We start from the raw sequence: 57,671 nt of genomic DNA, 5'->3' as shown, positions 1-57,671 counted from the left end.
GGTTCAGCGCATTAATAAATCGAGCGGATTACAGAACAATACCGTTTTAAGTTTATATGCCGATAACGAACAAAACTTATGGACTGGGTTAGATAACGGAATCGACAGAATAGAGCTTAACTCTCCCCTGTATTTCTATTTTGACAAAACAGGACAATTTGGAACGGTTTATTCGAGCATTATTTTCAATAATAAAATTTACCTGGGCACCAATCAAGGCCTGTTTTATAGCGAGTGGTCGCCAGATAATCTTTTACCATTTAATTTCAGGTTAATCCCTAATTCGCAGGGGCAGGTGTGGGAACTGACCATCATTGATAATGAACTCATCTGCGGTCACAATAGCGGCACATTTAAAGTAAATGGCGATCAAATTAACTGGCTGTCAAGATCTGCCGGAGGATGGACAATTAAAAAGCTAAATTCAAATCCAAATTACCTTGTTCAGGGCACCTATACAGGGCTTTCGCTCTTTACGGAATCTCCCGGCTCGGGACTAAAATTTGTAACCAAGATTGAGGGATTTGATGCGCCATCGAGATATGTAGAGCAAGATAATAAAGGCGATATATGGGTGGCGCATGCCTATAAAGGCTTATATAAATTGAGTTTAAGCGCAAATTACAACAGTGCAACCAGTGTTAAATATTTCGATGAGAAGAACGGTTTACCGGGCAATTACAACATCAATATATTTAATTTAGAGAACAAAATCGTTTTTTCTTCTGATGCGGGCTTTTATACTTATGACGAGCTAAGTGATAAATTTACCAAGTATGCCGCATTAAACAAGGAGCTTGGCTCGTTCCAATCGTCTAATAAAATTATTAATGCAGGTGGCAAAAAATACTGGTTTATTAACCATGGTAAAACGGCTCTGGTAAATTTTAGTGAGCCCGGTAAGGTTGAAATCGATTCAAATCAATTCAGCATCTTAGATGGCAGGATGGTGCAATACTACGAGAACATCAGTCGCATCAGCAATTCCATCTATCTCATCAGTGTAGATGATGGTTTCGTCATTTATAATCCAACTGCGCAACTTAACCAGCAGAAACAAAAACTTCCTTCCGTTTTAATCAGGCGTGTAGAAGATATTACCGATAAATTTACCCTGATTAGCGAGGCCGGAAACAGTGAGGAAGCCACAGAGATCCAGAACAGCCGCAACAACATCCGCATTTCTTACGCAATGCCCTATTACCGGCAGGCGAAGGTTAAATACCAGATTTATCTGGAAGGTTACTCCCGCACCTGGTCTGACTGGAGTTATGCCTCACAAAAAGATTTCACCAATTTAAGTGCAGGAAACTATGTTTTTAAGGTCAGGGCAAAGATAGATGACAGTACGGTAAGCGAAGAAACCGTTTATAAGTTTACCATTTTGCGTCCCTGGTACCTGAATAACTGGGCTTTATTATTTTATGCAGTTCTGTTTGTGATTGTACTGATTATGGGTAAGAAAATTTACGAAAGAAAACTTCAGAGAGACAGTCAGAAAATAAGCGACCGTTTGCAGGCAGAGCAGGAAGAAATATTAAAACAAGAAGCAGAAACTAACGAGAAGCAGATTATTAAGCTTCAAACAGAAAAACTACAGGCCGAGCTGGCTTCAAAAAACAGGGAACTGGCCAATTCTGCTATGACCCTGGTTTACAAGAATGAACTGCTTCAAAAACTGAGTGACGAAATCACCAAATTAAAGGATGAGAATGGCAAAAAGCTTTCTGATGATCAAACACGCAAAATCCAGAAAGTAATTAATGATGGTATGAATGATGAGCGGGATTGGCACCTGTTCGAAAACAGCTTTAATGAAGCGCACGAAAGTTTCTTTAAGAAATTAAAGGCACAACACCCTGATCTCGTTCCGAATGATTTAAAACTTTGCGCCTACCTCAGGATGAACATGAGCAGTAAAGAAATGTCATCGTTGTTGAACATCAGTTTACGCGGAGTCGAGATCCGCAGGTACCGCTTACGCAAAAAACTCGAAGTACCACACGATAAAAATTTAACAGAATTTTTGATGGAACTCTAACCAAAATCACAACTTCATTTCCTTTATTTTTGCTAAAGCACCAAACAAAAGTTACGCTAATTAAAGATACAAAAAGTAACGATCTGCCGCTTTTTTGCCCAATATTAAAAAATTAGCACTACATCATTACCTCTCATAATGGTTTTCAGAGCCCCACAAAACACTTAGTGTTATTTGTACACTTGTGTAGGTGTTAAAATTATGTTAAAATCCTAAAAACTGCATTTTTGGGCTGAAATCGCATTTGGTTTAATGAGATGAGATACCCCACAAAGCCAGATGATGTATTAATGTAGAGGTACAAACACTTGCACATCAGCAAAAACAACCTCACATTTAACTAACAATTAAACTAAAATTTATAATAAAGCATGAAAAGAATCTTTACAAGAATTTCTGTTCTCGCTGCATTTTGTTTGCTAACAATTAACGTAGCATTAGCGCAAAACATTACCGTAAAAGGTAAGGTAATTGATGGAGGTGACAAAACTCCGTTACCAGGCGTATCTATTTTAATTAAAGGCACACAGGGTGGCACACAAACAGATGTAAACGGCAACTATTCCATTAGCGCGCCGGCCAACGCCACATTAGTATTCAACTTTGTAGGCTACACAGCACTAGAGCAGGCTGTAAATAATCAGACTACTATTAATGTATCACTAGCATCATCAACACAGCAATTAGAGCAGGTTGTGGTTGTAGGTTATGGTACACAAAGAAAAATTGATGTTACAGGTTCAGTGGCATCGGTAAAAGGTGAGGATATTTCAAAACAGGCTTCTGTAAACCCGGTTGGTGCACTACAAGGTAAAGTTGCGGGTGTATCTATTACCAATACAGGTACACCAGGTGGTTCTCCAACGATAACAATTAGAGGTACCGGGACAATTTATGGCAAAAGTGTGCCCTTATATGTGGTTGATGGTGTTTGGTATGATGATATAAACTTTTTAAACCCCGCTGATATTGCTAACATCAGCATTTTAAAAGATGCATCTGCTCAATCTATCTATGGTATCAGAGCGGCAAATGGTGTGGTTTTAGTTACTACCAATAAAGGAAAGAAAGGCGATGCTGTAATCAATTATAATGGTACAGTTGGATTTCAAAAGGTTACCAATCAGGTAGAGATGGCAAATGCTACAGAATACGCAACTGCAGTGAATGAAGCTTATGCTCTTCAAGGTGCCCAACCTTTATTTGCAAATACCAATTTAGGAGAAGGTACCAACTGGTATGATGTAGTTTTAAGGGAAGCAATGGTTACTAACCACCAGCTTTCCATTAGTGGTGGAGGTGAGAAATCTACGTATAACTTATCATTAGGATATTTAGATCAGGACGGAATTGTTAAAAACAATAATTACAAAAGATATACGGCAAGATTATCCAACGATTATCAGATTTTCCAGCCATTAAAAATTGGATATAATGTTACAGCCACTTCTAGTAAATCTAAAGATGCTCCATCTACCATTTTCAGAGCCCTATACGCTGCATCTCCGGTTGTACCGGTATTTAATGCTGATGGAAGTTACGGAGATCCGAATGCTTTCAATTTAGGTAACGGAAGTAATATGAACCCACAGGCAACTTTGGATTTCTTCAATCAGCAAACTACCAAATATAAAGTTACAGGTAATATATACGCTGAATTAAAATTTCTAAAAGATTTCACTTTTAAAACCAGTTTTGGTGGTGATTTCGGTCAGGAAGAAGTACGGGGTTATATTCCAGTTTACAAAGCCAGTAATACACAGCAGAATACCAACAGTAAGTTAGATATTGATCGTATTGAAAACAGAAACTGGATCATAGAAAACACTTTAACTTATGATAAAAAATGGGCTGACCATAGCCTGACAGTTCTGGTTGGACAAACAGCTCAACGGAACAAAATGTACACGATTAATGCAGATGCGTTAAATGTTCCTTACACGTCAGAAGGCGACTTATATTTGGCGCTGGGTAATGCAGCAAGCAGAAATATTACAGATAGTGGCGAGTTATCTACATTTGCATCTTATTTTGCCCGTGTAAATTATAGCTATAAAAACAAATACTTATTAAATGCTTCAATCAGAAGAGATGGAGCATCACAATTTTTCGGATCTGACAATTTGTGGGGTAATTTTCCTTCAATCGGAGCTGGGTGGGTAATCTCTAACGAAGAATTTATGAAAGATCAAAAGATCTTTAGCAATTTAAAACTTAGAGGCAGCTGGGGTAAAGTTGGAAACGCAGGTGTTCCTTTCAATCCGTCAACTCAAACAGTTGATCAATCTGCAGGATTAGTTGCAATTTTTGGAGGCCTTCCTTATACGGGAGCAAGCATACGTTCAATCGTTCCCCCTTTCTTGTTATGGGAAAGAAGTTCGGGTACAGATGTTGGTTTAGAGATGGGATTTTTAAACAACAGGTTAACTGTTGAAGCCGATTATTATAACAGAAAAACGGAACAAGCCATTTTTGATATTCCAGTATTGGGGAACTTAGGTACAGCAAGCAGTTCCTTAATTGCCAACCAGGCAGATATTCAAAATCGTGGATTTGAATTTTCAGCTACCTGGGCTGATAAAACTGAAAGTGGATTTTCTTACTCAATTAGCGGTAATGTTGGTATCAATAACAACAAAGTGCTAAATGTAACTTCAGGTTCAAACCCTATTTACAGAGGTGGTGCTGGTATTACAAGTGGATACCTTTCTACCAGAACAGTGAACAATCGTCCTATTGGTGAGTTCTTCGGGTATCAGGTAGAAGGTGTTTTCCAAACAGATGCGGAAGCTGCCGCCTGGCCGGGCTTTAAAAAAGGCGATTTCAAATATGCTGATATTAACGGAGATGGAATTATTGATTTGAGAGATAGAGTTGTTCTCGGAAATCCAAATCCTAAATTCACTTACGGATTAAATACCAACTTTGCTTATAAAAACTTTGACTTAACACTTGATATACAAGGCGTTGCCGATGTTGACGTATTTAACGCCAACTTAAGTAATCGTTTCGGTAATGAAAACTATACTAAAGATTTCATTAATAACCGCTGGAATGGTGCCGGAACATCAAACACTTATGCATCTGCAAGTTTAGCTAGTGGTCTGAATAACGCACCTAATTCATTTTACGTAGAAAAAGGTGATTATATCAGACTGAGAAATATTCAATTAGGATATTCACTTCCACAAGCAATTAGTAACAAAATGAAAATGCAACGTTTGAGAGTATTCGTAAATGCCCAAAATGCTGTTAATATTTTTGGATATAAAGGTTTCAGCCCTGAGGTTGGCGGAGCTCCTACGAATGCAGGAATTGATACAAACGTTTATCCTTTATTCGCTACTTATAACTTCGGAGTTAACGTAACTTTCTAATCGACATCAAAATGAAAAAAAATATAAATTTACCGTCTTGCATTGTTGTTACAGTTTTTAGCACAATGTTATTTACATCGTCATGTAAAAAAGACTTTTTAAACGTTCCTCCACAAGGCCAGCAGCCATCTGTTACCTTCTGGAAAACACAAGATGATGCAATAAAAGGTGTGAATGCTATATATGCTCAACTTAGAAGTTGGGATAATGTTGCATTTAACGCAATTGCAATCGAAAGTACAGGATCTGATGAGGCTGATAAAGGTAGCACACCAACTGATGCTACATTCTTCAACTTATTCGATCAGTTTACTGTAACTGCTACACAAGGTAGCTTACAAGGATTTTGGACAGGTCAGTACCAAAATATAAGTCTTTGTAATCAGGTGTTAGATAATGTGCCCAACATCAGCATGGATGCATCACTAAAAACAAGAATTCTAGCTGAGGCTAAATTTATTCGTGCATACTCTTATTTCAGATTGGTTAGGGCTTACGGAAATGTTCCGTTAAGACTTACAGTGCCTAAAGATAACTCAGAGTATAACATTCCTCAAAGCGATAAAGCCGTAGTATATGCTCAAATCGAAAAGGACCTAACAGAAGCTGCTGCAGTATTACCTCAGTCTTATCCTTCAACTGACTTAGGAAGAGCGACTAAAGGTGCTGCCTTGGGTATGAAAGCTAAAGTTGCTATGTACCAGAAAAAGTGGGCAGATGTATTGGCACTCACTAATCAGGTAATGACTTTAGGGTACGATTTATTCCCTGATTTTGAAAAAGGATTTAGAGTAGCAAATGAAAACAGTGTAGAATCACTTTTTGAGGTTCAGGCTGAATTATTACCTAGCAACGCTGCGGCATCAAATTCTCAGTATAGCCAGGTTCAGGGTGTTGCCGGAGTAATGGGATGGGGCTTTAACACTCCTTCTGCAGAATTGGAGGCTGCTTTTGAGATTGGTGATCCAAGAAAAGATGCAACAATTTTATTCAGAGGAGAAACTACACCACAAGGTGATCTTGTTCCAACCACTGTTCCTAACGAACGTTACAACCAAAAATCGTACGTTCCTTTTAATACAAGGGTTTCCGGATTTAATGAAGGCGCGCAACAAAACATCAGGGTATTAAGATTTTCTGATATCTTATTAATGAATGCTGAGGCAGCAAATGAATTAGGTAATAGTGCACAAGCCTTAACATCTGTAAATAGAGTTAGAAAAAGAGCAAGAGGCGCAAGTACTACAGTTCTTCCTGATATTACAACTACAGATCAATCAACACTAAGAATTGCGATCTGGAAAGAAAGACAAGTTGAACTTGCTATGGAAAACGATCGTTACTTCGATGTAATCAGACAAGGTAGGGCACTTGCCATATTTGGTCCTAAAGGCTGGAAAGCTAATAAAAATGAAGTTTGGCCAATTCCTCAAACTGAAATTGATCTAAGCGGTGGTTTATTAAAACAAAATCCCGGTTACTAATACATCTTTTGATAAAGGTTGTCAGTTAATCCTGGCAACCTTTCTTTCCTTACCCTGATACTATGTTAAACATTGTCCAAAGCAAAATTGCTTACCTGCTGATAACAATTTTGTGTCCTTTTCTGCTTTTTGCAGCTTGTACTAAAAGCAAAAACACCACTTACGTTCCTGATTTAACGATCAAAAAAAACCTTTCCGATATCGAATTATTGGATCTGGTTCAAAAACAGACCTTCCAATATTTTTGGGATGGTGCCGAACCAACCTCTGGCGCAGGCAGGGAGCGTTTCCATGTAGATAATGTTTATCCGGAAAATGATAAAAACACAGTAGCTACAGGTGCAACAGGTTTTGGTTTAATGGCTATTTTGAGTGGCATTGACAGGAATTATGTAAGCAAAAAAGAAGGATTAGATCGTTTAAACAAAATATTGGATTTCCTTTCCAAAGCCGATCGGTTCCATGGCGCATGGTCGCACTGGATAAACGGCGAAACAGGAAAAGTACGTCCATTTGGACAAAAAGACAACGGAGGTGATTTAGTGGAAACCTCATTCGTTGCACAGGCTTTAATCTGCATCAACGAGTATTATAAAAATGGTTCTGAAGCCGAAAAAGCTTTGGCAAAAAAAGCCGATGACCTTTGGAAGGGTATCGATTTTAACTGGTTCCGGAACGGCCAAAATGTATTATACTGGCATTGGTCGCCAGAATACAACTGGGAAATGAACTTTCCGGTAAAAGGCTATAACGAATGTTTAATCATGTATGTGATGGCAGCTTCCTCCCCTACTCATACCATACCAGCCGAAGTTTACCACGAAGGCTGGGCAAGAGGAGGCGCAATTAAAGCAGATTTCGATCTATATGGGCATCATATTCCATTAGATTATCAAGGCGCAAAAAATTCTGTGGGTCCATTATTCTGGGCACATTATTCATATTTAGGTTTAAATCCTAAGGGATTGAAAGACCGCTACGCCGATTATTGGCAAAACAATGTTAACCAAACCCTGGCCATACACGATTACTGCGTGGCCAACCCTAAGAAATTTAAAGGCTATGGCGAAAATAGCTGGGGCTTAACCGCCAGTTATTCGGTAAAAGGTTATGCTGCCCACAGCTTACAGGAAGATTATGGCGTGATCTCTCCCACCGCAGCCATTTCTTCTATCCCATACACTCCAAAAGAATCGATGAAGGTAATCAGACATCTCTACGAAGATCTTGGCGATAAAGTTTGGGGCAAATATGGTTTTTATGATGCCTTTTCTGAGACGGATAACTGGTACCCTAAAAGATACCTGGGCATCGATCAGGGCCCAATGGTAGTGATGATTGAAAATTACCGTTCAGGCCTGCTTTGGAAGTTATTTATGGGAAATAAAGATGTTCAAAATGGTTTAAAGAAATTGGATTTCCAGTTTCAGCCATAATATTAAGCTGTATATAAATGTTTAGCCACTATATATTTTAAATTAAATCTACAGAACCATGAAAAGAATAATTTTAATACTAATAGCAATGATTGGGATCACATTTGTGCATTCAAGTTTCACAACAATCCCAAAATCTAAACCGGCAACAACAAAAAGCAATAAAAAAGCAAAATTTAATACTGTAAATGTAACGGCTACAAATTCTACCAGCGATGGCGTACATGTAACACTTCAAAACACAACAAGTGGAGGTGCTTATTATTTTTTTATCCCACCAAATACACCAAACGGAGTTGTTTTAGGGCAAATTCCTGAAGGTTCTGATGTTTATACTGTTGGCTTAACCTCAACAGGCGGCGCCCACAACATGTGGATTTACTGGGAACACCAATCCAATGTTACCGGATTGAGCGCAAGCGGAATGGCACTTGGCTGCCAAAGCTGTGCCCAGATTAAAATCTTTTAATTAACACTTTACCAATGGCTAAACATTTATTCAAAATATTTTTAATAATACCTCTGTTTTGCATTACCTATAAGGTTTATGCACAGCAAAAAACCTATTGCAACCCCATCAACATAGATTATGGTTATACCCCTATAGAATCATTTACCCAATGGGGCAAACACCGGGCAACAGCCGATCCGGTTATCGTTAATTATAAGGGCGATTTTTACCTTTTCAGCACCAACCAATGGGGCTACTGGCACAGTGCCGATATGCTGAACTGGAAATTCCACGAAAAGAAATTCCTTCGTCCATGGAATAAAACCCAGGATGAACTTTGTGCGCCTGGCGTGGGTATCGTGGGCGATACCATGGTGGTTTTTGGCAGTACCTATACTAAAAACTTTACCCTATGGGGAAGCACCGATCCTAAAGGCAATAAATGGTTTCCGTTAGTCGATTCTTTGGAAATTGGCGGCTGGGATCCTGCATTTTTCACCGATGATGATGGCAAGTTTTACATGTACAATGGAAGCAGTAATAATTATCCTATGTATGGTGTAGAATTAGACCGCAAAACTTTTAAGCCCAAAGGAACGCGTATGCCCATGTACCTGCTCCAAAGCTGGCGCTATGGCTGGCAGCGTTTTGGCGAATATATGGATGATACTTTCCTCGATCCTTTTGCCGAAGGTGCATGGATGACCAAACACAATGGCAAATATTATTTCCAGTACGGAGCCCCGGGAACCGAATTTAGTGGCTATTCTGATGGTGTGGTTGTAGGTAATAAACCTTTGTTTTACGATACGCCTACAGTTCCACAATCCGATCCTTTGAGTTATAAAGGTGGTGGATTTTCGCGCGGTGCAGGTCACGGTGCTACCTATCAGGATAACAGCAAAAATTATTGGCATGTTTCAACCAGCATTATCTGTGTAAAAAATACATGGGAGCGTAGAATTGGCATCTGGCCTACCGGTTTTGATAAAGACGACGTGATGTGGACCAATACGGCCTTTGGCGATTATCCGCTTTACTTACCTTCAGAAAGAAAAGAGGGCGGGCCTGCGGGTCCGGGCTGGATGCTCATCAACTATAAAAAGCCGGTAACCGTTTCTTCAACATTAGGGAGTTTCAACGCCAATAATGCGGTTGATGAAAGCATTAAAACTTACTGGAGTGCCAAAACAGCAAATAACGGCGAATGGATCCAGACTGATTTGGGTAGTCTGGCAACGGTTAATGCCATACAAATCAATTATGCTGATCAGGATGCTGAATTTTTAGGTAAACAAACAGGCACTTACCACCAATACAAAATCCTTTCCTCAACAGATGGTAAAAAATGGACTACCCTGATAGATAAAAGCCAGAATAAAACGGATGTTCCGCATGATTACATCGAACTCCAAAAACCAGTAAAAACAAGGTTTATCAAAATGGTAAACATCCACATGCCTACCGGAAAATTTGCCATTAGTGGTTTACGTGTTTTCGGAAATGGAAATGGCGAAAAACCCACAAAAGTGAAAAACCTGATTGTATTAAGAACAGAAAAAGACAAACGTAGCGCCTACATCAAATGGGAGCCTGTTGACAATGCTTTTGCCTATAACCTTTACTATGGCACAGCACCGGATAAACTGTATAACTGCATCATGATCCACGATTTTAACGAATACTGGTTTAAAGCAATGGACAGCCAGAAAGCATATTATTTTGCCATAGAGGCCATAAATGAAAATGGCGTATCAGTAAAAACAGAAGTAAAAAAAGTTGATTAAACAAGTGCTAACGCTCGTTTATAACGGGCGTAGAAATAACTGATCGTTTGTAATGTAATATAAATACGATAGAATCGTATGGCTATTTAAGCGCTCGTTGGAAACGAGCGCCAGCAGTTCGTGAGGAAGGTCGATTAAACAAGCGCTCACGCTCGTTTATAACGAGTGTGAAAATAACCAATCGTTTTTAACGATTACCAGTAAATACGACAGAATCGTAAAGCTAATTAAGCACTCGTTAGAAACGGGCGCCAGCAAGTAAAAAAAACAGCTCACGCTCGTTTCTAACGAGCGTGAAAATAACCGATCGTTGTAACGATCAACATTAAATACGATAAAACCGTAAGGCAATTTTAGTTTGCCAGCAAAATTGAAGAATAAAAAATAAAACACACATATAATGAAGAGAGCGAATATCCTGGTTGTTTTTTTAACCCTGCTTGTACTGAACGGATCAGCACAAACCAAAAAACCTGTTTCGGCGGAAGAAGCGAAGATGAATACCTTCATCAGTAACCTGATGGCGAAGATGACCGTTGAGGAAAAGATTGGTCAGCTGAACTTGCCAAGTTCTGGAGATATCACCACCGGACAGGCCAACAGCAGCGACATTTCTAAAAAAATCAAGGAAGGACAAGTTGGTGGTTTATTTAACATCAAGGGAGTAGATAAGATCAAAGCTGTGCAAAAAATCGCGGTAGAAAACAGCCGTATGAAAATTCCGTTGCTTTTTGGCATGGACGTGATCCATGGTTACAACACGATATTTCCTATTCCATTAGGCGTAAGTTGTATCTGGGATATGGCAAGTGTGCAAAAATCAGCACGTGTGGCAGCAATAGAAGCCAGCGCAAGCGGCATCAACTGGACCTTCTCTCCTATGGTTGACATTTCAAGAGATCCGCGCTGGGGACGTATTTCAGAAGGAAGTGGAGAAGACCCTTATTTAGGTTCGCAGATTGCAGCTGCTATGGTAAAAGGTTATCAAGGTAAATTACAGGCCAATAACGAGATTTTAGCCTGTGTAAAACATTATGCCCTTTATGGTGCTGCCGAGGCTGGTAGAGATTACAATACCACCGACATGAGCAAAGTACGCATGTACAACGAATATTTTCCACCATACAAAGCCGCAGTTGATGCCGGAGCTGCCAGTGTTATGGCTTCATTTAACGAAGTTGATGGCATCCCTGCAACCGGAAGTAAATGGTTAATGACCGATGTTTTACGCAACCAGTGGGGCTTTAAAGGTTTCGTAGTAACCGATTATACAGGCATCCCTGAAATGATTGCACATGGCATGGGCGACTTACAAACCGTTTCGGCATTGGCTTTAAATGCAGGTATTGATATGGATATGGTTGGTGAAGGATTTTTGGGTACCTTAAAAAAATCACTGGCCGAGAAAAAAGTTGGTATCGCGCAGATCGACAGGGCCTGCAGGTTGGTGCTTCAGGCAAAATATAAATTAGGCCTGTTTACCGATCCTTATAAATTTTGTAACCCCGAAAGAGCAGAAAAAGAGGTTTTTAGTCCCGCTAACCGCCAGGTTGCCCGCGAAGTTGCCGGCGAAAGCTTTGTGCTGTTAAAAAACAACAACAATTTACTTCCACTTAAAAAATCAGGCACGATTGGTTTAATCGGTCCACTGGCCGATAATACGGCTAACATGTATGGTACATGGAGTGTTGCTGCCCTTTTCGATCAATCGGTTACCGTGTTACAAGGTTTAAAAAATGCTTTGGGTAATAATGCGAAAGTTTTAACTGCCCGCGGTGCCAATTTCCTGGCCGATTCTACCATGGAACATCGTTATGTAAACATCCACAACCCTACTTACAAACGCGATCCACGTACAGAAGCCGAAATGATCAAAGAAGCTTTAGAAGTGGCAAAAAAATCGGATGTAATTGTGGCTACAATTGGCGAAGGTTCTGAATTTACAGGTGAAAGCAGCAGTGTAACCGACATTCAAATTCCTGAAACACAGAAGAACCTGTTAAAAGCATTGGCTAAAACCGGTAAACCGGTTGTTTTAGTCTTGTTTACTGGCCGTCCGCTGGCATTAAACTGGGAACAGGAAAATATTCCGGCCATCTTAAATGTTTGGTTCCCTGGAAGCGAGGCTGGAAGCGCCATTGCCGATGTACTTTTTGGTGATGTTAACCCATCAGGTAAACTGAGTACCACTTTTCCTCAAAATGTAGGTCAGGTGCCATTATATTATGCGCATAAAAATACCGGTCGCCCATTGGCAGAAGGTAAATGGTTCGAGAAATTCCGTTCCAATTATTTAGATGTGAGCAACGATCCATTATATCCATTCGGTTTTGGCCTAAGTTACACCACCTTTAACTATAGTGATGTTAAATTGAGCTCGAATACCTTAACCAAAGGAAAATCAATCACGGCATCGGTTACTTTGAGCAATACAGGTAAATATGAAGGTAAAGAAGTGGTTCAATTGTATATTCAGGATCTTGTGGGCAGCATTACCCGCCCCGTTAAAGAATTAAAAGGTTTCCAAAAGGTAAGTTTAAAAGCCGGCGAAAGTAAAACGATCACTTTTAACATTTCGGAGAACGACCTTAAATTTTACAATTCAGACCTGAAATTTGTAGCAGAACCCGGTGATTTTAAAGTATTTATCGGTACAAACTCACGTGATGTAAAAGAAGCATCATTCACACTAAAATAAAAAATCTTTTGGTTAGGTTACGAACCCTGCGCTATTGTAAAGTAGCCAGGGTTTCCTATTTTTGTTGCATGAAACCATTATGATTTACCAATACACATCTTGAAATAACAAATCATGATGGCCTCATCACCATTAAAAAATAATATAAAACGGATGAAAAAGATTTTTTTAACCATCTGCATTCTTTTTTCAGTACTCTTTTTAAGTGCTCAGGATTTTAAAAAATATGATAAGGGAAGTTATATCAAAGGAAAGGATTCTATTTACTACAGAATACTCTTCCCGGAAAACTTTAATCCCGACCAAAAATACCCGATCGTGTTCTTTTTGCACGGAAGTGGAGAGAGAGGAAATGATAATGCCAGTCAGCTGGTGCATGGTGGAAAACTGTTCTTAAAACCTGATGTACGCAAAAATTTCCCTGCCATTGTAGTTTTTCCGCAGTGTCCGCAGAACGATTTTTGGGCCAATGCCAATTTTGAAAAAGATGCCAGCGGAAAAAGAAAAATCAGTTTTGTAGAAGGTGGCAAACCGACTAAAGTGATGCATGCTTTACAGGGAATGGTTAAAAACTTCCTTAAAAAGCCTTATGTAAACAAAGATCAGGTTTATGTTGGTGGTTTATCAATGGGGGCTATGGGTACTTATGAGCTGCTAAGAAGAGAGCGCCGTAAATTTGCAGCTGCCATTGCCATTTGTGGCGGTGACAATACCAATAACATTAAAAAATATCAGAAAGTACCGTTATGGATTTTCCATGGTGCAAAAGACGACATTGTTGATCCGGCATTCTCTATTGCCATTGCCGAGCGCTTAAAAACTGTAGGTGATGAAGTGAAATTTACCCTTTACCCAAATGCCAACCACAACAGCTGGGATAGCACATTTGCAGAACCGGAGTTATTAAGCTGGTTGTTTTCGCATAAGAGGTAATATCACGTCGTCATTTCGAGCGGAGTGCAGCGAAGTCGAGAAATCTATCTCGGGATAGATCTCTCCATTCCACTGCGTTTCAGTCGAGATGACGACACTATTACAAAAAAAAGTCCCGATGTTACCACCAGGACCTTTATATAATTACGATAATTGCTATTACTCAGCCATATTGTGATAAACCGCCTGCACATCATCATCTTCCTCTAACTTGTCAATCAGTTTAAGTACATCGGCTGCCTGCTCTTCGGTAACCTCGTGGTGAGATAAAGCAATACGCTCCAGTTTTGAACTTTTTAATTCAATACCTTTTTCTTCCAGAGCTTTTTGCAAAGAACCAAAGTTTTCGAAGGCACCTTGTGCAACTGCAATATCGTTTCCTTCTTCATCAGCCTCTACATAAAGTTCCTCTAAACCCGCATCAATCAGTTCGAACTCCAGCTCTTCCAGATCCAAACCTTCAGCCGGTACAAAACGGAAAATAGATTTACGGTTAAAAACAAAATCCAATGATCCGGTTTTACCCAAAGAGCCATCAGTTTTGTTAAAATAACTGCGAACGTTGGCCACTGTACGGTTGGTATTATCAGTAGCTGTTTCAATTAAAACTGCAACACCGTGAGGCGCATAACCTTCATATACAATCTCCTCATAATTGGCCATCGATTTATCAGAAGCACGTTTAATAGCCGCTTCTACCCTATCTTTAGGCATGTTTACTGCTTTTGCATTCTGCATTGCCGTACGTAAACGCGAGTTGGTTTCCGGATGAGGCCCCGATTCCTTTACTGCCATTACGATATCTTTACCAATACGCGTAAACTGAACCGCCATTTTGGCCCAACGCTTAAATTTTCTCTCTTTTCTAAATTCGAATGCTCTTCCCATTGTTTTAGTTCTGATTGGTTAACTGTTTAATTGCCCAAATCGGTTAACTGCATCATGCAACGATTTAAACAATTAACCGATTTAAACAGTTAACCAAAATATTATTTTTTTAAATTATTTAACATGTCAATTGTCAGTTTCGATAAATCGAATTCTGGTTTCCATCCCCAGTCCTTTGCAGCATAATTATCGTCGATAGAACGTGGCCAGCTGTTTGCAATCTGCTGGCGGGGGTCATTAGCCGCGTAAGTTAAGGTAAATTCCGGAATATGTTTTCTGATTTCAGCTGCCAAAACCTCTGGTGTAAAACTTACCCCGGCGAAATTATAACTGCTGCGTACCGAAATCTGATCTGCCGGCGCATCCATCAGTTCGATGGTTCCGCGGATCGCATCATCCATATACATCATCGGTAATTCCGTTTCAGCACTTAAAAAACTCTGGTAACTTCCTTTTTTCAGCGCATCGTGGAAAATGTGGATCGCATAATCTGTTGTACCGCCACCTGGAGCTGCTTTCCAGCTGATTAAGCCCGGATAACGGATACTGCGTACATCCAACCCGTATTTTTGATTATAATATTCGCACCAACGCTCTCCGGCCAGTTTACTGATTCCGTAAACGGTATTGGGATCCATTACACAATATTGCGAGGTATTATCTTTAGGCGAATTCGGGCCAAATACAGCGATAGAGCTTGGCCAATATACTTTCGCCGTTTTATATTCTAAAGCCAAATCCAAAACATTCAGCAAACCATTCATATTTAAATCCCATGCCAGTTTAGGGTTTTGCTCACCTGTTGCCGATAGTAAAGCTGCTAAAAGGTACACCTGTGTTGGTCTGTATTTATGGAAAATACCATTGATCATTTCTTTATCCAGCACATTCACAAATTCAAACGGTGCAGAGTTTTTGATGTCGTAATCAGGCCTGCGTATATCGCATGCAACTACATGATCATCACCATATATTTTACGTAACATGGTTACCAACTCGGTACCAATTTGCCCGTTAGAGCCTAAGACAACAATTTTTTCTTGCATAATTTTTTTGAGATTGAGCAAAGGTAAAAAAATGAGATAAAATGAAGAATGGTTAACCGGTTAAATGTTTAAATTGGTTAATTGTTAATCGCTAATTGTTAATTAATTGTTGAATGGCTGAAATGTTAAAAGGTTAATTGTATAAATTGTTTGAATTGGTTAATTGTGCGATTGTTAGATTGGTGATTGTTAAAAAGGTTAACTGTATAAATTGTTTAAACTGGTGAATGGTGCGATTGTTAGATTGCTGAATTGTTAAAAAGGTTAACTGTATAAATTGTTTAAACTGGTTAATTGTGAATGGTGTGATTGTTGAATTGTTAAACCGGTCGCCAGATTTTGAAAATTTTAATTGGATCATTGGTAGTTGATCTTAAATTGCCAAACGCCGAATTTAGAATTATATCAAAAAAGACCCTGCTTTAGGCAGAATTTCCCCTTCATAAAGCCCGCTTTACGGATTTATTAGTAAATAAGCTGCTCACCTATACTAAATGTACTTTTTACACCAAGTAAATTGCTAATAAAATCTTGCTTTAAACGACAATAAAGTAAGAAAAAACTATTTATTTAGAACAATTCTATTCGGTAACAATCGCATTGCAGTAAAATAATTTAACGGCAAAAATTTATTGTTTACGCTATATTTTTTCTAATATTACTAATTCAACACATATATAACCAATATATAAAACCATAAAGACGATGCACAGAAGAGAAGCACTTAAAAACGTTGCATTCTTGCTGGGAGGAGCAATTTCCGCAAGTACAATGGGCGTTTTATTTGAAAGTTTTACGCTCCCTGAAAACGAAAAAAACTTTGTGAATTATTCGCTGGAAGATGAAAAGATTTTTGCCGAATTTGCCGATATTATTGTCCCGACTACCAAAACATCTGCCGGTGCCAAAGCCGCAGGTTTAGGTAAGTTTATTCCGATGATGATGAAAGATTGTTACCCTGCTGAGATGCAAACCTCATTTGCGAAGGGTTTTAAAGATCTTCAGGCAAAATCAATGAAAGATTTCGGTAAAAGCTACATCACGTTAACACCAGCCGACCGCAAAAAATTGATGATCGATTTAAGAACAATCGCACTTGCACAAAAAGAAAGTAAATCAGAAGAAAACAAAGACCTGACTTACTTTTTCATCACTGCAAGGGATTTAACGCTGCTCGGTTATTATTCTTCAGAGATTGGTTGCACTAAAGCACGCGAATATGTGCTTATCCCGGGCCGATACGATGGTAACGCACCTTTAAAGCCAGGCCAAAGATCTTGGGCAACCTAATTTCTAACCTCAACAACAAAACATCATGAATTTAAATACAGATTTAAAAGCAGAAAATACTTACGATGCTATTGTAGTAGGATCGGGGATAAGTGGCGGCTGGGCTGCAAAAGAACTTACAGAGAAAGGCTTACGTGTACTGATGCTCGAAAGAGGAATGAACATTGAGCACATTACCGGTTACGAAACTGCCATGAAAAATCCATGGGATTTTAAACATGCAGGCAGGTTAACCGAAGAGCAAAAACGTACCCACCCAGTACAAAAAAGAGATTATCCTTATCAGGAAGCAAACGAAAAATGGTGGGTAAACGATTTAGAATGCCCATACACCGAAGATAAACGTTTCGATTGGTACCGTGGTTTCCATGTTGGAGGAAAATCATTAATGTGGGGCCGCCAGAGTTACCGCTTAAGCGATCATAACTTTGAGGATAATAAAAAAGATGGTCATGGTGTAGATTGGCCGCTTCGTTATGCCGAACTTTCGCCATGGTACGATTATGCAGAACGTTTTGCCGGAATCAGCGGTTCAAAAGAAAACTGGCCTACCTGCCCTGACGGGGAGTTTTTACCTCCAATGGATTTAAACATTGTAGAAAAATCGGTAAAAGCACGTGTAGAAGAACACTATAAAAGAGAGCGGATCATTATGATTGGCCGTACAGCCAATTTAACGGTACCCCATAAAGGCCGTGGTAATTGCCAGTACAGAAATTTATGTAGCCGCGGTTGTCCGTTTGGCGCTTATTTCAGTACACAATCTTCTACCCTGCCTGCGGCTATGGCTACGAAACGTTTAACCTTACGCCCGTATTCTATCGTAAACCATATTATTTATGATAAGGATACGAAGAAAGCTAAAGGTGTAATGGTAATTGATGCACAAACCAACAAAACAATGGAATTTTATGCTAAAATTGTTTTTGTAAATGGTTCTACATTAGGTTCTACATTCCTTCTATTAAATTCAACATCAGAAGCCCATCCAAATGGCTTAGGTAATGCAAGTGGTCAGTTAGGTCACAATTTAATGGATCACCATTTCCGTTGCGGCGCATCCGGCGAAGCAGAAGGTTTCGACGATAAATACACCTATGGCCGCCGTGCAAACGGAATTTACGTGCCGAGGTACCAGAACATCGGAAACGATAAACGCGATTATTTACGTGGTTTCGGATATCAGGGCGGTGCAAGCAGGGCCAACTGGCAAAGCGATGTGGCTGAATTGTCGTTCGGTGCAGATTTGAAAGAGAAAATGACCAAACCAGGCAAATGGACCATGGGTTTGGGCGGTTTCGGAGAAATGCTTCCTTACTACGAAAACAAGGTTTACATCGATCATAGCAAAAAAGATAAATGGGGACAGCCGGTATTGGCCATTGATTGCGAATACAAAGAGAACGAGAAAAAAATGCGTGTGGATATGATGAATGATGCTGCCGAAATGTTAGAAAAAGCAGGCATGAAAAACATCAAAACTTATGATAATGGCTGTTATCCGGGTATGGCGATCCACGAAATGGGTACTGCAAGGATGGGTAACGATCCAAAAACGTCTGTATTGAACAAATGGAACCAGATGCACGAAGTGAACAACGTTTTCGTAACCGACGGATCTTGTATGCCATCAATCGCCTGTCAAAACCCATCGTTAACATTTATGGCGCTAACTGCACGTGCCTGCGATTATGCTGTTAAAGAATTAAAGAAAAAGAATATCTAGAAAGGTTTAAGGTAAAAGGTTTAAGGTGTAGAGTTTAATTACCCTATGCCCTAAGCCTTTAGCCCTATGCCCCATACCTCAACAATGAAAAGAAAATTAAGAATGGGCATGATAGGCGGTGGAAAAGACGCCTTTATCGGTGCCGTACATCGTTTGGCTGCCAATATGGATGGCCTAATCGAATTATCTGCCGGAGCTTTAAGTGTAAACCCTGAAATCGGGTACGAATCTGGAAAATTGCTTTTCCTTCCTGATAACAGGATCTACACCAATTACGAAGAAATGCTGACTAAGGAAAGTGAATTGCCGGCAGATGAAAGAATCGATTTCGTAACCATAGTAACCCCAAATTTTGCCCACTTTGCCCCTGCTATGATGGCTTTGGATAAAGGTTTTAATGTGGTAATCGAAAAACCAATGACTTTAACTTTAGAAGAAGCAAAACAGCTGAAAGCAAAAGTTGAAGAAACAGGCTTAACATTATGTTTAACCCACACCTATTCGGGTTACCCGATGGTTAAACAAGCCAAACAAATGGTTAGTGAAGGTGCTTTAGGTGCCATCCGTAAAATTGTAGTTGAATATCCTCAAGGCTGGTTAAGTACCCTATCAGAACGCGAAGGCAATGCACAGGCCGCCTGGCGCACCGATCCGTCTAAAACCGGAAAAAGCGGTAGCATGGGCGATATTGGCACACATGCCGCACACCTTGCAGAGTACATTTCAGGACTAAAAATCACAAAAATATGTGCCGATTTAAATATTGTGGTACCGGGCAGAGCCATTGATGATGATGGTAACGTACTGTTAAAATTCGATAATGGAAGTAATGGTGTTCTTGTGGCATCGCAGATTGCTGCGGGAGAAGAAAATGCTCTAAAAATCAGGGTTTACGGCGAAAAAGGTGGCCTGGAATGGCACCAGATGGAACCAAACACCATGATTGTAAGATGGTTGAACGCTCCTGCACAGATCTACAGAACCGGTAACGGTTATATGGGCAGTTTCGCACAGCACAATACCCGTACACCTGGCGGTCACCCTGAGGGCTATTTAGAGGCATTTGCCAATATTTACAAAAACTTCGCGTTAACCGTAAATGCAAAGCTAAATAATGAGCAGCCTACTGCAGAAATGCTGGATTTTCCAGGTGTAGAAGATGGCGTAAGAGGAATGGCATTTATCGAAAATGTAGTGGCTTCCAGTCAATCAGATCAAAAATGGCACGATTATAAACTATAACCTTCCGGTATGACAACGATAAAAGGACCAGCAGTATTTTTAGCACAATTTATAAGCGACGAAGCACCATTTAATTCTTTAGAAAACATTTGCGAATGGGCAGCGGGGTTAGGTTTTAAAGGCATCCAGATGCCAACGCTCGATACAAGATTTATTGATCTTCAAAAAGCGGCTGAAAGCAAAACTTATGCTGACGAACTGAAAGGAAAAATTGCTTCCTATGGTTTAGAAATCACTGAGCTTTCTACCCACTTACAAGGTCAGCTGGTGGCCGTACACCCGGCATACGATGACCTTTTTGATGCATTTGCACCAAAAGAAGTGCATAAAAACCCGAAAGCAAGAACAGAATGGGCTGTACAACAAATGAAATATGCCGCAAAAGCTTCTCAAAATTTGGGCTTAAACGCACATGCAACATTTAGCGGTTCACTTTTATGGCAATATTTCCACCCGTGGCCACAACGCCCTGCCGGATTGGTTGAAGAAGGTTTTGCTGAACTGGCTAAACGCTGGACACCGATCTTAAATGAGTTCGACCAGTGTGGTGTTGATGTTTGCTATGAAATACACCCCGGAGAGGATTTATTTGATGGCGAAACCTACGAAATGTTCCTTGCCGCAGTAAATAATCACCCGCGGGCATGCTTATTGTATGATCCGTCACACTTTGTGCTGCAACAATTGGATTACATTCAGTACATCGATTTCTACCACGAACGCATCAAAGCTTTCCATGTAAAAGACGCAGAATTTAACCCTACAGGCAAACAAGGCACTTTTGGTGGTTACCAAAGCTGGGCTAACCGCGCCGGCCGTTACCGCTCACCCGGAGATGGACAAGTTGATTTTAAAACCATTTTTAGTAAATTGGCACAATATGATTTTAAAGGCTGGGCCGTTATGGAATGGGAATGCTGTATTAAAAACCAGGAAGATGGTGCCCGCGAAGGTGCAGAATTTATCAAAAAGCATATTATCAACGTAACAGATAAGGCATTTGATGATTTTGCAGCATCAGGCAGTGATAGCGCTTTCAATAAAAGAATATTAGGATTAAAAGATTAACAAAACACAAAACAACACACAAGACATGAAAAAAACATTTTTAATTTTAGGCGCTGTAGTCATTTTTATGGCTTCATTTTCAAAAGCAGATTTAGCAAGAGAGAAAACCGTAGTTGCCACAGCAACAATGACAAATCACACTGCTTTTCAATCAAATCCGGGCGAAAAACTGATCAATAAAAATGACTGTTTGGGCTGCCACAACAAAACCAACAAAATTATCGGTCCTGCTTACATAGATATTGCAAAAAAATATCCGGCTACTGAGAAAAACATTAATATGTTGGCCGATAAAATTATTAAAGGAGGTACCGGCGTTTGGGGCAATATGCCAATGACTGCCCACGCGACCCTTAAAAAAGACGATGCAAAATTAATGGTAAAGTACATTTTATCCCTTAAAAAATAATTTTAACCAACTTAGCAAATCGATTTACTACTATGAAAACAGAGCAAGAAAATAAAAACACGAGTAACCGCCGTGATTTTATTAAAACTTCGGCAATCGCTGCCGCAGCATTTATGATCGTGCCCCGCCATGTATTGGGCGGACAAGGTTTTTTGGCACCTAGCGATCGCTTACTGGTTGCCGGCATTGGTGTTGGCGGCAAAGGCCAGAGCGATTTAGATATGTTCAACAAAAGCGGAAAAGCAGATATTGCTTTTTTATGCGATGTTGACGATCGCCGTGCTGCCAATAGTGTAAAAGCTTTTCCTAAGGCTAAATACTATAAAGACTGGCGCGAAATGCTCGATAAAGAACATAAAAACTTCGATGCTGTCTCTGTTTCAACCCCCGATCATAACCATGCCATCCAGGCTTTGGCTGCCATGCAGTTGGGCAAACACGTTTACGTACAAAAACCTTTAACACACGATATTTATGAGGCACGTATCTTAACTGCTGCCGCCAAAAAATATAAAGTGGTTACCCAAATGGGAAATCAGGGTGCATCAAACGATGGTCCGCGCCAGATGAAAGAATGGTACGAAGCAGGCCTAATTGGTGATGTTCATACCGTTTACGCCTGGACCAACCGTCCGGTTTGGCCGCAGGGTATTCCATGGCCTACCCAAAAAGCCCAGATCCCTAAAGAATTAGACTGGAATTTATGGCTGGGAACTGCTCCCGAAAAAGATTTCGTTGATAAACTGGTTCCTTTTAACTGGCGCGGCTGGTGGGATTACGGAACCGGTGCATTGGGCGATATGGGCTGTCACTTAATCGAAGCGCCTTTCAGCGTGTTAAATTTAAAGTATGCCAAAGAAGTAGAAGCCAGTGTGGGTTCTGTTTATGTTGACGAATTTAAACGCGGTTACTTCCCTGAAAGCTGCCCTCCGTCAAGCCATGTTACCTTAAAATTCCCTAAAACGAATAAAACCAAAGGTGATGTTACTTTACACTGGATGGACGGTGGTATCCAGCCCGAACGTCCGGAAGAATTAGAAGCAAACGAAACTTTTGGCGATGGCGGTAACGGTACCCTGTTTATCGGGACAAAAGGCAAAATGATGTCTGAAACCTATAGCGCTAATCCGAAATTATTGCCGCTAAGCAAAAACAAGGATATCAAAGTTGCCCCAAAATATGCCCGCGTACCAGATGGTGCAAACGGACACTATAAGCAATGGGTAGAAGCAGCAATAGCAGGTTATGGAAAACAGGAAGTAAGTTCGCCATTCGAAATTGCAGGTCCTTTAACCGAAGCCTTATTGATGGCTAATTTAGCGATCAGAAGTTTCGATATCCAGAAAACCGTAAATGGCAAAGTTACTTATCCGGGCAGGTACACTAAAATGCTTTGGGATAATGACAACATGAAAGTAACCAATTTCGATGAAGCAAACCAGTTTGTAAAACGCGAATACCGCAAAGGCTGGAACAATTTAACTCTTTAATAAAACACATTCACAAACTTCGCAGGTTCCAAAACCCTACGAGGTTTAATTCAAAAAATATGAAAAAAATCTTCCTTTCTGCTATGATTGTATTAGCAGTTACGCAAATATCTAAAGCTCAAAAAGGCTTTAAACCACTGTTTGATGGTAAAACTACAACAGGCTGGCATACCTATAACAAAACTACGGTTGGTAGCGGCTGGCAGGTTCAGGATGGTGCACTACATTTAGATTTAGCAAAAAAAGGCACTGATGGCGGTGGCGATTTAGTTACCGATAAAGAATATGGCGATTTCCATTTAAAATATGAATGGAAAGTAGCTCCAAAAGCCAACAGCGGTTTAATTTTTTATGTACACGAAGAGCCTAAATACCATGCTACCTATTCTACAGGTTTAGAAATGCAGGTTATCGATAACGATGGTCACCCTGACGGAAAAATCACCAAACACCGTGCTGGTGATCTTTACGACCTTGTAAAAAGTTCATCTGAGCCCGTTAAACCTGTTGGCCAATGGAATAAAGCAGAAATTATTAGTAAAAAAGGTAATTTAACTTTAATTTTAAATGGCGTTGAGGTTGTAAAAACTACCCTTTGGGATGATAACTGGAAAAAAATTGTTGCAGGCAGCAAATTTGCAACATGGGAAAACTGGGGAACCTTTAAAACCGGTAAAATTGCGTTACAAGATCACGGAGATGAAGTTTGGTATAAAAACATTTCGATAAAAGAACTATAAAAACGGAAAATGTAAGAGGGAAGATGGATCATGTGAATTGCAAACCCCTCTTATTAAATCTAATGGTGTTTGGAATAAAACATCTTTAAAAGAATTTTAAAATGGAAAATGTAAGAGGGAAGCTGTATAATGTGAATTACAAAATCCCTCTTACCAAATCCACATAAAATATTATAACATTGTAAGATGAGTTTGGGGATACGTTTCCATCATCCCTCTTACCTTAATCATTTTACATAATTACTAGCCAAATGAATAGCACTACTCGCTTTAAACTCTCTGCCATGATGTTTCTGGAATTTTTTATCTGGGGCGCATGGTTTGTAACTTTAGGAGCCTTCCTAAACACCAACTTAAAGGCAACCAATTCTGAAATTGGGTCTGTATTTTCAACCCAATCATGGGGCGCCATAATTGCCCCCTTTATCATAGGCCTTATCGCCGACAGGTATTTTAACGCTGAAAGAATTTTAGGGGTATTACACATTATTGGTGCTGTTTTAATGTATCAAATGTATAATGCACCGGATGTAAGTGTTTTTTATCCTTACGTTTTAGCGTACATGATTTTATTCATGCCAACCCTTGCATTGGTTAATTCGGTTTCTTTTAACCAAATGAAAGATGCAGAAAAAGAATTTGCAAACATCAGGGTATTTGGTACCATCGGCTGGATCATTGCCGGTTTATTAATCAGTTTTGCATTTCACTGGGATTCTCCCGAAGGCATTCAGGCAGGATTATTGAAAAGTACCTTTTTAATGGCTGGTATCGCATCTTTGGTATTAGGCCTGTTTAGTTTTACTTTACCTGCAACTCCTCCAAAAGTTGCTAAAGATGAAAAAATAAAAATTGGCGACATTTTAGGATTAGACGCATTAAAATTGCTGAAAGACAAAAATTTCGCTGTTTTCTTCATCTCTTCTATCCTGATCTGTATTCCATTAGCATTTTATTACCAGAATGCAGGTCTTTTCCTTGCAGACATCAAAGTTTCCAATCCAACTGGCAAAATGGCCATAGGCCAGGTTTCCGAAGCATTATTTTTATTGGCTATTCCGGTATTCTTTTCAAAATATGGCTTTAAGAAAACCATTATCGTAGGTATGCTGGCCTGGGCCGTACGTTATGTGCTGTTTGCTTATGGCAATGCAGGCAACCTGAGTTTCATGTTAATTATTGGAATTGCCCTTCACGGCGTTTGTTACGATTTCTTCTTTGTTTCTGGTCAGATTTATACCAATTCAAAAGCGGGAGAAAAATTCAAAAGTGCGGCGCAGGGTATCATCACGCTTGCAACTTATGGCGTGGGCATGTTAATCGGCTTTAAAGTAGCCGGATTAATTACCGACATGTACAAAACCGGTGATGTAACCGATTGGAAAATGGTTTGGATTATCCCGGCTGGAATTGCTGCGGCAGTGTTCTTATTATTCGCCCTGCTGTTCAACGATAAAACCAAATCTGAAATAGAAGCTAAAGCAGTTTAAAATGGCCTCGAAACTAAATAGAAGAAATGCTTTAAAGAACATCATCGCAGGAACTGCTGCGATTGGTGTTTCTTCAGGATTTTCAGCATTAGCAATGGATAAACCAGAATCAGATCAGCCGTTAAGCCTAAAAGGAAATATTAACCATGCGGTTTGCCGGTGGTGTTTTAGCAGTTTAGACGTAGAAACACTTTGCATCGAAGCAAAAAAAATCGGCATTAAAGGCATCGATTTAGTTGGCCCAAAAGACTGGCCTACCTTAAAAAAACACGGACTTGAATCGACCATGTGCAATGGTGCGGAGATTAATCTGGTCGATGGTTTTAACGACGAAAAATTCCACGAAAAGTTAATCCAGAATTATACGGCAATGATTCCGCTGGTTGCCGAAGCCGGATATAAATACCTCATCTGTTTTAGCGGAAACCGCCGTGGCAAAGATGATGAAACGGGTTGGAACAATTGTGTTAAAGGACTGAAACAATTGATGCCACTGGCCGAAAAACACAATGTTGTTCTGGTAATGGAGTTATTAAACAGTAAACTCAACCATAAAGATTACCAGTGCGACAGGACCTCGTGGGGAGCTGAGCTTTGCAAACGTCTAGGATCTGAAAACTTTAAGTTACTATACGACATTTACCACATGCAGATTGATGAAGGTGATGTAATCAGGAATATCAGAGATTACCATCAGTACATTGCACATTACCACACCGCTGGCGTTCCGGGTAGAAATGAAATTGATGATACACAAGAACTTTATTATCCGGCCATTATGAAAGCCATTGCTGAAACCGGATTTAAGGGTTTTGTTGCACAAGAATTTATACCTAAAAACGCTGATAAAATAGCCTCGTTAAAAAAGGCCGTTGCCATTTGCGACATTTAAAACTATACCTATGATATCAAGAAGAAGTTTTATACTAAACTCTAGTATGGCTGCAGCGGCAGCACTTTTGGTTCCATCTTTGGCCTTTGCTCCTGATAAAAAAGTAGTAGGCTTACAGTTATATTCTTTAAGGGACGAGCTTCCTAAAGATGTTAGAGGAACCATTGCCAAAGTGGCAAAAGCAGGCTTTAAAGAAGTTGAAACTTATGGTTTTTCTATAAAAGATCAGTTTTGGGGATTAACACCTAAAGAATTTAAAGCATTGTTGGATGCCAATGGTTTAAAAGCACCAAGCGGACACTACGGTTTAGGCACCTACCTGGCCGACGGAAATACCACAGAATTAAAAGCGGCAATTGCAGCAGCAAAAGTACTTGGGAGCGAATATGTAACCATTCCCTGGTTAGACGATAGCATCAGAAAAAATGCTGATGACTATAAAAAAATTGCCCTTAGAATTAATGAAGCCGGTAAAATGGCAAAAGCTGCAGGGATTAGATTGGCTTACCATAACCACAATTTCGAATTCGAAAAACATGGTGATACCACGGGCTACGAAATCCTGCTAAAAGGAACCGACAAAAAATTTGTTGATTTCGAGCTTGATTTGTATTGGGTAATACGCTCGGGCAACGATCCGATTAAATTATTTAAAGAAAATCCGGGCCGTTTTACCATGTGGCATGTTAAAGATATGGACAAAGCCAATCCGGCATTAAATGCAGAAGTCGGAACAGGTTCTATCAACTTCAAACCTATTTTTGCCCAGGCAAAACTTTCGGGCATGAAACATTTCTTCGTTGAGCACGAAACCAATTACAAGCCAAATCCGCTTGGTTCTGTTACCGCAAGCTGTGCATTTATTAAAAAAGAAATTATTTAAATCTTAAGCGATGAATTCAAGAAGAACATTTTTAAAACAGGCAGGATTAGCAGCCGGTGCGGCTTTACTAATCCCATCATTTGCTTTTGATAAAGTAAGCAAAAATGTTGGTTTGCAATTGTACACCCTACGCGATGAATTGCCAAAAGATGTTAAAGGTATTATCGAAAAAGTAGCAAAAGCCGGATACAAGGAAGTGGAAACCTATGGATTTGCTAACGGAAAATTCTGGGGTTTAACACCAAAGGAATTTAAAGCTTTACTTGACGCCAATGGTTTAAAAGCACCAAGTGGTCATTACCACATGGATGATTTCGTAAAAACCGGGAATGCCGATAGATTAAAGGCTGATATCGAATCATCAGCTGCAATTGGTGGTAAGTATTTTACCATTGCCGGTGCACATGTTGATATGAGCAAGGGTGCAGACGGTTTCAAAAAAACGGCAAGCGATTTTAACAAGGTGGCTGAAATTGTAAAAGCTTCTGGTTTAAAATTTGCCTACCACAACCACGATTTTGAATTTAAAAATCTCGGCGATACTACCGGTTACGATGTCTATTTGAGTGAAACCGATAAAAACCTCGTTAACTTCGAAATGGATTTATATTGGGTAGTTCGTTCAGGTAACGATCCGCTGGCACTTTTCAAGAAATATCCGGGCCGTTTCCCGATGTGGCACGTAAAAGACATGGACAAAGCGAAACCAGAGTTAAACACCGAAGTGGGCAAAGGATCAATTGATTTCAAAACCATTTTTGCACAGGCCAAATTAGCCGGCATGCAGCATTTCTTTGTAGAGCACGAAAATAATTATCAGCCGGATCCGATTGGCTCGATCAAAACAAGCTGCGATTATATCAAAGCAAGTTTGATTTAAATTTTATCTCCAAACCTCGCATGGTTCTCAAACCGGCGAGGTTTTTCCGCGCTTATCGTCATCTCGACTGAAGCATAGCGAAATGGAGAGATCTATCTTCAAAACATCAAACCTTTAATTCGTTAGTCATATTTTGCGCTAGGGTTACAGACCTAGGTTATCTAAACCTGACAGCAGCGGGCATCCCGATTTTTCATCGGGATAAAGCGGATGGCAGGACTTTCGTAACCGATAGGCACTGAACCTGCTTTCCAAAACAAAAACATCACTAAATACCAACTTTATAGATTTCGTCCCAGACTTCCGAAGTTGGTGGTACCCGCCCCAACAAAACCTCGGAAGTCTTTGCTCACCATATTTTCTATCGAAAACTTAAAATTCCAAATATTAAAAGCAAATTTAATTGGTAACAATAGGGATATAAGCTTAATTTTTAGCATATTTGGGCTCATATCAAATAATTAATAATATAAAAAAAATTAAAATGAAAGTAGCAGTAGTAGGTGCAACCGGATTGGTTGGCACTGTCATGTTAAAAGTATTGGAGGAAAGAAATTTCCCTTTAACAGAGTTAATTCCTGTAGCATCAGAAAAGAGTGTTGGTAAGGAAATTACTTTTAAGGGTAAGAAGTTCCCAATTGTTAGCATGGATACTGCAATTAGCATGAAACCTGATATCGCCTTGTTCTCAGCAGGTGGAAATACTTCATTAGAGCATGCGCCACGTTTTAAAGAGGCCGGAACAACGGTTATCGACAACTCTTCTGCATGGAGAATGGATCCTGCAATTAAATTAATTGTACCAGAGGTTAATGCACACGAACTTTCTATCGATAACAAAATTATTGCCAATCCAAACTGCTCTACTATCCAGATGGTGGTGGTTTTAAAACCTTTGCACGATAAATACAAAATTAAACGTGTAGTGGTTTCTACCTACCAATCGGTTACCGGTACAGGTGTTAAAGCGGTTGAGCAATTAATGAACGAGCGTAAAGGCATTGACGGCCCAAAAGCTTATCCATACGAAATCGACTTAAACGTTCTTCCGCATATCGATGTTTTCACCGAAAACGGATATACCAAAGAAGAAATGAAAATGGTTAAGGAAACGAACAAAATTATGAGCGACGATAACATTAAAGTTACCGCTACAACGGTTCGTATCCCGGTAATGGGCGGTCACTCTGAGTCGGTTAACATTGAGTTCGAAAATGATTTCGATTTAGCTGAAGTGCGCAGCATCTTAGAAAAAGCACCAGGTGTAATTGTTGTCGATGATGTAGCCAACTTGAAATACCCAATGCCGAAAGATGCCCATGAAAAAGATGAAGTTTTTGTAGGCCGTATCCGTAGAGATGAATCAGCACCTAAAGCATTAAACCTTTGGATTGTTGCCGATAACTTACGCAAGGGCGCTGCAACCAATGCCGTTCAGATTGCCGAATACCTGATTCAGAAAGAATTGGTTTAATCAATAAAATACAAGCCCCCCGATGTAAAATCGGGGGGCTTTTTTATAAAATGTATTATAATACAGAATGTCATCCTGAGCTTGTCGAAGGACCCTGCCAGAACTTCGTCTAAGGCGTTTCGAGTGACTCAACGTGACAAATTTAGAGAAACTATTATGATACATTCTCTTTTTTATGCGCTCTAACAATGAAACATATTCCAATCGCTTTAATTTATTCCAGGTTACTTATTGGTTTTGGAATTATTTTATTAAGTGTTTTCCATGTTGCCCATTATTCCTTTTTGGCCATTACCTTATTATCCATTGGGTTATTAACCGATGTTTTCGATGGCATCATCGCCCGTAAGCTCAATATCTCTTCCGAAAAGTTAAGGCGCCTGGATTCAGGGATCGATCAGGTATTTTTTATTTCAGTAGCGGTTGCCACTTATATCCAGTGCCCCGATTTCTTTAAAACCAACCTTGTTAAACTAATTGTCCTTGGTGCTTTTGAAGCTTCAACTTATGTATTAAGCTATTTTAAATTCAAAAAGGAAATTGCTACGCATTCTATTGGCGCTAAAATCTGGACGTTGACCATATTCGCTACTTTAGTCGAAATTATGGTTCATTGTGAATCTGTAGTGTTATTTGAGCTTTGCTTTTGGATCGGCGTAGTAACCAGAATAGAAATACTCGCCATTGTTATCACCCTCAAAAAATGGACAAATGATGTACCCAGCTTTTACCACGCAATTAAATTAAGGCAGGGAAAAGAAATTAAACGTAATAAGTTGTTTAATGGCTGATTTATAAATATCAAAACATTTAATTCAGGGATCATAATCACTAAATTACATATAAAAAAGAGATCGTAATCACTAAATTATATATAATTTAGTGATTAGAAGATAATTTTACTAAATTTGAGTATAGCAAATATTATGAGATGATTATCAGGGATCTGCAGGATCACATTAAGTCCAAGTTTTTTAAGCAAAAAGCCATTATTATCACCGGGGCAAGGCAAGTGGGTAAAACTACTATGTTAAAGCAAGTTGTAAAAAAAACAGAATTGCCCTTTGTATTTTTGAATTGTGACGAGGCAAACGTACGGGCCACCTTAACCGATATCAGTATCGAAAGGCTTAAATCAATCATTGGTCCGAACAAAATCATTTTTATCGACGAAGCTCAACGTGTTACCAACATTGGCTTAACTTTAAAACTGATTGTAGATAGCTTTACTGATATTCAGTTGTTGGTTACCGGTTCTTCATCATTAGATCTGGCTGTGGGTATCAAAGAATCGTTAACGGGAAGAAAATTCGAATATCACCTCTACCCTTTTTCAGTTGCAGAACTTATTGAAGACACTAATGTGCTTACTGAAGAACAGGCTTTAGAAAAAAGATTAGTTTATGGTGCTTATCCCGACGCGATCAATTATCCCGGAGAAGAAAAGGAACTCTTATTAAACCTCGCCAACAGCTATCTTTTCAAGGATATCCTGTCGCTTACAGGCATCCGTAAACCTTTACAACTTGAAAAGCTGGTGCAGGCATTGGCTTTACAGATTGGGAACGAAGTTTCTTACACCGAACTTGGACAAATGATCGAAGCCGATAAACTCACCGTTGAGCGTTACATCGATCTTTTAGAGCAGTGTTTCGTGGTATTTAGGCTAGGTGCTTACAGCAGTAACCTGCGGAACGAAATTAAAAAAAGCAAAAAGATATACTTCTATGATACAGGAATCCGAAATGCAGTAATCGAAAATTTCAGCACGCTCAACTTACGACAGGATGCAGGTCAGTTGTTCGAAAATTATATTGTATCTGAATATATAAAAGCCAGTAATAACAAAAGAAAACATGCGAAATATTATTTCTGGCGCAGTTTCCAACAACAGGAAATTGATTTAATAGAAGAAGTTGATGGAAAAATAAATGCCATAGAGATTAAGTGGAACGCAAATAAAAAAGTAAAGTTTCCTTCAACTTTTTTAGATGCATATTCTACAAATGAAACGTACGTTATAAATAAAGCCAACTATACCAGTTTCCTGATATAAAATAATCACCTGCAAATAATGAAATTTTTTAAAATATTGTCTCTATCGCTGTGTCTAACAATTTCAGCAAACGCTCAAAATAGAATCCAAAACATAGAAAAAGCTTTTAATAACCTGTTAAATGATGAGCAGGCAAAACACGCCATTGTTTCACTTTGTGTTTTAGATGCCAATACCGGCAAAACACTATTTGCCAAAAATGAGCAGATTGGTCTGGCCACGGCTTCAACCCTTAAAACCATTACTGCAGCCACAGCTTTCAGTATTTTAGGAAAAGATTTCCAGTTTCAAACTACTTTGGCCTATACCGGAACAATTAGCACAGATGGAACATTAAAAGGCAACCTGATCATTATCGGTAGCGGCGACCCAACTTTGGGTTCGTGGCGTTATCAAAATAAAGAAAATGTAGTTTTAAGTACCTGGGTTGCAGCCATAAAAACTGCAGGCATTAAAAAAATTGAAGGTACAATAATTGGCGACGACCGCATTTTCGGTACCCAAACCACACCCGAAGGCTGGGTTTGGCAGGATATTGGCAATTATTATGGCGCAGGAACTTCGGGTTTGGCGTGGCGCGAAAATCAATTCGACATCCATTTAAAACCGGGAAACAGTACAACAGATGAAGTAAAAGTTGTGAAAACAGTTCCGGCAACACCTTATTTGCAGATTGTAAATGAACTCAGAACCGGCAGTTCGGGTTCTGGTGACCGCGCTTATGCTTTTTTACCTCCTTATAGCAATACCGCTTACCTCCGCGGAAGCTGGGGAATAGGCATTGCCAAAACGGGTATTTCTATAGCCCTCCCCGACCCTGCTTTTGATTGCGCTTATCGTTTGCAGGACACCTTGAAAAGACTGGGGATTTCGACAGGTCAGCAGGCTACAACGGCAAGGTTAATGACTTTAAACAATCAGGTAATTCCATCTGTTACACAAAAAATAAGCACCATCAGCTCACCAGGTTTGAGCGAGATTACCTACTGGTTTTTAAAGAAAAGCATCAATTTATATGGCGAATCACTTTTAAAAACCATTGCATTAAAATCGGGCAAAGTGGGTACCACAAGCAAAGGTGCTGAAACGGAGATCAATTTTTGGGCAGATAAGGGCATTGACAGAACTGCATTGAACATTATTGATGGCAGCGGACTGTCTCCGGGTGACAGAATTACTACCTCGGCAATGGCCAGCGTGCTTTTTCAGATCCAGAAAGAAAATTGGTTCCCGGATTACCTAAAGGCATTGCCAGAATATAATGGTATGAAAATTAAAAGCGGAACCATAAATGATGTTTCGGCATTTGCAGGTTACCATACCGATGCCGCTGGTAACAAATATGTAGTGGTAATCAATATTAATAATTATAGCGGAAACAGTATTAACAAAAAGTTGTTTAAGGTATTAGACGAATTAAAATAATCCCAAACGATAAATAATATGGCGCTTTTTGTAAAAAACCTTCAAACTGTTGATGGACTGATTTCGAATTTATACCAAAATGTTTCCGTAGAGGAAATGACAAAAAAAATAACTGAGCTGATGGAACAGCAAGGTTATAACGTTACTCATGATCAGTTCGGAAATCTAATCTTAGAAAAAGGCAGTCGCATTAAACGTCTTTTACTTGGGGCTTTTGTAACTTATTATAAATTTAGCGTAACCATGGCACCAGGTGATGATGGCGGACTAACCGTCAATATTTTTCAGCAATCAAGCGGTATGTCGGGTGGTTTAATCGGCATGAACCAAATCAAAACGGAACTTGCCAGGTTAAACTTTGTATTTGCTAATATTTAAGGAAGGAAAACATATATCGGAATTCTTTTTTAGACAAACAAAGGCTCTGATAGACACAACAGTAGACAAAATTTAATAGAAAAGCGGCGTCATCTCGACCGAAACGCAGTGGAGTGGAGAGATCTATCTCAAGATAGATTTCTCGACTGCGTTGCACTCCGCTCGAAATGACGACATTTTGCAAACTCATCGCAATAAATACCTAAACCATTATCATTCAAATAATTTCGCTTAAATACTAACCAAGCCACAACAATATTTAGTGGAATTAACATTAAGCCTAAACCAAACATAATAAATACATAAAAAAGGAAAAACAGGCAAAAAACACCTGTTAAAAATCCTTTAACCTGAATCTCATTCAGCAGAAGCAAATTTCTAAATAAAAGGATAGCGGAAAAAGCAAATGCGACTAATTCGAGTGAAATTAATGAGCCAAAACGCGTAGTCATCCAGCATATTTCGGGCAATAATAAAATAAGATAGTTTAAGCAGAAGCCAAAAAATACTTTTACCCTTGAGAATGGAAAATTTGGCAAAAAGGACAAATAACGGTCATTAAAAATTTTTTCCTGATAAATCAGCACAACATGGGCCACAACAATGCAGGAAGTTATAAGCATGAGTAACCTGAAATTATCTTCCAGATCTGAAAAAAGCATAAAAACACTCGAAATCAATACCCACGAAAGCATTTTGGTTAATAAATAGGCCAGTTTGGATTGGTTAAAAACCTGAAAGCTATACAATAAAAACACAGGTTTATTCCATTTCCGGCTTACTCTGATTAGCCAGTTGGGTTTACTGCTTTCAATTAAACGATTACTTTCTTTTAGAATGATATAAGCACCTGCAATAATCAGCATCAGCTGAAAGAACAAAATCCCAATAGAAATAAGATAAAAACCAAATACTAACCCAATCATTATGGCATACAAAGTATAGCACCAAACCGGAATAAATATGTAAGCCAATACCGCGCACCACCTGAGAAACTGTTGCTTTTTTGAAGATGACGTAAAACTGTAGTATAAAAACTCCTGTTGGGGCAAGGCAAGTTGGTTAAATACATATTTTAAGCTTTTATAGGCATACAATACGCTCGCCACAAGATAAAAAGCCATAATTAACGGATTGCTAACCAAACTAATGGTAAAGAAAAACTGCCAGAAATCGATCTGATCAGGCATGACGGTGCCTAAGGTATTAATGAACAAACAGTAACTGATCAGCATCACAAAAACAAACACCAGCATACCTGCATGGGTACGGTAAAACCCATCTACAAATATTTTCCTTAAAGCAACATTCGAAAGTGGAAACATTAAAAGTTTAGGGTTAATTTTTTATCCTCAATATTAATCTGTTTAAGTCCGGGCAGTTTTAATGCATCTAAAGGCTGATGCGACGATAAGATGAAACTAATCCTTTCTTTCTCATGCTTTTCATTAATCCAGCGGTACAATACCTCAAGAGATTCTGCATCGATGGTATTTAAAGGTTCATCCAGCAAAATCAATTTTGGTTTCCCCAGGAAAGCCAGCACCAGCGAAAGTTTTTTCAGCATACCGCTGGAATAGGAACTTAAGGGATTGTTGATATAATCCTGCATTCCAATACCGGTAATTAAGTGCTCAGCCTGACCAGAAATAGCGCCCTTGGCTTTTGCAAAAAGGGCGATCATCTCTGCTCCGCTTAAAAATTCAGGAAATAACGGCTCGGCAGCGGCAAAATTGACCATTTTCCGATAAGAAACACCGTGATTTTTTAAATAAACGGTGCCAATCGCGATTTCTCCTTTAAAAGATAATATTCCGGCAATCGCTTTCAATAACGTACTTTTTCCGGCACCATTGCTCCCTTTTATCCAGAAAATGCCTTCCGGGAGCTTAATATTATCTATCTTTAAAACAAGATGATCGAAATAAGATTTTTCAAATTGATTGAAGTGTAGCATAAAACCATTTTATTTCTGACTTTATTTTTATTGAAAAGTTACAATAGTACCTCATCTAGATAAATCGTAACTCAATGCAGCTAACTTTACGTCCTTACCAGCCCGGTGATGTTGAAAGTTTGGTTAAACACGCCAATAACTCCAACATTTCGAAATATTTAACCAATAAATTCCCTTTTCCATACGAGAAAAAAGATGGGGAAGCTTTTATTCAACTCGCTTTAAGCCACAACCCTTTACAAATTAAAGCCATTGAGTATAACGGCGAGGTAATCGGATCAATAGGTGTGCACCAGCTGGCCGATATTTACAGTAAAAGTGCCGAAATGGGCTATTGGATTGCCGAAGAACATTGGGGCAAAGGCATTGTTCCGTTAGCAGTGAAAGAAATGCTGAAATATGGTTTTGAAACGTTCGATATCGAAAGGATTTTCGCACGGACATCGCATACCAACCTGGCCTCGCAACAGGTTTTGAAAAAAGCAGGTTTTGTTTTCGAGGCAAAATTAAAAGCCACTATTTTTAAAAATGGCGAATATTTTGACGAGCTGATTTTTGGTTTCAGGAAAAATCAACTGATTTAACTACTGCATTAAAACTTTTGTTAAACCCGGAGCTTATTGCGTAAATTCGTAAAAACCAAAACAACAAAACAATGAAATTATCGATCAAATCAGTATTGCTGTTTGTTGCACTTTTAGGTGCCGCAGATTGCGCAAATGCCCAGGAGGCAAAATTTCCACAACCGAGTAGCGGACAAACCATCATCCAGGATTTCGGGTTGGGTAAAATTACTTTAATCTACTCGCGCCCAAATGTTAAAGGCCGTAAAATTTTTGGTGGTATGGAACCATTGGGCACAGTTTGGCGCAACGGGGCAAATGCTGCCACTCGCATTAAATTTACGGATGCCGTTAAAATTGAAGGTAAAGATTTAGCTGCTGGGGAATATGGCTTGTTTAGTATCCCGGGTAAAAACGAGTGGACGGTCATTTTTAGCAAAACGCCTGACCAATGGGGCGCTTATACTTATAAGGAAAGTGATGATGTACTTCGCGTAAAAGTAAAAACGATCGCTTTAAAAGATAAAGTAGAAACCCTAACCATGCAGTTTGCGGCAGTTACCGAAACTTCGGCAGCTTTGAACATGATGTGGGAAAATAGTGCTTATACCATCAATATCACCACTTCTATCGACGAAAAAGTGATGGCCAACATTGCCGAAGCAATGAAAGGTGAGAAAAAGCCATATTTTAATGCTGCCCTTTATTATTTCCAAAACGGAAAAGATTTAAAACAAGCTTTAGCATGGATGACGGAAGCAGAAAAATCAGATCAGAAAGCACCCTGGTTTAAATTGTGGAAAGGCCGTATCCAATTGAAAATGGGCGATAAAATGGCTGCAGCAACTACAGCTCAACAAGGCATTGATGCAGCAAAAGCACAAAATATTGATGAATATGTGCGTTTGAACACAGAACTTTTGGCACAAGCTAAAAAATAAGGAGATAACTACCCTCGCGGTGTCGTCATTTCGAGCGGAGTGCAACGAAGTCGAGAAATCTGTCTAGATAGATCTCTCTCCCGAATATTCGGGACGTTCCAGTCGAGATGACGGCACTTTCAGGCATAGTTTCCTATAAATTGCAGAACCTAAGTAATTTAAACCCGATTGAAATGGAAAGCCCGGAACGAGGAACGAGTGAGGACTTGAAATGAAAAGCGGGGCCAACCCCAACCGATGTAATACTGCAATTGCTTTTCAAAAAAAAATTAATGGTTTATGCTTATAAGGATCAGAAGATACAACAAGCGTTTAACAACCCATATTAACTTAAAATTAACCATCGGTTAACTCAAACAACTATCGTAACATTAACCCTTAAAACGCTTTATTTATTTAAAAAATATACTAACTTTGATGTTGCACTTAGTAATTGTACTTTGTACACTAAGCAGGTTAAAAAATCAACAAAAAATTAAATAAAAATGAGCATAATCGTTAATGTCCATGCCAGACAGATTCTCGATTCGAGAGGCAATCCAACAGTAGAAGTAGAAGTAGTAACAGAGGCAGGCGCTTTTGGCCGTGCAGCTGTACCAAGCGGTGCATCTACCGGGCAATATGAGGCTGTTGAATTACGTGATGGTGATAAATCTACATATTTAGGTAAAGGTGTTTTAAAAGCTGTAGAAAATGTAAATACTAAAATTGCTGATGCATTAAGAGGTATTGATGTTTTTGAGCAAAATACAATTGATAAAATCATGTTAGACCTTGATGGTACCGAAAACAAAGGTAACTTAGGTGCTAACGCGATTTTAGGTGTTTCTTTAGCTGCTGCTAAAGCTGCTGCTGATGAAATTGGCCAGCCTTTATACCGTTACATTGGTGGTGTTAATGCTAACACTTTACCAATTCCGATGATGAACATCATTAACGGTGGTTCTCACTCTGATGCGCCTATTGCTTTTCAGGAATTTATGATTATGCCGGTTGGCGCTCCTTCTTTCTCTGAGGCTTTACGTTGGGGTACTGAAGTTTTCCATAGCTTGAAAAAAATTCTTCACGACAGGGGTTTATCTACTGCAGTAGGTGATGAAGGTGGTTTTGCACCAACTTTTGATGGTACTGAGGATGCCATTGAAACGGTATTAAAAGCAATTGAAACTGCTGGTTACAAACCAGGTTCACAAATTTGTTTAGCTTTAGACTGTGCATCATCTGAGTTCTACAAAGATGGTAAATACGACTATACTAAATTTGAAGGTGCTACCGGAGTAATTCGTTCTAGCGAAGAGCAGGCACAATATTTAGCTGATCTTTCTGCAAAATATCCGATTATCTCTATTGAAGATGGTATGGATGAAAACGACTGGACTGGCTGGAAAAGCTTAACCAATAAAATCGGAGACCATGTACAACTGGTTGGTGATGATTTATTTGTAACCAACGTTACGCGTTTACAACGTGGTATTGATGAGGCTACTGCTAATTCAATTTTGGTAAAAGTAAACCAGATCGGTTCTTTAACTGAAACCATCAATGCGGTAACTTTAGCTCAAAACAGCGGTTATACTTCGGTAATGAGTCACCGTTCTGGCGAAACTGAAGATGTTACGATTGCTGATTTAGCTGTTGCATTAAACTGCGGACAGATTAAAACCGGTTCTGCATCACGTTCAGACAGGATTGCAAAATACAATCAATTATTACGTATTGAGGAAGAATTAGGTGAAAACGCACGTTTCATCGGTTCAAAATTCAAATACGCTAAAAAATAATTCATAGCATTGGGTTTAAACCCAATGCTATTGTTAACAAGTTGAAAAACTTATTTGGAGAACATCCGGAGATTTTAAATCTTCGGATGTTTTTATTTACATTTACGTCATTGCGAGGCACGAAGCAATCTTACTACTTGAGCTTGACTAATAAAAACTTATTGCTTTGAGATTGCTTCGTACCTCGCAATGACGATTTTTTGAGAAATATATGAAACGTTTAATAGATCTTTTCCGCAATAAATATTTCCTTGCTACTGTCGCTTTTGCGCTGTGGATGCTATTTTTCGACAAAAACGATATGATGTCGCAGTACGAGTACCGCAGTCAGGCCAATAAATTGCAGGAAGAAAAAGAATATTTCGAGAAAGAAACCGCCCAGGTTAAAAAAGATCTTAACGAACTGAATACCAACCTGAATACAGCCGAAAAATTTGCCCGTGAAAAATACTTCATGAAAAAAGACAATGAAGATGTTTTCGTGATTATCCAGGAGGAGAAGAAAGATTAGTTGGGAGTTCAAAGTTTTGAGTTCGGAGTTCAGTTCACAGTTGGCAATTTGCAGTTAACAATTTAGCCATATAACAATTAGCAATTTAATGGGCATTTTGCATCCGAATTTAACCCCCTAAGCGTAGTCGAAGGGTAAACAATTTATACAGTTAACCCATTCCTAATACTCAAATTTTGGCAGAGAAAGTTTAAATCTCACCACGATGATACGCAAAACGAAAATAAAAGCCACTACCGAAAGTTTTGCCACCACGCTCTCCACATTTAACCATACCAATAAATAGTACAACAAACCACCAAATATACATGCTGTGGCATAAATTTCCCTCCTGAATACCAGAGGTATGGTGTTGAGCAGTGTATCTCTAATAATGCCTCCAAAGCAACCCGTAATGGTACCCAACGCAATACATATCCCCGGATTTAAGCCAAAAGTGATCCCTTTTAATAATCCAACCATAGTAAATAAACCAAGCCCTAAGCTGTCAAACAAAAACAACGTGATTTTCATTTTCTGCACGTGCGTTTTAAAAAACATAGTTGCCAATGCCGTGAATAAAATGATTAGGCAGGTTTGCATGTCTCGCATCCAGGCAACCGGGGTATCACCAATTAACAAATCTCGAACTGTACCGCCACCAATTGAGGTAACGAAAGCGATTATAAGTACGCCGAATGGATCAAGCTTACGCTGCATTGCGGTAAAAGTACCAGATATAGCAAAAGCAATGGTTCCTAAAACCTCAATAACTTCTGAAGTAGAAATGTTGTAGTGCTGCATTGCGTTTTTATCTATTCTTGGTGCCGGATGTTATCATCTAGCACTTTCGAAGTTAATTGAATATAAGCTATTACTAAGACCCTGAAATAAATTCAGGACGACGATTTGGAATAAATAATGTTTCTAAGTGATCTTTTAAAGGTATATTGTGAACTGAAATTGGATTAATACATCATCCATCTTACCTCCTTACATTTTACATTACAATTCGCCATTACGTTTTCTCAAAAACCACTCTGTACCCAGTAAAATCAGCACTAAACCAAACAACCATTTCATATTAATCAATTCGTTGTATTTTCGGTCTTCGTAGCTGATGGTTTTTATGTTCTCATTTTTGACAATTTCATCTGCTATTTTAAGCAGGTTTTCGGGCATAAAGAGTTTGCCGTTGCTCTGTTTGGAAATGTTATTTAAAAGCTGGTGATTGGCAGTTGTTTGCTGATACTCTGCAATCAGCGTATTTACATAAAAATTTCCTGATGCGGTAAATTTCTTTCCCCCAAGCTCTGTATTGGCAATGTAAGAATAATTACCGGCAGGCATCGTTCCGGCATCCAGCTGATAGCCGTTTTCGGTTTTGGAGAAGATGTAATTAAATACTTTTCCCGCTTCATTTTTTACCTGAAGTTTAACCTCGGCTTCATTTACAGGCTGATAACTATCATTATAGAGCGTGCCGTTAAACTGGATGGCTTCATTTTCATCATAAGCCGATTTAGAAGTAAAAACCTTAAACCTTCGCTTATCATCTTTAACAGATAAATATTGAACTGTTTTTGAAATCAGGTCGTTTAAAACTGATTGGTTACTTTCATTTTCTGCTTCCGAAAGTTTCCAGCGCCACAGCCCCTCTCCCATCAGATAACCTGTTTTCGTACCATTTTCGTTTGCAAAAAATAACAATGGCTGTTGTGTGCTTACTTTGCCTATACGTTGGTTAAAAACCGGCGTGGTACCCGCGATTACGGTTAATCTGCCAAATGGACTTAATAATGGATCGAAGGCCGAAAACTGCTTTTTATCTTCGTCGCTAAGGTTAAAACTTGTAAATCCATTGGCAAAATCAGGATATACTTCCTGTACAGAACCATTTGTGGAGCTTAGATTCACCTGATTCTGGATCTGGTTAAAAGCATTTACATTGCTCTGTCCACCCAAAATATACCAGATCGGTTTTTTTAAGCCTGTCAACTTCTTGAGAAAGGCAGTTGACAGGTTCTGAACATCGGGCAATTGATACAATACGATTAAATCGAATTTAGATGGATCTGTTACGTTTAAATCATCCGCGAGTGCAAGTTTGGCTTCGTAATGTTTATTGAGTGAAATAGCCTCTTTTAATACGCTTAAATCAGGATGTGGTGCAGCTGCAGCTAACAATACTTTCTGCCGTCCGTCAATAACCTCAACATAGAAAGTCTGAACGTTATTTCTTGTCGTAATTTCATTTGGTAAAGCACCCAGCTGAACGGTATATTTTTGAATACCAATTTTGCCCGCATGGATTTTTACCGGAACCGTTTTAATAAACGAATTTCTATTAACAGCTATATTTTGTTGTTCGATTTTTGCACCATTCTGACTTACTGTTAGAGAAGTGGTTTCTCCGTCACTCTGGAAGGCCTGCACCTGAACTTCGATCGTAAAATCATCATCCAGGTACACAATATTATTGTAATTGACATTCGAAATCAACACATCACGCTTCGGGATACTATCGCCCAAAGCAATGGAATAAACCGGTGCATTGATCTGGTTGATGCTGTAAAGCGGATTTCCACCATGGTTAAAAATACCATCCGTAGCCAAAATAATGGCACCAACATTCCGGTTGGTATATTCATCCCTCACTTTTTGAAAAAAGGCAGCTGCATCCGTTAATTTTCCCTGATTCTTAAAGTCGAAACCATCAGCAACCCGATCGCCAAAATGAAGTGTTTTCACTTCGTATTTATCAGCCAGTTTATCCTGTAATGTTTTAAGGTTTCGTTCATATAACTTTTGGTCGAAACCTGCGGCCTTAACCTGTGCAACAGATAGGGAATTATCCTGTCCGATGATAATTACAGGTTTATCTAGAGTATAATTTAAGGTTTTAATCAGCGGCGCAAATATTAACCAGGCAATAGTGGCCACCACGATAATCCGTAATGCTGTTAAACCATACTGAAGTTTTTTATCAAGATTTTTGTTACCACGATAAAGCAACCAGGCATACAGTACGCCCAAAGCCAGGCAACCCAGAAAAGACAAAATAGAAGCACCCGAAAAAAAACCAGTCATAATTCATAAAGATGGTAATTTTAGGGAAATTTTCAAGGCCTTTTGTTAATTGGTTCATTCGTCATTGGTCATTGGTTCGTTCAAATTGCCCAGGTTGATGGTTTGATGGCCCATAGGTATTCTGCCAATCAATGCCATGCGCAAAACGCTTAGCACTTTGCCATGTTACGTGTCGAAGATTAAATATTAGTATAAATTTGTTAGTTTTAACCAAATCAATCTCTATGAAGTTAACCTGTTTAACATTTTTGCTATCCCTGAGCCTTATGGTGAATGCCCAAAACAATTTTAAAGCCACCCAGATTAAATTTGAAAGGGTAGAAAAGGCGTACAGTGAAAAATGGGAAACATTGAGGAAATTTGTTGAGGCAGGTGGTTACGGCGATCAGTTTTCGATGGTAATCAATGCTTATAAAACAGAAAGCAAGCTCGAAATCTGGTTAAAGAACAATTCGGCAAAAACCTATTCTTTATTCAGAACGTACGATTTCTGTGCGCATTCTGGCACCATTGGTCCGAAGGTATTTGAAGGAGACGGACAAACACCAGAAGGATTTTATTACGTGAACGTTTTCAACCCGATGAGTAATTTTCATTTGTCATTAGGTGTGAATTACCCTAACACGGTAGATTACGCCCGGACGGGAAAAGACAGAAAGCCCGGAAGCGATATTTATATTCATGGCAATTGTGTAACCGTAGGCTGTATTCCCTTAACAGATGAAAAAATTAAGGAAGTATATGTTTTAGGCGTTGAAGCCAGAAATGCCGGTCAGGAAAAGATTCCGGTTAACATTTATCCTTTCAAAATGACGGATGGAAATATGAAAAAGTACATTGCTCAATTTCCTGCACAGGCAAACTTTTGGAAATCGTTACAGGCCGGATATTTGGCTTTTGAGAAGAATAAAACGCAACCGAGTGTTAGTGAGGTAAAAGGGAAATATGTTGTAAAATAGTTGGAAAGTTAAAAGATTGGAAAGTTGCAATGTTCTGAGCCCAAAACCTTTCAACCTTCCAACCTTTCAATCCCTTAACCCTCTTACAGCATCCCACCGCAAACAGACAAAGTTTGTCCGGTTACGTAAGCGCTCATATCAGAAGCTAAAAACACGCAAACATTGGCGATATCTTCAGTTTCTCCGGCACGTTTTAAAGGAATATCTTTTTCCCAGCCTTCAACAACTTTTGGATCTAAAACTTCGGTCATTTCGGTACGGATAAAACCCGGAGCCACTACATTGGCACGGATATTTCTCGAACCCAACTCTTTAGCCACCGATTTTGTAAAACCAATAATACCAGCTTTCGAAGCCGCATAATTGGCCTGACCAGCATTACCGGTAACGCCCACAACCGAACTCATGTTGATAAATACACCTTTACGGGCTTTCATCATTACTTTGGAAGCAGCTTTGGTTACATTGAAGATCGATTTCAGGTTAATGTTGATCACATCGTCCCAGTTTTCTTCGCTCATGCGCATCAATAAACCATCTTTGGTAATACCGGCATTGTTTACTACAATATCAATGGTACCGAATTCGGCAACGATATCGCTGATCAATTGCTCTGCTTCAGCAAATTTAGAAGCATCAGAACGGTAACCTTTAACCTTTGTCCCGAAGCTTTGTAATTCATGCTCTAAAGCCTCCCCTTTTTCTACTGATGATAAATATGTAAAAGCTACATTAGCGCCCTGCTCGGCAAATTTTTCAGCTATTTTACGGCCGATCCCTTTTGATGCACCTGTAATTAATGCTGTTTTTCCTTCTAGTAATTTCATTGTGAAATGTTGTAAAGTTGAAATGTTTTAATGTTGTAAAGTTAATACTAAAAACCAAATTGACTAATGACTTTTGACTAACGACTAAGGACTAAACAGCTGGTTCCTGCTGGCTTAAACAATGGAAACTACCCAATCCCCAGATAATATCTACTGAATTGATTCCGATCACTTTGCGATCTGGAAAACAACCCTGAATAATATCCAAAGCTTTTTGGTCGTTCACATCGTCAAAAACCGGAACAATTACCGCTGCATTGGCAATATAAAAGTTAGCATAAGATGCCGGTAAACGGGTGTCGTCATAAATTACCGGTGATGGCATTGGCAGTTCAACAATATTCAATGGTCTGCCATCTTTAAGTTTCATTGTTTTTAAAGCCTCTAAATTCTCTTGCAGTAGCAAATAGTTTTCATCCAGTGGATTACTTTCTACAACGGTTAAAACGGTATCTTCGTTAACGAAACGGGTAATATCATCAATATGGCCATCGGTATCATCGCCAACAATACCGTCACCCAACCATAAAACCTGATCCTGTCCGTAATACTCCAACAGATATTGCTCAATTTGTTCTTTTATTAAATGTGGATTACGGTTTTCGTTCAACAAACAGGCTGTGCTAGTTAAAACCGTTCCGGCACCATTAAATTCTACCGAACCACCTTCCATTACAATATCAGGTGCGAATAAAGGCAGATCGAAATGTTTGGCAATTTTTGTTGGCACTACATCGTCAAGGTCGAATGGAGGATATTTACCGCCCCAGGCATTGTAACCCCAATCTATTACAGCTTTTTCATTTCCTTTAAGCACAAATGCCGGACCATGGTCGCGGCACCAGGCATCATTGGTTTCGTTGAAATAAAATTCAACCTGACTCAAATCGGCCTCAACTTTTGTTAATTCGGCAATGGCAAAAGCTTTCATTTCTTCATCTTTCACATTAATGCGCACTTTTTCACCCTCAGCAACAGCCTTAATAAACTGACAATAAGGTTTATAAATAGTCTCGATTTTACCCGGCCATGATGCTTCTTTATGCGGCCAGCTAAGCCAGGTTGCCTCATGTTTAGCCCATTCGGCAGGAAAAGCATAACCTTGTTTCTTAGGTGAATAATCGAATTGATTGATATTTAAATCTTTTTTAGGAGGGAAGTTTGACATTCGCTAGTCTTATAATTTAAAAGTGTCACATTGGATTATCGTCTTGACTGAAGCATGGCTGAACGGAGGAATCTCTGATAGATTTCTCGACTGCGTTGCACTTCGCTCGAAATGACGATTTTAGCGCTTTAAGCTTTGCTCTTTAACTTTTTAGCTTAATCACCGTCAATATATCTTTTTGTAATCGGTTGATAAGAATCAATCCTTCTATCTCTTAAAAAAGGCCAGTGTTTACGGAAGAAATCAGATTCCGATAAATCCAGTTCAACCACTTCGGTTTCTTCCTGATCATGTGAAGCCAGATAAAGTAATTTTCCTTGTCCGTTTGTGGCGAAACTTCCGCCCCAGAATTTCATGGCACCATCCTGCTCAAAACCTACACGGTTTACGCTTACTACAGGAACACCGTTTGCCACTGCATGCGAGCGCTGAATGGTTTGCCACGCATTATATTGATCCTGATTGGTTTCTTCATCCTGATCTGTTGCCCATCCAATTGCAGTTGGATAAAACATAATATCAGCACCCATTAAGGCCGTGATACGTGAAGCTTCAGGATACCATTGATCCCAACAGATTAAAATGCCGATTTTTGCGAACTTAGTCTGGAAAACTTTATAACCCAAATCGCCTGGTGTAAAGTAGAATTTTTCGTAAAAAGCGGGGTCATCAGGAATATGCATTTTGCGGTATTTACCCAAATATGAACCATCGGCATCTAAAACTGCAGTAGTATTGTGGTACAAACCTTCAGCACGTTTTTCGAAAAGTGAAGCTATAATTACCACACCCAATTCTTTGGCTACAACCTGCAACGCATCAGTTGATGGACCGGGAATAGCTTCTGCCAGATCAAAATTATCATAATCTTCAACATCGCAGAAATACAGCGAAGTAAAAAGCTCCTGCAAACATACAATCTGTGCACCTTTTGCTGCTGCTTCCCTTACTTTCGCAATCGCTTTATCTAAATTTTCCTGCTTATCTTTAGTACAGCTCATCTGCACCAGGCCAACATTAACTTTCTTCATATTTTTGAAATTATTGGATGAGCGAGTGATGGAATGACCAAATGATTAAATGAGAAAATGATGAAATGATTGAACTGCTTAAATTATAGCCATTCACTCATTCAAAATTCAGTCATTCAAAACCCAGTCATTCAAAAATCAATCATTCAAAATTCTACCATTCTCAATCTGGCTGCAAAGTTACTAAAAAGGATTAAGGTATAAAGACAAAAAGGGTCGTCATCTCGACCGAAACGCAGTGGAGCGGAGAGATCTATCTCGAGACAGATTTCTCGGCTTCATTGCACTCCGCTCGAAATGACGATAATGCGGGTTAAGAATAAACAATAGCAAAACAAAAAGCCCCAACTTACGCTGAGGCCTTCCAATTAATTTAAAATTTATTATGGATTAATATTATCCTTTTTAGGTTTTGGTTTTGTTTCTACAATTTCTGCAACGGCAACTACCTCTTTACGTGCCTGAGGATCCATTAGTTCCATTAACTTAAGTCCCAGTAAACCATCCATTGCTGAACCGCCATGATTGCCTCCATTGCCGCCGATTAATACATCAGGAATTAATTTTACATTGCCTTTTGATAGTTCCTCGGTGATTTTATAACGGGTAAAGTTTTCGCCACCCAGGGCTTTAACCGCAAGTTCGTAAGCCTCGGCAGTTGATTTACCTACAGCCAGAATTTTACCTGCTTCGGCACTACCGGTTAACGAAATCTGTTCAGCCTCTGCCGATGCGCGCAGTTTAATCGCTTCCGAATCCGCCTGTGCCCTTGCTTTGGTTGCCTCTGCTTCGGCATGGGCCCTCATTTTTGTGGCTTCGGCTTCTGCACCAACCGCTAATTTTACACCTGCGGCATCACCTTCCGATTTTTTCACCGTTGCACTTGCGGTACGTTCGGCAATCTCTACACTTTGTTGTGCTTTCACAATATCCTTTTGCATATCGGCAATGGCAGTTTCTTTTTCCATCCCCTGACGCGTTTCCTGTGCCTGTTTCTGGGTTTCGTAAGTAACTTTTTGTTCTTCCGCAATTTTACGGTCTGTTAAGGTTTTCATTAACGATTCTGGCGGAACAATATCACCAATTAGTGTATCAACGGCATTTACGTTATATTCATCGAGCACTTTACGGATGTGTTCTTTAGCCGATTCCTGACGCTCTTTACGGGTACTTAAGAAAGCAATTACATCGCTTCCCTGCGCCGAGTTACGGAAATAGTTACCAATTGTTGGCTCTAAAACCTGCGAAACGAGATTGACCATATTACCAAAACGGGCAATTACTTTTGGTGCTTCTGTTGTAGGTACGTGGATAATTTGCGCCACATCCAGATTAAACGGGAAACCATCTCTGGAACGTACGGTAATGGTTGATAAGTTTTTATCCAGGTTGTGCGCCTCACTCCTTGCCGATGCCCAGTTGAGCACCAGATTGGTTGTAGGCACCAGTTCTACCTTCATAATGTATTTGTTAATCGGGTATTTTCCGGGGCCAAGTGGTTCCAGCCAAACGCCTTTAGAACCTTTGCCCACAATGTTACCATGTTTAAAGTCGGCTCCGGTTAAATCATTCCCCTCCTGCCCGATAAATGAGATCACTACGCCTACATAACCAATGGCTATTTCCATCATCGGAATTTCTTCCAATTGAACGGCCCAGGGGTTGAGGTTATAAGAACCTGCCAGAATTACCTGCGGCTGCAAACCACGGTTACCACCCAGTTTGATAAAGGCATCAAAATCCTGGAAATTGTTGTGCCCCTCAACCATTTTACCGGCAATCTGGTTCGCCTCAATCGGTAAACCGTCCAATGTGGTTACAATGCCCACCATGCTTTCCTGGATGCGGATCATATCGGTAACCGAAACCTGAAAGAGCATGGTGTTGATACGATAGGAACCCGAGGTGATATAAGAAGTTTGCCTTCCCCTTTGACCGCCATTTTCGAGGAATTTCACGGCATCCTGAAAGTTATCAGATTCTACTTTTTGTCCAAGAATATTTCCCGTAGGAATTTCTGATCCATCTTTGGCCATAATCAATCCGATTTTACCTTCCGGGATAATGGTAAACTGTTCCATGGTTACACTGTACTGCCAGAACCACATCCCGAAATACAATCCCGGCGCCAGTGTTTTTCCCTGGAACCCAGCTTCGCCCCTCACAGCGATAATCCTTCCATCAGGCAATTCTTTTGCTGAACCAAAGAGCACGAATTTTTTGGTAATCAAACCGATCCTGTCTTCGGGTACGATGACCATCCCGAATAAGAAACGTAAAATATATTTGTATAAAACTGCGCACAACAGTGCCACTAAAACCCACCAGTAATTAGAAATGAGCGCTTCCATAACGTTTTGTATTTTTCTGTTTTTTTAACCTGATAAACCATTTATCAAGCACTACATTGACATCAAATTGTATGCATTGTTACCATTTTTAACACTTATTTTTAAACTATTTTTTATTGATTTTAAGGCCTGAAAGAAGCATTGAGATAAACGATTTAAGGGATGCAAACTGCAGATGACATTTTTGGGTTTCACTTACCTGAATGCTTATAAATACTGAAAAACGACCTTTTTAGTTTTGATCTATATCTGCAGAAATTTTAATTGTACAATTAACAATTAACGGATAAAATCTGTCCTTTTTTAGACCTACGAAATTGACCTGATTGGGAGACAATATTTAGATTTTGGCACAACTAAAACCTTTAAAAAAAAGCACGGCACCTGAATATAATAAACCCGATTGGACGGATGCCCCCGATTTTTTTATCGGGGCAGAAGGGAAAGCGGGACCGAAGCCCACCGAAAAGCACAGAAACCTGCTTTTCAAATGATTTTACCAAGAAAACACAAAGATTAAACCCCGATTTCTTCTCTATACTCCTGCTGTAATTCGAAAAGGCATTTGGCGCAAAGGCATCCATCATAGAGTTCTGAAATGTATTGTACTTCGTTAATGCTGAGCTGCACCACGCTGCATTGGCATTTGGTGTAAGAATTTGCCTTGCACTCAATAGCTGTTCCGCATCTTTCGCAGGGAATGATTTCGTGTTTGCTATGTTTTAGAGTGTTCATCGGTTCATTCGTCATTAGTTCATTGTTGTTTGGCGCTTTAGAAACTAATCTACCAATGACGAATGAACTACTGAACTAATACAAAAATATAAACAAAAAATAAGGTTTTGAGCGTTTGCCCAAAACCTTATCTATTTTATTGCTTTATGATGAGAAGAACAACTATCGCATTAAGATTGCTTCGTGCCTCGCAATGACGAGATGATGCAGGCTTTTCGCTTTGGTCTTTCTCCTTTAGTCTTTAAGCTTAACCAGAACAGCTAATGCAACCTTCTTCCATTGAACAAACTGGTCCGTCAACGATTTCTTCTGCAACCTGATCTTGTGTCATTTCAGCAGGGATAACTGCTTCGATGGCTTTACCGCCCTGATTCTCTACCGTAAATTTAACGGCCTGAGAAGCTGCCTGGGTACGTAGGTAATACATACCGGTTTTTAAACCTTTTTCCCATGCATAAAAGTGCATTGAAGTTAATTTTGAAGTGTTCGGTGCATTTACAAACAGGTTTAATGATTGCGACTGGCAAATATAGGCACCACGATCGGCAGCCATATCGATGATGTTACGCATCTTGATCTCCCAAACAGTTTTGTACAATTCTTTGATATAATCAGGAATCGCATCAATAGCCTGGATTGAACCGTTAGCCAATATGATCTGGTTTTTCATATCGTTGTTCCATAAACCTAATGCTACTAAATCTTTCAATAAGTGTTTATTTACCACCACAAACTCTCCGCTTAATACACGGCGGGTGTAAATGTTTGAAGTATAGGGCTCAAAACATTCGTTGTTACCTAAAATCTGCGAAGTAGATGCAGTTGGCATTGGTGCAACTAATAATGAGTTGTAAACACCATCTTTAACTACTTTTTTGCGTAATGCATCCCAATCCCAACGGCCACTATCTGGTGTAACATTCCATAAGTCGAACTGGAATTTACCTTTTGATAAAGGAGAACCTTTAAAAGTTTGGTAAGGACCATTTTTCACAGCCAAATCGTGCGAAGCAGTCATTGAAGCGAAATAAATGGTTTCGAAAATATCTTTATTTAAACGTTTAGCTTCATCACTTTCGAAAGGTAAACGCATTAAGATAAAGGCATCAGCCAAACCTTGTACACCTAAACCAACCGGACGGTGACGCATGTTTGAATTTTCGGCTTCCTGTACCGGATAATAGTTATGATCGATGATCTTGTTCAGGTTTAAAGTAGCCTGATAAGTTACATCATATAATTTCTGGTGATCGAAAGCACCGTTGATTACGAAACGAGGTAATGCTAAAGAAGCTAAGTTACAAACTGCAACCTCATCTTTGGAAGTGTACTCAATAATCTCTGTACACAGGTTAGAACTTTTAATGGTACCTAAGTTCTGCTGGTTAGATTTGCTGTTTGCTGCATCTTTAAACAGCATATAAGGTGTACCGGTTTCAATTTGCGAATCTAAGATGGCAAACCAAAGTTCCTGGGCTTTAACAGTTCTACGGCCACGGCCTTCGGCTTCATATTTGGTATAAAGTTCTTCAAATTCTTTACCGAAACAATCGGCCAAACCTGGTGCTTCGTGCGGGCAGAATAAGGTCCAGTCGCCATTATCTTTAACGCGTTGCATAAACAAATCGTTAATCCAAAGGGCGTAGAACAAATCGCGCGCACGCATTTCTTCTTTACCGTGGTTTTTACGAAGATCTAAGAATTCGAAAACATCTGCATGCCAGGGCTCTAGATAAATAGCAAAGGCACCTTTACGTTTACCTCCACCCTGATCTACATAACGGGCAGTATCGTTAAATACACGTAACATTGGGATAATACCGTTACTTGTACCGTTTGTACCACCAATATACGAACCTGTTGCACGGATATTGTGGATGCTCAAACCGATACCACCAGCACTTTGCGAAATTTTAGCGGTTTGCTTTAATGTATCGTAAATCCCCTCGATGCTGTCATCCTGCATGGTTAACAGGAAACACGACGACATTTGAGGTTTTGGTGTAGCGGCATTGAATAAAGTTGGTGTAGCATGTGTAAACCAACGCTCGCTCATTAAGTTATAGGTTTTGATTGCACTCTCGATATCTTCTTTGTGGATACCGACAGAAACACGCATAAACAAATGTTGCGGGCGCTCCACAATCTGACCGTTAACTTTTAACAGGTATGATTTTTCTAAAGTTTTAAAACCGAAATAATCGAAACCGAAATCGCGGTCGTAAATGATAGAGCTATCTAAAATATCCTTATTTTTTTCTATGATCTCATAAACATCATCAGCGATAAGCGGAGCTGCTTTCTGCGCTTTCGGGTCGAAATATTCGTACAACATTTTCATCGTACCCGAGAATGATTTAGTGGTGTTTTTATGCAGGTTGGAAACCGCGATACGCGATGCAAGCAAAGCATAATCAGGGTGCTTGGTTGTTAACGATGCTGCTGTTTCAGCCGCAAGGTTATCCAGCTCTGATGTAGTTACCCCATCATATAAACCTTCGATTACCTTCTTGGCCACATCAATCGGGTCTACAAGGTCTGAATTTAAACTGTAGCACAGCTTTTGAATACGGGCCGTGATTTTGTCAAATTGCACCGCTTCTTTGCGGCCATCTCTTTTTAGTACGAACATATTTTATGAGATTAATTTTGTTAATGATTGAATGAGTGAGTATTGAATGATTAAATGTTATCCAACCATTGCCCAACCCCCATTCTTTATATTTATTTTTTCGACTGATAAAAGAGAACTAACCCATTCTATCATTCACTAATTCAAAATTCTACCTAGAAGTCTTCGTCTAAAGAAAACGCCTGTTTATTATTATCAGCAGAGGTTAATACACCGCTTTTTTGATAATCACCTACACGTTTCTCGAAGAAATTGGTTTTACCCTGCAATGAAATCATTTCCATAAAATCGAACGGATTGGTTGCATTGTAGATTTTTTTGTAACCCAGCTCCTGTAACCACCTGTCGGCCACAAACTCGATATACTGACTCATTAACTTTGCATTCATACCAATCAGCGCCACTGGTAAGGCATCGGTAATAAATTCTTTTTCGATTTCTACTGCATCGCTGATAATTCCGTGAACAGCTTCTTCGCTTAGTTTATTACTCAACATGCTGTATAACAGGCAGGCAAATTCGCAGTGCGAACCTTCATCTCTTGAAATCAGCTCGTTACTGAAAGTTAATCCCGGCATTAAGCCACGTTTCTTTAACCAGAAGATAGAGCAAAAACTTCCGCTGAAGAAAATACCTTCTACCGCAGCAAAAGCGACTAAACGTTCTGCAAAAGTTCCGTTTTCGATCCAGCGTAAGGCCCATTCCGCTTTTCTTTTTACTGCAGGTACAGTATCAATGGCATGGAATAAACGGTCTTTTTCTTCAGGATCTTTAATATAAGTATCGATTAACAGGGCGTAGGTTTCGGCATGGATGTTCTCCATCATAATCTGGAAACCATAAAAACAACGTGCTTCCGGCAATTGCACCTCACTCATGAAGTTTACTGCAAGGTTTTCGTTTACAATACCATCACTAGCAGAAAAGAAAGCAAGAATGTGAGAAATGAAATGTCTTTCGCCGTCATTCAAATTATCCCAGTGTTTCTGGTCATCAGAAAGATCAATCTCTTCTGCAGTCCAAAAACTAGCTTCGGTCTTTTTATACATTTCCCAAATTGCCGGGTATTTAATCGGCAAAAGCACAAATCGGTCTTTGTTTTCTTGTAGTAATAATTCCTGTTCCATACGCTGATGTTTTTAATTCAATTTTTTTAACAGAGCCGACGAAGACACGCATCCATCAATTTTATATGATGATTGTAATGTCTTTTATCAAAACGCTGTTGTGAAAGTGCTAACCCTATTGCCTGACAAACAACTGAGTTTTTAGTTAGGGAATTTAAAATTACAATCGGGATGATGTACGTATAAATTACTAAAAACTAAGCTTTTATATTTGTTTTCAAGCGCAAGAAGTTAAAGAACTTTGTTAAACAAATATATGTACGGCGGGTCTTTTTTGTGAACCAAAGTTGTTAACACCCTGTGTGATTGCTGGGGAAAAACGATCAGCTAAATATCATTTTCAAGCGAAAAAAAAGCTAATCGTTTCTTTTAAAGGGTTTAACAAACAAAAAAGAGTGTTAATAACTTAAATTTTAGGAATATAACAGGCCTGAGATAGAGCCTGAAAGAGTATTATTCAACCGTATAACTGAGGCTAACTTTAGCAATTCCTTTACGGTAGATGCCGATCTGTTTCGCAGCACGTTCTGAAAGATCAATAGCGAGTTTTTTGGAGTATGGGCCGCGGTCGTTTACCTTTACTATTACTGATTTTCCGTTATCGGGATTGGTTACGGTTACCAGGGTACCCATTGGCAAAGAGCGGTGGGCTGCTGTAAGTTTTTTTGCCCGGTATTTGGCGCCGCTGGTGGTACGGCGGCCTTCGAATTTTCTGTGATAATAAGTAGCGAGAACTGTTTTTTTGATACTATCCGGCTCATTTGATGTGTCGGGATTTTGTGCTTTGACCTGCAGAAACAGAAAACAAAAACTTAATAACAGAAGATACTTCATAGGCTAAATTTTCTTTATCGAGCCTGCAAATATAAGCATTTAGTTTATAATCAATAATTTGTGGAAAAACAGCCTGATTTTGTGCATTAAAAAAGGCGTACAGCTTATCGCCGTACGCCTCTACCTAACCCAACTATACCCACCTTATTTTTGATCCGGCACGAAATTCATAGAGATAGAATTTACACAATGACGGGTGTCTTTATTGGTAAATCCTTCGCCTAAAAATACGTGACCAAGATGCGCGCCGCAATTGGCGCAAACGATTTCTGTACGCGATCCATCGGCATCAGGAATACGTTTTACAGCACCTTTAATTTCATCGTCGAAAGCCGGCCATCCGCAGTGCGCATCAAACTTACTTTCAGAACGGTATAGTGCAGCATTACAACGTTTGCAGGTATAAGTTCCTTTATCTGTTGTATGTTCGTATTTACCTGTACCAGGATATTCTGTACCTTTATTTACAATTACTCTTTCTTCTTCGGGTGTTAATGGATTCCAGTTCATTTTTTTCTTTGGTATGATTTGTTCTGTTTCCTTCGGTTGTTTTGCAGCTTCTTTATCCTGTTTCTGAGCACAGGCAGAAAGACCTGTAATTAAAACAACAGCAGAAATCAAAAATAGTTTATTTAACATCGTTTTCATATGTTAATATACGTTGTAGATGTGGTTTTGGTTTACTGGTTTAGTGCTTTGTATGAGTGTTTACAAAGGGATGATAATCAATATAAGGTTTCCTGTTGAGCGTATTGAATTTCTAAATGCTGGAAGTGCCATCATTAAACAGATCGCTGCTTTGCCATAGAAGACTCAGAAAGTTTTTTAAATTTCGTATGCACCAAAAGTTTTTTTTGCCACGGAAGCTCGGAAGACACGGAAAATGATTTAGAAAACAACGCGTCTTATTTCTAAAGTGGGCTTACCGAAGTTTAATACTAAGCCAACGCTACATTCCGAGCATTTCAAGTAGTTTATAGTTTGAGCCAAATCTTCATTCGCTACTCCACTTTTTGATTTTATTTCTAAAACTACAGTATCAAAAACTATAAAATCAGCATAAAAACTATGCGGGAGTAAAATATCCTTATAGTAAACAGGATAATGCTTTTCTCTCTCATAAAAGTATCCGCGGCTTTCAAATTCTATACAAAGCGCATCCTTATAAACAATCTCAAGAAAACCACAACCCAAATCCTTATGAACTTCAATTGCAGCATTAATAATTAAATCAGTTTCATTTTTATAGGGAAGATTACCTTGTCTTATTTGATAATCCATAAATGAAAATTTTAAGCAAGCTAATTAATTTCCTGATTTTTTTCAATTTTTTATTTCAGTGCTTCTGTGTTTCCGTGGCAACTAATTTACTGTTTCTTTTTTCCTACTATGTTTCGGCGGCAACATGTAAAAACAAAAAGCGCTTCGAACTTAATCGAAACGCTTTTTTATAAAGAGATTTTTAAAATCTTATTTTGCTAATTCTTCTGCCATTGCAGCACCGATTTCAGCAGGACTTTCTACTACACGGATACCACACTCACGCATAATTTTCATTTTAGCAGCTGCAGTATCATCAGCACCACCAACAATAGCACCAGCGTGGCCCATTCTACGTCCCGGAGGCGCAGTTTGACCAGCGATGAAACCAACAACTGGTTTAGTACCGTGTTCTTTGATCCAGCGTGCGGCTTCAGCCTCCATACCACCACCAATTTCACCAATCATGATGATACCGTGCGTTTCAGGATCGTTCATTAATAATTTTACCGCTTCTACAGTTGGGGTTCCGATAATCGGGTCGCCACCGATACCGATCGCAGTAGTAATACCTAAACCAGCTTTAACCACCTGATCTACAGCCTCATAAGTTAAAGTTCCTGATTTAGAAACTACACCTACGTGACCTTTTTTGAAGATAAAACCTGGCATGATACCAATTTTAGCTTCATCAGCAGTAATTACACCCGGGCAGTTAGGGCCGATAAGGGTAACATCACGATCTGCAATATATTCTTTAACCTGAATCATATCCTTTGTAGGGATACCTTCGGTAATACAAACAATAACTTTAATACCACCTTCAGCAGCTTCCATAATTGCATCAGCAGCAAAAGCCGGTGGCACGAAGATGATAGATACATTTGCACCCGTTTGATCAACAGCATCTTTAACAGTGTTAAAAACAGGCTTTTCTAAATGCAATTGCCCACCTTTGCCAGGCGTTACACCACCTACTACGTTTGTACCATAGGCCAGCATCTGCTCAGCGTGGTAAGTTCCTTCGTTTCCGGTAAAACCCTGAACGATAACCTTAGAATCTTTATTTACTAAAACGCTCATGTATCAATATTTTTTTTGTGCAAAGCTAATATTATTGAACTGGAATTCAAATCTAAAACCATATTATTTAGTCCGTTTTTTCAGGAAAATGTAATGATTCGTTGCTTTAGTGAGGAAAGACCAAAGCGAACGACTAAAGACCAGAGTGACTAAAGGTAAAAGTAAAAACCATGAGGCGTAATTACAGTGATAAAGAACAAATTGCTTTAGGGATTGTATCGGGGCAGAACCTTTCGGTATAAACCTAACCGGAACGGCAGCCTCCGATTTCTTCTATCGGAGCTACAGTGGAGGGCAGGACGGAACCCATGCCAAGGATTACAAGCCGCTCCTTTTCACATCAAAACACGACCTCTCAGGATTAGGAAATGAACAGCTTAGTTCTCTTGGAGGGCTTCAGTCCCGCTCTCCGTTCTTTCCGATGAAGAACCGGAACCACTTCGATCGGGTTTAGTAACAAAGTACAGATGCTTTTGGCAACAACAGGGTAAAACGCTTAAATTTACTTTTCGTGCGGAGCGAATAAAGATCTGAGCAGAAAGTTAAATCATATCAAAATGAGAAAATCCATATTAGTTTTAATCGTTATTACTGCAACCTTCATTTCGTTTAAAGCATCGGCACAAAATGGCGACACCACAAAATACATCCTTCAAAATGATGTTGAAGTAGCGAAAGAGGAAGCCGGAACCCACAACGGCGGAGGTAAAACCACTGGCTTTAACTTTTTCGCCGAAGCCAAAAACCTGAAAACAGCTTTTAGGAAAAGAACCCTGAAACCGGGCTCATCCATCGGTTACCATTTGCAAAAAGAAGATGAAATTTATTATGTAATTAGTGGAAATGGTACCATGCAAATGAACGGAAAAACTTTTGCTGTTAAACCCGGCGATGCGATTTTAACGCGGCCCGGGAGCTCACACGGTATTGCACCAAATGCTGATAATGATCTGGTGATTATGATTGTTTATGAGAAGAAATAATGGGTAATGATCAATTTTTTTAAGTACTGAAATAAATTACCAATGACAGACTCAAATAAAACGGTAGTCATTGCGAGACGGCTTTTTCGGCCAACGAAGCAATCTTTCTGACAAGGATCTCAAGCCGGAAAAATTGCTTCGTCGTTTCTCCTCGCAATTGTAAAGGTTTAGTAATTCGGTAACAGAATTAGCTTTGTAAATAGCTAATTATAATTTATGCGAATAAACACTAACGACCTTACCTTAAAGCGGAATTATTTAAGTAAATACCGTTT

47 protein-coding genes (1 of these 47 running past the window's edge) are annotated in these 57,671 nt (G+C 39.3%); 30 read left to right on the top strand and 17 right to left on the bottom strand.

Annotated features, from left to right (window positions below):
- From ABD769_RS19370 to ABD769_RS19335, 8 genes are all read left to right on the top strand, one after another.
- Positions 1-2,041, top strand: partial view of a ligand-binding sensor domain-containing protein gene (locus ABD769_RS19370; RefSeq protein ID WP_344853009.1) — the 3' portion only. The gene continues 839 nt to the left of window position 1, outside the view; 2,041 of the gene's 2,880 nt are visible here — the last part of the coding sequence; its start codon lies off the left edge, out of view; it ends in the stop codon at positions 2,039-2,041.
- A 371-nt stretch (positions 2,042-2,412) separates the two neighbouring features.
- Complete coding sequence (locus ABD769_RS19365) at positions 2,413-5,418, top strand: SusC/RagA family TonB-linked outer membrane protein (RefSeq protein ID WP_344853008.1); 3,006 nt, start codon at positions 2,413-2,415, stop codon at positions 5,416-5,418.
- 11 nt (positions 5,419-5,429) lie between these two features.
- Entirely contained in the window at positions 5,430-6,902 is a 1,473-nt protein-coding gene (locus ABD769_RS19360) for a RagB/SusD family nutrient uptake outer membrane protein (protein ID WP_344853007.1), read from the top strand.
- A 62-nt stretch (positions 6,903-6,964) separates the two neighbouring features.
- Positions 6,965-8,338, top strand: a complete 1,374-nt coding sequence (locus ABD769_RS19355) for a glucoamylase family protein (RefSeq protein ID WP_344853006.1) — start codon at positions 6,965-6,967, stop codon at positions 8,336-8,338.
- A gap of 88 nt (positions 8,339-8,426) precedes the next feature.
- Positions 8,427-8,807, top strand: a complete 381-nt coding sequence (locus tag ABD769_RS19350; protein WP_344853005.1) for a hypothetical protein — start codon at positions 8,427-8,429, stop codon at positions 8,805-8,807.
- A gap of 14 nt (positions 8,808-8,821) precedes the next feature.
- Positions 8,822-10,576, top strand: a complete 1,755-nt coding sequence (locus ABD769_RS19345) for a discoidin domain-containing protein (protein WP_344853004.1) — start codon at positions 8,822-8,824, stop codon at positions 10,574-10,576.
- 400 nt (positions 10,577-10,976) lie between these two features.
- Positions 10,977-13,274 (top strand): beta-glucosidase BglX, encoded by a 2,298-nt coding sequence (bglX, locus tag ABD769_RS19340; RefSeq protein WP_344853003.1) that lies wholly within the window; start codon positions 10,977-10,979, stop codon positions 13,272-13,274.
- Positions 13,275-13,427: 153 nt separating this feature from the next.
- Positions 13,428-14,207 (top strand): carboxylesterase family protein, encoded by a 780-nt coding sequence (locus tag ABD769_RS19335; RefSeq protein WP_344853002.1) that lies wholly within the window; start codon positions 13,428-13,430, stop codon positions 14,205-14,207.
- 159 nt (positions 14,208-14,366) lie between these two features.
- Here ABD769_RS19335 and ABD769_RS19330 read toward each other — a convergent pair whose 3' ends face one another.
- Positions 14,367-15,095: a YebC/PmpR family DNA-binding transcriptional regulator gene (locus tag ABD769_RS19330; protein WP_025145740.1), complete on the bottom strand. Its 729-nt coding sequence runs from the start codon at positions 15,093-15,095 to the stop codon at positions 14,367-14,369.
- Between the two features lie 101 nt (positions 15,096-15,196).
- On the bottom strand, positions 15,197-16,141 hold the full coding sequence (locus tag ABD769_RS19325) for an NAD-dependent epimerase/dehydratase family protein (RefSeq protein ID WP_344853001.1): 945 nt from the start codon (positions 16,139-16,141) through the stop codon (positions 15,197-15,199).
- Between the two features lie 705 nt (positions 16,142-16,846).
- Between ABD769_RS19325 and ABD769_RS19320 the strand changes: the two genes are divergently transcribed.
- The 16 genes from ABD769_RS19320 (at position 16,847) to ABD769_RS19245 (ending at position 33,584) form a co-directional block, all read left to right on the top strand.
- Entirely contained in the window at positions 16,847-17,431 is a 585-nt protein-coding gene (locus ABD769_RS19320) for a gluconate 2-dehydrogenase subunit 3 family protein (protein ID WP_344853000.1), read from the top strand.
- 25 nt (positions 17,432-17,456) lie between these two features.
- A complete protein-coding gene (locus ABD769_RS19315; RefSeq protein ID WP_344852999.1) occupies positions 17,457-19,157 on the top strand; it encodes a GMC oxidoreductase in 1,701 nt (566 codons plus the stop codon).
- 84 nt (positions 19,158-19,241) lie between these two features.
- The gene (locus tag ABD769_RS19310) at positions 19,242-20,399 is read left to right on the top strand and encodes a Gfo/Idh/MocA family protein (protein ID WP_344852998.1); all 1,158 of its coding nucleotides are present in this window, start codon (positions 19,242-19,244) and stop codon (positions 20,397-20,399) included.
- 9 nt (positions 20,400-20,408) lie between these two features.
- A complete protein-coding gene (locus ABD769_RS19305; RefSeq protein WP_344852997.1) occupies positions 20,409-21,467 on the top strand; it encodes a sugar phosphate isomerase/epimerase family protein in 1,059 nt (352 codons plus the stop codon).
- A gap of 25 nt (positions 21,468-21,492) precedes the next feature.
- Positions 21,493-21,876 carry a c-type cytochrome gene (locus ABD769_RS19300; RefSeq protein ID WP_344852996.1) on the top strand — a complete coding sequence of 128 codons (384 nt, stop codon included), beginning with the start codon at positions 21,493-21,495 and terminating at the stop codon, positions 21,874-21,876.
- A 32-nt stretch (positions 21,877-21,908) separates the two neighbouring features.
- Positions 21,909-23,366, top strand: a complete 1,458-nt coding sequence (locus tag ABD769_RS19295; protein WP_344852995.1) for a Gfo/Idh/MocA family protein — start codon at positions 21,909-21,911, stop codon at positions 23,364-23,366.
- 59 nt (positions 23,367-23,425) lie between these two features.
- Positions 23,426-24,106, top strand: a complete 681-nt coding sequence (locus ABD769_RS19290; protein WP_344852994.1) for a 3-keto-disaccharide hydrolase — start codon at positions 23,426-23,428, stop codon at positions 24,104-24,106.
- Positions 24,107-24,357: 251 nt separating this feature from the next.
- Positions 24,358-25,596 carry a nucleoside permease gene (locus tag ABD769_RS19285; protein WP_344852993.1) on the top strand — a complete coding sequence of 413 codons (1,239 nt, stop codon included), beginning with the start codon at positions 24,358-24,360 and terminating at the stop codon, positions 25,594-25,596.
- Between the two features lies 1 nt (position 25,597).
- The gene (locus tag ABD769_RS19280; protein WP_344852992.1) at positions 25,598-26,488 is read left to right on the top strand and encodes a hydroxypyruvate isomerase family protein; all 891 of its coding nucleotides are present in this window, start codon (positions 25,598-25,600) and stop codon (positions 26,486-26,488) included.
- A gap of 10 nt (positions 26,489-26,498) precedes the next feature.
- Positions 26,499-27,371 carry a sugar phosphate isomerase/epimerase family protein gene (locus tag ABD769_RS19275; protein WP_344852991.1) on the top strand — a complete coding sequence of 291 codons (873 nt, stop codon included), beginning with the start codon at positions 26,499-26,501 and terminating at the stop codon, positions 27,369-27,371.
- A 10-nt stretch (positions 27,372-27,381) separates the two neighbouring features.
- Positions 27,382-28,251, top strand: coding sequence for a sugar phosphate isomerase/epimerase family protein (locus ABD769_RS19270; protein ID WP_344852990.1), 870 nt, complete (start codon positions 27,382-27,384; stop codon positions 28,249-28,251).
- Between the two features lie 484 nt (positions 28,252-28,735).
- Positions 28,736-29,725, top strand: coding sequence for an aspartate-semialdehyde dehydrogenase (locus tag ABD769_RS19265; protein WP_344852989.1), 990 nt, complete (start codon positions 28,736-28,738; stop codon positions 29,723-29,725).
- 188 nt (positions 29,726-29,913) lie between these two features.
- The gene (locus ABD769_RS19260; protein WP_344852988.1) at positions 29,914-30,516 is read left to right on the top strand and encodes a CDP-alcohol phosphatidyltransferase family protein; all 603 of its coding nucleotides are present in this window, start codon (positions 29,914-29,916) and stop codon (positions 30,514-30,516) included.
- A gap of 140 nt (positions 30,517-30,656) precedes the next feature.
- Positions 30,657-31,781 (top strand): ATP-binding protein, encoded by a 1,125-nt coding sequence (locus ABD769_RS19255; RefSeq protein WP_344852987.1) that lies wholly within the window; start codon positions 30,657-30,659, stop codon positions 31,779-31,781.
- 18 nt (positions 31,782-31,799) lie between these two features.
- Positions 31,800-33,206 (top strand): D-alanyl-D-alanine carboxypeptidase/D-alanyl-D-alanine endopeptidase, encoded by a 1,407-nt coding sequence (gene dacB / locus ABD769_RS19250; RefSeq protein WP_344852986.1) that lies wholly within the window; start codon positions 31,800-31,802, stop codon positions 33,204-33,206.
- Positions 33,207-33,224: 18 nt separating this feature from the next.
- On the top strand, positions 33,225-33,584 hold the full coding sequence (locus ABD769_RS19245; RefSeq protein ID WP_344852985.1) for a hypothetical protein: 360 nt from the start codon (positions 33,225-33,227) through the stop codon (positions 33,582-33,584).
- Between the two features lie 128 nt (positions 33,585-33,712).
- On the opposite strand, the gene ABD769_RS19240 is transcribed toward ABD769_RS19245, so the two are convergent.
- Both ABD769_RS19240 and ABD769_RS19235 read right to left on the bottom strand, forming a co-directional pair.
- On the bottom strand, positions 33,713-34,909 hold the full coding sequence (locus tag ABD769_RS19240; protein WP_344852984.1) for a hypothetical protein: 1,197 nt from the start codon (positions 34,907-34,909) through the stop codon (positions 33,713-33,715).
- Complete coding sequence (locus ABD769_RS19235; RefSeq protein ID WP_344852983.1) at positions 34,909-35,541, bottom strand: ABC transporter ATP-binding protein; 633 nt, start codon at positions 35,539-35,541, stop codon at positions 34,909-34,911. The genes ABD769_RS19240 and ABD769_RS19235 overlap by 1 nt, the downstream gene beginning before the upstream one ends.
- Before the next feature lie 74 nt (positions 35,542-35,615).
- On the opposite strand from ABD769_RS19235, the gene ABD769_RS19230 reads away from it, so the two are divergent.
- From ABD769_RS19230 to ABD769_RS19215, 4 genes are all read left to right on the top strand, one after another.
- Positions 35,616-36,125, top strand: a complete 510-nt coding sequence (locus ABD769_RS19230; RefSeq protein WP_344852982.1) for a GNAT family N-acetyltransferase — start codon at positions 35,616-35,618, stop codon at positions 36,123-36,125.
- 71 nt (positions 36,126-36,196) lie between these two features.
- Positions 36,197-37,045 (top strand): DUF2911 domain-containing protein, encoded by an 849-nt coding sequence (locus ABD769_RS19225; RefSeq protein WP_344852981.1) that lies wholly within the window; start codon positions 36,197-36,199, stop codon positions 37,043-37,045.
- 485 nt (positions 37,046-37,530) lie between these two features.
- Positions 37,531-38,826, top strand: a complete 1,296-nt coding sequence (eno, locus tag ABD769_RS19220) for a phosphopyruvate hydratase (RefSeq protein WP_344852980.1) — start codon at positions 37,531-37,533, stop codon at positions 38,824-38,826.
- Positions 38,827-39,037: 211 nt separating this feature from the next.
- Complete coding sequence (locus ABD769_RS19215) at positions 39,038-39,337, top strand: FtsB family cell division protein (RefSeq protein WP_113951033.1); 300 nt, start codon at positions 39,038-39,040, stop codon at positions 39,335-39,337.
- 162 nt (positions 39,338-39,499) lie between these two features.
- Here the strand turns inward: ABD769_RS19215 and ABD769_RS19210 are convergent, their stop codons facing one another.
- Together ABD769_RS19210 and ABD769_RS19205 are read right to left on the bottom strand one after the other, a co-directional pair.
- Positions 39,500-40,120, bottom strand: a complete 621-nt coding sequence (locus tag ABD769_RS19210; RefSeq protein WP_344852979.1) for a trimeric intracellular cation channel family protein — start codon at positions 40,118-40,120, stop codon at positions 39,500-39,502.
- A gap of 201 nt (positions 40,121-40,321) precedes the next feature.
- A complete protein-coding gene (locus ABD769_RS19205; protein WP_344852978.1) occupies positions 40,322-42,406 on the bottom strand; it encodes a hypothetical protein in 2,085 nt (694 codons plus the stop codon).
- 224 nt (positions 42,407-42,630) lie between these two features.
- On the opposite strand from ABD769_RS19205, the gene ABD769_RS19200 reads away from it, so the two are divergent.
- A complete protein-coding gene (locus ABD769_RS19200; protein WP_344852977.1) occupies positions 42,631-43,365 on the top strand; it encodes a L,D-transpeptidase family protein in 735 nt (244 codons plus the stop codon).
- A gap of 83 nt (positions 43,366-43,448) precedes the next feature.
- Here the strand turns inward: ABD769_RS19200 and fabG are convergent, their stop codons facing one another.
- The 11 genes from fabG to sucD all read right to left on the bottom strand — a co-directional run bounded on the left by fabG (position 43,449) and on the right by sucD (position 56,413).
- Entirely contained in the window at positions 43,449-44,192 is a 744-nt protein-coding gene (gene fabG / locus ABD769_RS19195; RefSeq protein WP_344852976.1) for a 3-oxoacyl-[acyl-carrier-protein] reductase, read from the bottom strand.
- 91 nt (positions 44,193-44,283) lie between these two features.
- Positions 44,284-45,360 (bottom strand): agmatine deiminase family protein, encoded by a 1,077-nt coding sequence (locus tag ABD769_RS19190; RefSeq protein ID WP_344852975.1) that lies wholly within the window; start codon positions 45,358-45,360, stop codon positions 44,284-44,286.
- 155 nt (positions 45,361-45,515) lie between these two features.
- Complete coding sequence (locus ABD769_RS19185; protein ID WP_344852974.1) at positions 45,516-46,391, bottom strand: carbon-nitrogen hydrolase; 876 nt, start codon at positions 46,389-46,391, stop codon at positions 45,516-45,518.
- Positions 46,392-46,774: 383 nt separating this feature from the next.
- Positions 46,775-48,742: an SPFH domain-containing protein gene (locus ABD769_RS19180; protein ID WP_344852973.1), complete on the bottom strand. Its 1,968-nt coding sequence runs from the start codon at positions 48,740-48,742 to the stop codon at positions 46,775-46,777.
- Between the two features lie 516 nt (positions 48,743-49,258).
- The gene (locus tag ABD769_RS19175) at positions 49,259-49,477 is read right to left on the bottom strand and encodes a cysteine-rich CWC family protein (RefSeq protein ID WP_344852972.1); all 219 of its coding nucleotides are present in this window, start codon (positions 49,475-49,477) and stop codon (positions 49,259-49,261) included.
- A 247-nt stretch (positions 49,478-49,724) separates the two neighbouring features.
- Entirely contained in the window at positions 49,725-52,109 is a 2,385-nt protein-coding gene (locus ABD769_RS19170; protein ID WP_344852971.1) for a ribonucleoside-diphosphate reductase subunit alpha, read from the bottom strand.
- A gap of 155 nt (positions 52,110-52,264) precedes the next feature.
- Complete coding sequence (locus tag ABD769_RS19165) at positions 52,265-53,236, bottom strand: ribonucleoside-diphosphate reductase small subunit (protein ID WP_025145778.1); 972 nt, start codon at positions 53,234-53,236, stop codon at positions 52,265-52,267.
- Between the two features lie 453 nt (positions 53,237-53,689).
- Positions 53,690-54,070: a septal ring lytic transglycosylase RlpA family protein gene (locus tag ABD769_RS19160; RefSeq protein ID WP_344852970.1), complete on the bottom strand. Its 381-nt coding sequence runs from the start codon at positions 54,068-54,070 to the stop codon at positions 53,690-53,692.
- A 144-nt stretch (positions 54,071-54,214) separates the two neighbouring features.
- Entirely contained in the window at positions 54,215-54,718 is a 504-nt protein-coding gene (locus tag ABD769_RS19155; protein ID WP_113951018.1) for a methionine-R-sulfoxide reductase, read from the bottom strand.
- A 240-nt stretch (positions 54,719-54,958) separates the two neighbouring features.
- Positions 54,959-55,351, bottom strand: a complete 393-nt coding sequence (locus tag ABD769_RS19150) for a GxxExxY protein (RefSeq protein ID WP_344852969.1) — start codon at positions 55,349-55,351, stop codon at positions 54,959-54,961.
- Between the two features lie 189 nt (positions 55,352-55,540).
- The gene (gene sucD / locus ABD769_RS19145) at positions 55,541-56,413 is read right to left on the bottom strand and encodes a succinate--CoA ligase subunit alpha (RefSeq protein ID WP_090501663.1); all 873 of its coding nucleotides are present in this window, start codon (positions 56,411-56,413) and stop codon (positions 55,541-55,543) included.
- Between the two features lie 557 nt (positions 56,414-56,970).
- On the opposite strand from sucD, the gene ABD769_RS19140 reads away from it, so the two are divergent.
- A complete protein-coding gene (locus ABD769_RS19140; RefSeq protein ID WP_344852968.1) occupies positions 56,971-57,396 on the top strand; it encodes a cupin domain-containing protein in 426 nt (141 codons plus the stop codon).
- Positions 57,397-57,671: the final 275 nt, after the last annotated feature.

The organism is Pedobacter jeongneungensis (assembly GCF_039538295.1).
Lineage (GTDB): Bacteria > Bacteroidota > Bacteroidia > Sphingobacteriales > Sphingobacteriaceae > Pedobacter > Pedobacter jeongneungensis.
This window is presented reverse-complemented; position numbering and strand designations above follow the sequence as displayed.

Excerpts from the sequence above, each read along its gene's own strand:
- ABD769_RS19365 (WP_344853008.1), top strand. The coding sequence starts at position 2,413 with ATGAAAAGAATCTTTACAAGAATTTCTGTTCTCGCTGCATTTTGTTTG.
- ABD769_RS19360 (WP_344853007.1), top strand. The coding sequence starts at position 5,430 with ATGAAAAAAAATATAAATTTACCGTCTTGCATTGTTGTTACAGTTTTT.
- ABD769_RS19355 (WP_344853006.1), top strand. The coding sequence starts at position 6,965 with ATGTTAAACATTGTCCAAAGCAAAATTGCTTACCTGCTGATAACAATT.
- ABD769_RS19350 (WP_344853005.1), top strand. The coding sequence starts at position 8,427 with ATGATTGGGATCACATTTGTGCATTCAAGTTTCACAACAATCCCAAAA.
- ABD769_RS19345 (WP_344853004.1), top strand. The coding sequence starts at position 8,822 with ATGGCTAAACATTTATTCAAAATATTTTTAATAATACCTCTGTTTTGC.
- bglX (WP_344853003.1), top strand. The coding sequence starts at position 10,977 with ATGAAGAGAGCGAATATCCTGGTTGTTTTTTTAACCCTGCTTGTACTG.
- ABD769_RS19335 (WP_344853002.1), top strand. The coding sequence starts at position 13,428 with ATGAAAAAGATTTTTTTAACCATCTGCATTCTTTTTTCAGTACTCTTT.
- ABD769_RS19330 (WP_025145740.1), bottom strand. The coding sequence starts at position 15,095 with ATGGGAAGAGCATTCGAATTTAGAAAAGAGAGAAAATTTAAGCGTTGG.
- ABD769_RS19325 (WP_344853001.1), bottom strand. The coding sequence starts at position 16,141 with ATGCAAGAAAAAATTGTTGTCTTAGGCTCTAACGGGCAAATTGGTACC.
- ABD769_RS19320 (WP_344853000.1), top strand. The coding sequence starts at position 16,847 with ATGCACAGAAGAGAAGCACTTAAAAACGTTGCATTCTTGCTGGGAGGA.
- ABD769_RS19315 (WP_344852999.1), top strand. The coding sequence starts at position 17,457 with ATGAATTTAAATACAGATTTAAAAGCAGAAAATACTTACGATGCTATT.
- ABD769_RS19310 (WP_344852998.1), top strand. The coding sequence starts at position 19,242 with ATGAAAAGAAAATTAAGAATGGGCATGATAGGCGGTGGAAAAGACGCC.
- ABD769_RS19305 (WP_344852997.1), top strand. The coding sequence starts at position 20,409 with ATGACAACGATAAAAGGACCAGCAGTATTTTTAGCACAATTTATAAGC.
- ABD769_RS19300 (WP_344852996.1), top strand. The coding sequence starts at position 21,493 with ATGAAAAAAACATTTTTAATTTTAGGCGCTGTAGTCATTTTTATGGCT.
- ABD769_RS19295 (WP_344852995.1), top strand. The coding sequence starts at position 21,909 with ATGAAAACAGAGCAAGAAAATAAAAACACGAGTAACCGCCGTGATTTT.
- ABD769_RS19290 (WP_344852994.1), top strand. The coding sequence starts at position 23,426 with ATGAAAAAAATCTTCCTTTCTGCTATGATTGTATTAGCAGTTACGCAA.
- ABD769_RS19285 (WP_344852993.1), top strand. The coding sequence starts at position 24,358 with ATGAATAGCACTACTCGCTTTAAACTCTCTGCCATGATGTTTCTGGAA.
- ABD769_RS19280 (WP_344852992.1), top strand. The coding sequence starts at position 25,598 with ATGGCCTCGAAACTAAATAGAAGAAATGCTTTAAAGAACATCATCGCA.
- ABD769_RS19275 (WP_344852991.1), top strand. The coding sequence starts at position 26,499 with ATGATATCAAGAAGAAGTTTTATACTAAACTCTAGTATGGCTGCAGCG.
- ABD769_RS19270 (WP_344852990.1), top strand. The coding sequence starts at position 27,382 with ATGAATTCAAGAAGAACATTTTTAAAACAGGCAGGATTAGCAGCCGGT.
- ABD769_RS19265 (WP_344852989.1), top strand. The coding sequence starts at position 28,736 with ATGAAAGTAGCAGTAGTAGGTGCAACCGGATTGGTTGGCACTGTCATG.
- ABD769_RS19260 (WP_344852988.1), top strand. The coding sequence starts at position 29,914 with ATGAAACATATTCCAATCGCTTTAATTTATTCCAGGTTACTTATTGGT.
- ABD769_RS19255 (WP_344852987.1), top strand. The coding sequence starts at position 30,657 with ATGATTATCAGGGATCTGCAGGATCACATTAAGTCCAAGTTTTTTAAG.
- dacB (WP_344852986.1), top strand. The coding sequence starts at position 31,800 with ATGAAATTTTTTAAAATATTGTCTCTATCGCTGTGTCTAACAATTTCA.
- ABD769_RS19245 (WP_344852985.1), top strand. The coding sequence starts at position 33,225 with ATGGCGCTTTTTGTAAAAAACCTTCAAACTGTTGATGGACTGATTTCG.
- ABD769_RS19240 (WP_344852984.1), bottom strand. The coding sequence starts at position 34,909 with ATGTTTCCACTTTCGAATGTTGCTTTAAGGAAAATATTTGTAGATGGG.
- ABD769_RS19235 (WP_344852983.1), bottom strand. The coding sequence starts at position 35,541 with ATGCTACACTTCAATCAATTTGAAAAATCTTATTTCGATCATCTTGTT.
- ABD769_RS19230 (WP_344852982.1), top strand. The coding sequence starts at position 35,616 with ATGCAGCTAACTTTACGTCCTTACCAGCCCGGTGATGTTGAAAGTTTG.
- ABD769_RS19225 (WP_344852981.1), top strand. The coding sequence starts at position 36,197 with ATGAAATTATCGATCAAATCAGTATTGCTGTTTGTTGCACTTTTAGGT.
- eno (WP_344852980.1), top strand. The coding sequence starts at position 37,531 with ATGAGCATAATCGTTAATGTCCATGCCAGACAGATTCTCGATTCGAGA.
- ABD769_RS19215 (WP_113951033.1), top strand. The coding sequence starts at position 39,038 with ATGAAACGTTTAATAGATCTTTTCCGCAATAAATATTTCCTTGCTACT.
- ABD769_RS19210 (WP_344852979.1), bottom strand. The coding sequence starts at position 40,120 with ATGCAGCACTACAACATTTCTACTTCAGAAGTTATTGAGGTTTTAGGA.
- ABD769_RS19205 (WP_344852978.1), bottom strand. The coding sequence starts at position 42,406 with ATGACTGGTTTTTTTTCGGGTGCTTCTATTTTGTCTTTTCTGGGTTGC.
- ABD769_RS19200 (WP_344852977.1), top strand. The coding sequence starts at position 42,631 with ATGAAGTTAACCTGTTTAACATTTTTGCTATCCCTGAGCCTTATGGTG.
- fabG (WP_344852976.1), bottom strand. The coding sequence starts at position 44,192 with ATGAAATTACTAGAAGGAAAAACAGCATTAATTACAGGTGCATCAAAA.
- ABD769_RS19190 (WP_344852975.1), bottom strand. The coding sequence starts at position 45,360 with ATGTCAAACTTCCCTCCTAAAAAAGATTTAAATATCAATCAATTCGAT.
- ABD769_RS19185 (WP_344852974.1), bottom strand. The coding sequence starts at position 46,391 with ATGAAGAAAGTTAATGTTGGCCTGGTGCAGATGAGCTGTACTAAAGAT.
- ABD769_RS19180 (WP_344852973.1), bottom strand. The coding sequence starts at position 48,742 with ATGGAAGCGCTCATTTCTAATTACTGGTGGGTTTTAGTGGCACTGTTG.
- ABD769_RS19175 (WP_344852972.1), bottom strand. The coding sequence starts at position 49,477 with ATGAACACTCTAAAACATAGCAAACACGAAATCATTCCCTGCGAAAGA.
- ABD769_RS19170 (WP_344852971.1), bottom strand. The coding sequence starts at position 52,109 with ATGTTCGTACTAAAAAGAGATGGCCGCAAAGAAGCGGTGCAATTTGAC.
- ABD769_RS19165 (WP_025145778.1), bottom strand. The coding sequence starts at position 53,236 with ATGGAACAGGAATTATTACTACAAGAAAACAAAGACCGATTTGTGCTT.
- ABD769_RS19160 (WP_344852970.1), bottom strand. The coding sequence starts at position 54,070 with ATGAAGTATCTTCTGTTATTAAGTTTTTGTTTTCTGTTTCTGCAGGTC.
- ABD769_RS19155 (WP_113951018.1), bottom strand. The coding sequence starts at position 54,718 with ATGAAAACGATGTTAAATAAACTATTTTTGATTTCTGCTGTTGTTTTA.
- ABD769_RS19150 (WP_344852969.1), bottom strand. The coding sequence starts at position 55,351 with ATGGATTATCAAATAAGACAAGGTAATCTTCCCTATAAAAATGAAACT.
- sucD (WP_090501663.1), bottom strand. The coding sequence starts at position 56,413 with ATGAGCGTTTTAGTAAATAAAGATTCTAAGGTTATCGTTCAGGGTTTT.
- ABD769_RS19140 (WP_344852968.1), top strand. The coding sequence starts at position 56,971 with ATGAGAAAATCCATATTAGTTTTAATCGTTATTACTGCAACCTTCATT.